Origin of the sequence: Neorhizobium sp. AL 9.2.2 (assembly GCF_013317225.1) — a bacterium.
In the GTDB taxonomy this organism is placed as follows: domain Bacteria; phylum Pseudomonadota; class Alphaproteobacteria; order Rhizobiales; family Rhizobiaceae; genus Neorhizobium; species Neorhizobium soli.
Window position 1 is genome coordinate 1 of the sequence record NZ_JAALXU010000005.1, and the last position, 45,240, is coordinate 45,240.

45 protein-coding genes and 1 pseudogene are annotated in these 45,240 nt (G+C 61.3%); 12 read left to right on the forward strand and 34 right to left on the reverse strand.

What is annotated here, in order from left to right; all coding sequences use genetic code 11:
• The 5 genes from G6K99_RS13745 to G6K99_RS13765 form a co-directional block, all read right to left on the reverse strand.
• Nucleotides 1–567: sugar-binding transcriptional regulator (locus tag G6K99_RS13745; RefSeq protein ID WP_305798288.1), on the reverse strand; the 567-nt coding region annotated here is incomplete at its 3' end.
• A gap of 77 nt (nt 568–644) precedes the next feature.
• On the reverse strand, nt 645–1,220 hold the full coding sequence (locus G6K99_RS13750; RefSeq protein ID WP_174196855.1) for a Fic family protein: 576 nt from the start codon (nt 1,218–1,220) through the stop codon (nt 645–647).
• Nucleotides 1,221–1,232: 12 nt separating this feature from the next.
• Complete coding sequence (locus G6K99_RS13755; protein ID WP_174196856.1) at nt 1,233–1,451, reverse strand: hypothetical protein; 219 nt, start codon at nt 1,449–1,451, stop codon at nt 1,233–1,235.
• Nucleotides 1,452–1,550: 99 nt separating this feature from the next.
• On the reverse strand, nt 1,551–3,398 hold the full coding sequence (locus G6K99_RS13760; RefSeq protein WP_174196857.1) for an ABC transporter ATP-binding protein: 1,848 nt from the start codon (nt 3,396–3,398) through the stop codon (nt 1,551–1,553).
• A gap of 77 nt (nt 3,399–3,475) precedes the next feature.
• The gene (locus G6K99_RS13765) at nt 3,476–4,639 is read right to left on the reverse strand and encodes a M20 aminoacylase family protein (RefSeq protein ID WP_113111928.1); all 1,164 of its coding nucleotides are present in this window, start codon (nt 4,637–4,639) and stop codon (nt 3,476–3,478) included.
• A gap of 321 nt (nt 4,640–4,960) precedes the next feature.
• Here G6K99_RS13765 and G6K99_RS13770 point away from each other — a divergent pair, with 321 nt between their 5' ends.
• The 3 genes from G6K99_RS13770 to G6K99_RS13780 all read left to right on the forward strand — a co-directional run bounded on the left by G6K99_RS13770 (nt 4,961) and on the right by G6K99_RS13780 (nt 8,767).
• Entirely contained in the window at nt 4,961–6,670 is a 1,710-nt protein-coding gene (locus tag G6K99_RS13770) for a peptide ABC transporter substrate-binding protein (protein WP_062461938.1), read from the forward strand.
• Between the two features lie 167 nt (nt 6,671–6,837).
• Nucleotides 6,838–7,848, forward strand: a complete 1,011-nt coding sequence (locus G6K99_RS13775; protein ID WP_062461290.1) for an ABC transporter permease — start codon at nt 6,838–6,840, stop codon at nt 7,846–7,848.
• Entirely contained in the window at nt 7,841–8,767 is a 927-nt protein-coding gene (locus tag G6K99_RS13780) for an ABC transporter permease (RefSeq protein ID WP_092659653.1), read from the forward strand. The genes G6K99_RS13775 and G6K99_RS13780 overlap by 8 nt, the downstream gene beginning before the upstream one ends.
• A 414-nt stretch (nt 8,768–9,181) precedes the next feature.
• Here the strand turns inward: G6K99_RS13780 and G6K99_RS13785 are convergent, their stop codons facing one another.
• Both G6K99_RS13785 and G6K99_RS13790 read right to left on the reverse strand, forming a co-directional pair.
• The gene (locus G6K99_RS13785) at nt 9,182–10,123 is read right to left on the reverse strand and encodes a sensor histidine kinase (protein WP_244474087.1); all 942 of its coding nucleotides are present in this window, start codon (nt 10,121–10,123) and stop codon (nt 9,182–9,184) included.
• 381 nt (nt 10,124–10,504) lie between these two features.
• Entirely contained in the window at nt 10,505–11,299 is a 795-nt protein-coding gene (locus G6K99_RS13790; RefSeq protein WP_062461304.1) for a response regulator, read from the reverse strand.
• Between the two features lie 168 nt (nt 11,300–11,467).
• On the opposite strand from G6K99_RS13790, the gene G6K99_RS13795 reads away from it, so the two are divergent.
• Nucleotides 11,468–11,650 (forward strand): NepR family anti-sigma factor, encoded by a 183-nt coding sequence (locus tag G6K99_RS13795; protein WP_062461941.1) that lies wholly within the window; start codon nt 11,468–11,470, stop codon nt 11,648–11,650.
• Nucleotides 11,647–12,213 carry an RNA polymerase sigma factor gene (locus tag G6K99_RS13800; protein ID WP_174196858.1) on the forward strand — a complete coding sequence of 189 codons (567 nt, stop codon included), beginning with the start codon at nt 11,647–11,649 and terminating at the stop codon, nt 12,211–12,213. The genes G6K99_RS13795 and G6K99_RS13800 overlap by 4 nt, the downstream gene beginning before the upstream one ends.
• 237 nt (nt 12,214–12,450) lie before the next feature.
• Here the strand turns inward: G6K99_RS13800 and G6K99_RS13805 are convergent, their stop codons facing one another.
• The 21 genes from G6K99_RS13805 to G6K99_RS13905 form a co-directional block, all read right to left on the reverse strand.
• Nucleotides 12,451–12,900, reverse strand: coding sequence for a hypothetical protein (locus G6K99_RS13805; RefSeq protein WP_062461309.1), 450 nt, complete (start codon nt 12,898–12,900; stop codon nt 12,451–12,453).
• A 2-nt stretch (nt 12,901–12,902) separates the two neighbouring features.
• The gene (locus tag G6K99_RS13810; RefSeq protein ID WP_062461311.1) at nt 12,903–13,253 is read right to left on the reverse strand and encodes a YqjD family protein; all 351 of its coding nucleotides are present in this window, start codon (nt 13,251–13,253) and stop codon (nt 12,903–12,905) included.
• 256 nt (nt 13,254–13,509) lie between these two features.
• On the reverse strand, nt 13,510–14,907 hold the full coding sequence (locus G6K99_RS13815; RefSeq protein ID WP_174196859.1) for an amidase: 1,398 nt from the start codon (nt 14,905–14,907) through the stop codon (nt 13,510–13,512).
• A 33-nt stretch (nt 14,908–14,940) separates the two neighbouring features.
• Complete coding sequence (locus G6K99_RS13820; RefSeq protein WP_174196860.1) at nt 14,941–15,759, reverse strand: ABC transporter permease; 819 nt, start codon at nt 15,757–15,759, stop codon at nt 14,941–14,943.
• On the reverse strand, nt 15,756–16,706 hold the full coding sequence (locus tag G6K99_RS13825; RefSeq protein WP_174196861.1) for an ABC transporter permease: 951 nt from the start codon (nt 16,704–16,706) through the stop codon (nt 15,756–15,758). Before G6K99_RS13825 ends, G6K99_RS13820 begins: the two co-directional genes overlap by 4 nt.
• Nucleotides 16,707–16,988: 282 nt before the next feature.
• Nucleotides 16,989–18,515 (reverse strand): ABC transporter substrate-binding protein, encoded by a 1,527-nt coding sequence (locus tag G6K99_RS13830; RefSeq protein ID WP_174196862.1) that lies wholly within the window; start codon nt 18,513–18,515, stop codon nt 16,989–16,991.
• A gap of 90 nt (nt 18,516–18,605) precedes the next feature.
• Nucleotides 18,606–19,355 carry an ABC transporter ATP-binding protein gene (locus tag G6K99_RS13835; RefSeq protein ID WP_174196863.1) on the reverse strand — a complete coding sequence of 250 codons (750 nt, stop codon included), beginning with the start codon at nt 19,353–19,355 and terminating at the stop codon, nt 18,606–18,608.
• Nucleotides 19,352–20,221 carry an ABC transporter ATP-binding protein gene (locus tag G6K99_RS13840; RefSeq protein ID WP_371816192.1) on the reverse strand — a complete coding sequence of 290 codons (870 nt, stop codon included), beginning with the start codon at nt 20,219–20,221 and terminating at the stop codon, nt 19,352–19,354. Before G6K99_RS13840 ends, G6K99_RS13835 begins: the two co-directional genes overlap by 4 nt.
• Nucleotides 20,222–20,240: 19 nt before the next feature.
• Entirely contained in the window at nt 20,241–21,170 is a 930-nt protein-coding gene (locus G6K99_RS13845) for an ABC transporter permease (RefSeq protein ID WP_062582012.1), read from the reverse strand.
• Nucleotides 21,167–22,207, reverse strand: a complete 1,041-nt coding sequence (locus G6K99_RS13850; protein ID WP_371816193.1) for an ABC transporter permease — start codon at nt 22,205–22,207, stop codon at nt 21,167–21,169. Before G6K99_RS13850 ends, G6K99_RS13845 begins: the two co-directional genes overlap by 4 nt.
• Before the next feature lie 43 nt (nt 22,208–22,250).
• Nucleotides 22,251–23,909, reverse strand: coding sequence for an ABC transporter substrate-binding protein (locus G6K99_RS13855; RefSeq protein WP_174196865.1), 1,659 nt, complete (start codon nt 23,907–23,909; stop codon nt 22,251–22,253).
• 67 nt (nt 23,910–23,976) lie between these two features.
• Nucleotides 23,977–25,026, reverse strand: coding sequence for a dipeptidase (locus tag G6K99_RS13860; RefSeq protein WP_174196866.1), 1,050 nt, complete (start codon nt 25,024–25,026; stop codon nt 23,977–23,979).
• Nucleotides 25,027–25,273: 247 nt separating this feature from the next.
• Entirely contained in the window at nt 25,274–25,951 is a 678-nt protein-coding gene (locus G6K99_RS13865) for a phosphoribosyltransferase (protein WP_174196867.1), read from the reverse strand.
• A 9-nt stretch (nt 25,952–25,960) separates the two neighbouring features.
• Nucleotides 25,961–27,760: an adenine deaminase gene (locus tag G6K99_RS13870; RefSeq protein WP_174196868.1), complete on the reverse strand. Its 1,800-nt coding sequence runs from the start codon at nt 27,758–27,760 to the stop codon at nt 25,961–25,963.
• Nucleotides 27,760–28,689: a nucleoside hydrolase gene (locus G6K99_RS13875; protein ID WP_174196869.1), complete on the reverse strand. Its 930-nt coding sequence runs from the start codon at nt 28,687–28,689 to the stop codon at nt 27,760–27,762. Before G6K99_RS13875 ends, G6K99_RS13870 begins: the two co-directional genes overlap by 1 nt.
• A gap of 12 nt (nt 28,690–28,701) precedes the next feature.
• A complete protein-coding gene (locus tag G6K99_RS13880) occupies nt 28,702–29,739 on the reverse strand; it encodes an ABC transporter ATP-binding protein (RefSeq protein WP_174196870.1) in 1,038 nt (345 codons plus the stop codon).
• Nucleotides 29,732–30,514, reverse strand: a complete 783-nt coding sequence (locus tag G6K99_RS13885; RefSeq protein ID WP_092659627.1) for an ABC transporter permease — start codon at nt 30,512–30,514, stop codon at nt 29,732–29,734. The genes G6K99_RS13880 and G6K99_RS13885 overlap by 8 nt, the downstream gene beginning before the upstream one ends.
• On the reverse strand, nt 30,511–31,356 hold the full coding sequence (locus G6K99_RS13890) for an ABC transporter permease (protein WP_174196871.1): 846 nt from the start codon (nt 31,354–31,356) through the stop codon (nt 30,511–30,513). The genes G6K99_RS13885 and G6K99_RS13890 overlap by 4 nt, the downstream gene beginning before the upstream one ends.
• Nucleotides 31,357–31,487: 131 nt before the next feature.
• Nucleotides 31,488–32,510, reverse strand: coding sequence for an ABC transporter substrate-binding protein (locus G6K99_RS13895; protein WP_174196872.1), 1,023 nt, complete (start codon nt 32,508–32,510; stop codon nt 31,488–31,490).
• On the reverse strand, nt 32,507–33,586 hold the full coding sequence (locus G6K99_RS13900) for a LacI family DNA-binding transcriptional regulator (protein ID WP_174196873.1): 1,080 nt from the start codon (nt 33,584–33,586) through the stop codon (nt 32,507–32,509). Before G6K99_RS13900 ends, G6K99_RS13895 begins: the two co-directional genes overlap by 4 nt.
• A gap of 213 nt (nt 33,587–33,799) precedes the next feature.
• Entirely contained in the window at nt 33,800–34,249 is a 450-nt protein-coding gene (locus tag G6K99_RS13905) for an Rrf2 family transcriptional regulator (RefSeq protein ID WP_113167134.1), read from the reverse strand.
• A 129-nt stretch (nt 34,250–34,378) separates the two neighbouring features.
• On the opposite strand from G6K99_RS13905, the gene G6K99_RS13910 reads away from it, so the two are divergent.
• Nucleotides 34,379–35,302 carry an NAD(P)/FAD-dependent oxidoreductase gene (locus tag G6K99_RS13910; protein WP_174196874.1) on the forward strand — a complete coding sequence of 308 codons (924 nt, stop codon included), beginning with the start codon at nt 34,379–34,381 and terminating at the stop codon, nt 35,300–35,302.
• A 59-nt stretch (nt 35,303–35,361) separates the two neighbouring features.
• On the opposite strand, the gene G6K99_RS13915 is transcribed toward G6K99_RS13910, so the two are convergent.
• Nucleotides 35,362–36,279 carry a LysR family transcriptional regulator gene (locus G6K99_RS13915; protein WP_174196875.1) on the reverse strand — a complete coding sequence of 306 codons (918 nt, stop codon included), beginning with the start codon at nt 36,277–36,279 and terminating at the stop codon, nt 35,362–35,364.
• 110 nt (nt 36,280–36,389) lie between these two features.
• Here G6K99_RS13915 and G6K99_RS13920 point away from each other — a divergent pair, with 110 nt between their 5' ends.
• Nucleotides 36,390–37,565: an acyl-CoA dehydrogenase gene (locus G6K99_RS13920; protein ID WP_062461376.1), complete on the forward strand. Its 1,176-nt coding sequence runs from the start codon at nt 36,390–36,392 to the stop codon at nt 37,563–37,565.
• A gap of 258 nt (nt 37,566–37,823) precedes the next feature.
• On the opposite strand, the gene G6K99_RS13925 is transcribed toward G6K99_RS13920, so the two are convergent.
• Genes G6K99_RS13925 through G6K99_RS13935 form a run of 3 tightly spaced genes read right to left on the reverse strand, consistent with a single transcriptional unit; the run spans nt 37,824 to nt 39,652 of the window.
• Complete coding sequence (locus tag G6K99_RS13925; RefSeq protein WP_174196876.1) at nt 37,824–38,213, reverse strand: limonene-1,2-epoxide hydrolase family protein; 390 nt, start codon at nt 38,211–38,213, stop codon at nt 37,824–37,826.
• Between the two features lie 48 nt (nt 38,214–38,261).
• Entirely contained in the window at nt 38,262–38,864 is a 603-nt protein-coding gene (locus G6K99_RS13930) for an NADPH-dependent F420 reductase (protein ID WP_174196877.1), read from the reverse strand.
• Nucleotides 38,865–38,893: 29 nt separating this feature from the next.
• Nucleotides 38,894–39,652 (reverse strand): SDR family oxidoreductase, encoded by a 759-nt coding sequence (locus G6K99_RS13935; RefSeq protein ID WP_113112320.1) that lies wholly within the window; start codon nt 39,650–39,652, stop codon nt 38,894–38,896.
• A 109-nt stretch (nt 39,653–39,761) separates the two neighbouring features.
• On the opposite strand from G6K99_RS13935, the gene G6K99_RS13940 reads away from it, so the two are divergent.
• Nucleotides 39,762–40,688 carry a LysR family transcriptional regulator gene (locus G6K99_RS13940; RefSeq protein ID WP_174196878.1) on the forward strand — a complete coding sequence of 309 codons (927 nt, stop codon included), beginning with the start codon at nt 39,762–39,764 and terminating at the stop codon, nt 40,686–40,688.
• 223 nt (nt 40,689–40,911) lie between these two features.
• Nucleotides 40,912–41,232 (forward strand): hypothetical protein, encoded by a 321-nt coding sequence (locus tag G6K99_RS13945; protein ID WP_174196879.1) that lies wholly within the window; start codon nt 40,912–40,914, stop codon nt 41,230–41,232.
• On the opposite strand, the gene G6K99_RS13950 is transcribed toward G6K99_RS13945, so the two are convergent.
• The gene (locus G6K99_RS13950; RefSeq protein ID WP_174196880.1) at nt 41,175–41,912 is read right to left on the reverse strand and encodes an SDR family oxidoreductase; all 738 of its coding nucleotides are present in this window, start codon (nt 41,910–41,912) and stop codon (nt 41,175–41,177) included. The two genes, G6K99_RS13945 and G6K99_RS13950, sit on opposite strands and share 58 nt — an antisense overlap.
• 94 nt (nt 41,913–42,006) lie before the next feature.
• On the opposite strand from G6K99_RS13950, the gene G6K99_RS13955 reads away from it, so the two are divergent.
• From G6K99_RS13955 to G6K99_RS13965, 3 genes and pseudogenes are all read left to right on the forward strand, one after another.
• Nucleotides 42,007–42,912: an AraC family transcriptional regulator gene (locus G6K99_RS13955; protein ID WP_174196883.1), complete on the forward strand. Its 906-nt coding sequence runs from the start codon at nt 42,007–42,009 to the stop codon at nt 42,910–42,912.
• Nucleotides 42,913–43,142: 230 nt separating this feature from the next.
• Nucleotides 43,143–43,310, forward strand: a pseudogene (locus G6K99_RS13960) (acyl-CoA dehydrogenase); the annotation flags it as partial.
• A gap of 234 nt (nt 43,311–43,544) precedes the next feature.
• Nucleotides 43,545–43,970, forward strand: coding sequence for a helix-turn-helix domain-containing protein (locus G6K99_RS13965; RefSeq protein ID WP_062456648.1), 426 nt, complete (start codon nt 43,545–43,547; stop codon nt 43,968–43,970).
• Between the two features lie 149 nt (nt 43,971–44,119).
• Here the strand turns inward: G6K99_RS13965 and G6K99_RS13970 are convergent, their stop codons facing one another.
• Nucleotides 44,120–45,064 carry an aromatic alcohol reductase gene (locus G6K99_RS13970; protein ID WP_174196881.1) on the reverse strand — a complete coding sequence of 315 codons (945 nt, stop codon included), beginning with the start codon at nt 45,062–45,064 and terminating at the stop codon, nt 44,120–44,122.
• Nucleotides 45,065–45,240: the final 176 nt, after the last annotated feature.

The window sequence follows — 45,240 nt, forward strand, 5'->3', positions numbered from 1 at the left end:
GTCGCGCTCCTCGATGGAGGCACAAAGGACCGGCAGCGGCATGGGAAAATGCCGCGCCTTGATGGCATCGGCCATCGAGAAGATGACGTTGTAATAGGCGGCCGACCCGTCCGGCCCGATATTGCCGGTCAGCGACACGATACGGTGCTGCGGGCATTCCATCGGCGGCAGCTGATCGACAGCGGCTTTCAGCGTCCGACCTGTCCCGACGGCGATGATGATCGGATCCGGCCGTTTCAGCCAGCGCTCGATCTCGCCCGCCCCGGCTTCGGCAATGCCGACGGTGGACGAGCTGCCGCCCGGATCGCTTGGCACGATTTCCGCATGCTTGAGATCGTATTTCTTGCGCAGCCCTTCAGCGAGTTCGAGACAGGCGGAGATCGGATGGTCGAGCCGGACCTTGATCAACCGCTCGGCAACCGCAAGCGACACGAGCCGCTGGGCCGACTGGCGGGAAATGCCCATGGCATTGGCGATCTCGTCCTGGGTCCTCCCCGCGACGTAATAGAGCCAGCCCGCGCGCGCAGCATCGTCGAGCCGGCCTTGGGTGTCAGACCGTTTAGCCATGGCAGTAAATCTCCTCTTGTCGATTTGCTGACATGTTTTTCGAGGGGCTGTCAAATGGGGATGGCGCAACGACGCCCTCAAAGAGAGCTTTTGCCCAGTGCCTCGGAGATCACCGTCTCCATCATTTGATAATTGCTAATCTGCGCCTGTTTCGACGCCTCGATCCATCCCACGGGATCGATTTTCGTCAGATCCAGCCAATGACCGGCCTGTCCACAAAGCTGCTTCAGATAATGCGCCTGCGTGCGCCCATTGCCCTCGCGGAACGGATGGACATAGTTCACGTCGCCAATGATCGGCGCGACTTTTGCGGCAAATTCCGGTCTCTGAAGATCATGCAGATAATTGCCAGCCATGATGCGTCGATGCACATCGGCCATGCCGGTCTCGATATACTGCCGGAACTGGAACTGGCTCGCCCCTTTGGAAATCTCCACGGTCCGGACCTCACCAGCCCAGTCGTAGACGTCCTGGAAGAGATGACGGTGGATGGCCCGCAGATGCTTCAGGTCGAAATCACCCGTGGGGATTTTCTGGATGCTGCGGATGGTGGAATATCGACGTTCCGCAAGGTCCAGCCCGGCTGCATCGCGAATATCGAACTTGTTTCGTAACAGCGTGGTCCCCGGATAGACGTAAGGATCGTCACTCATCGGGGTTTTGAGTCATCGGCGGAACGCCGCTGGCGCCTGTTCTTTAGCGTCCAAGTCTGCTCGCCGCCTCAAGTCTCGGCGCACGTAATCGAGCTGCTGTTCGACCGAAAACCCCTCCCGATCGAACATCTCGAACATGGCTATATCGTCAGCGTCGAGAGGGTTGCCCTCGATCGTCTGCAGATGCGCTGCTTCCAGTGTCCGCTGGCGGATATCATCCCTGTCGCTCATGCGGCGATCATACTGCAGATCGCGAAATCCGACAAATGATAGATGCGAGGCGGCGCACCGGTTCGCGCCGCCTTCTCTGTTGTTCGTCGCTGTCCGCCGTCAGGCCACCTGCACGAGATGGCCAGCGCCGACTTCGCGATATTCCCGCACCGGCGGCACGAAATCGACCGCGCGGATCGGGCTCTTGATCTCTTCGGTGGAAAGGTTGCGCTTGATCCGGCGCCGTGACGGATCCGGCACCGGCACCGCCGACATCAGTTTCTTCGTGTAGGGATGCTGCGGGTTTTCAAACACCGCCGCACGCGGGCCGATCTCGACGATTTCGCCCAGATACATCACCGCCACCCGGTGGCTGACGCGCTCCACCACGGCCATGTCGTGGGAGATAAACAGGAAGGCGAGGTTGAGAGACTGCTGCAGGTCGAGCAGCAGGTTGCAGACCTGCGCCTTGATCGACACGTCGAGCGCCGACACCGCTTCGTCGGCAACGATCACCTTCGGATCGAGCATCAAAGCCCTGGCGATCGCGATGCGCTGCCGCTGGCCGCCGGAAAACTCGTGCGGGAAGCGCCGCATCATGTCGGCCGAAAGTCCGACCTTTTCGAGAAGGTTCGCCGCCTTTTCACGCGCCTGCGCCTTGGTGCCGAGCTTGTGCTCGATAAACGGTTCGGCGACAGCCGACCCCACGCTCATGCGCGGGTTGAGCGAGGCGAACGGATCCTGGAACACCATCTGGATCGACCGGCGCATGGTTCGAAGTGCATGCTGATCGAGGCTCATCACGTCATAGCCGTCCACCTGCACGGTACCGCTGGTCGGGGTGATCAGCCGCGTCACGGACCGTCCGGTGGTCGACTTGCCGCAACCGGATTCACCCACCAGCGCAAGCGTTTCGCCGGCATAGAGATCGAACGAGACCTTTTCCACCGCATGCACTGCCCCGGACTTGCGTCCGAGAAGGCCGGAATGGATGTCGAACCGCGTCGTCAGGTCCTTCACGTCGAGGATCGGCGTCTTGCCCTTGGCAACCGTGTCGAACACTTCGCCCAGAACCTGCTGTTCGCCTGTGTTGACATCGATCAGCGGAAACCGCATCGGCAGCTTGCTCTGCCCCATCGAGCCTAGCCGCGGCACAGCCGACAGAAGCGCCCGCGTGTAGGCATGCTGGCCGCGATGGAAGATATCGCCAGTCTGGCCGGTTTCCACCGCATCGCCGCGGAACATCACGATCGTCCTGTCGGCCACTTCCGCCACCACGCCCATGTCGTGGGTGATGAACAGGACCGACATGCCCTCCTCTTCCTGCAGCATCTTGATGAGGTCAAGGATCTGCCCCTGGATCGTCACGTCGAGCGCCGTCGTCGGCTCGTCGGCGATCAGAAGCTTCGGCTTGGCCGCAAGTGCCATGGCGATCATCACGCGCTGGCGCATGCCGCCGGAAAATTGGTGCGGGTATTCGTCGAAACGGCTCTTGGCGTTGGGGATGCGAACCTTCTCGAGAAGCCGTATCACCTCCGCCTTTGCCTCGGCCTTGGAGATGTTGGTGTGAACCGTCAGCGCCTCGGCGATCTGCTTTCCGATCGGGAAGATCGGATTGAGCGAGGTCATCGGCTCCTGGAAGATCATCGAGATGTCGTTGCCGCGCACGCGCCGCATCTCTTCCTCCGGCAGGGCAAGAAGCTCCTTGCCCTGAAGAAAGACCTGCCCCTCGATGCGGCTCGAATTCTTCTGCAACAGCCGCATGATCGACAGCGACGTTACCGATTTGCCGGAGCCGCTTTCGCCCACGATCGCAACCGTCTCGCGCGGTGCCACATCGAACGAGATGTTGCGCACAACCGTCTTCCATTCGTCGTTCACCTTGAACGACGTCGTCAGGTTCTTCACAGACAGGACCGGAGTGACCGATCCGCCAGACTGTTCCATCGCAGGTCCGGAAAGCAGCATGCATGTTTCCTTGGTTTAGGCGGCCCCGTCGCGACTGAGTGGCGGCATCGCGAGGGGCCGGTCGGAAGAGGTGACGATCAGGCGGCGAGCGCCGTTTCGGCAAGCGAAACCCAGTAGCTCACGCCGTAGGGAATGGCCTCGTCGTTGAAGTCGTAGGCCGCATTGTGAAGATTGGCGGTATCGCCATTGCCAAGGAAGATGAAGGCACCCGGCCGCTGCTCCAGCATGTAGGAAAAGTCTTCAGCGCCCATATGCGGTGCCGCATTGGCGTCGACCTTGCCCTGACCTGCCACTTTCGAGGCGATCCCGACGGCAAAATCGGTCTCGTTGTCATGGTTGAAGGTGACCGGATAGCCGCGATTGTAGACGACCTTGGCCGTCGCACCATGCGCGATCGCCGTCGCTTCTGCCACTTCCTTGAGGCGCTTTTCGGCAAAGTCGCGCGTTTCCGGCAGCAGCGTGCGCACGGTGCCGGCCAGCGTCACGAAGGCCGGAATGACGTTGCTTGCCTGGCCGCCATGGATCGATGCGACCGTGACCACCAGCGATTTGAGAGGATCCGTCTCGCGCGACACGACCGATTGCAGCGCGATCACCACATGCGATGCGGTCAGCACCGGGTCGATCGAAAGATGCGGCTGGGCGGCATGGCTGCCACGGCCGGAAATGGTGATCTCGAAAGTATCGGCCGCCGCCATGATGCCGCCCTTGCGGATCGAGAAACTGCCGACCGGGAGCGCCGGTGCATTGTGCATGCCGTAGACTTCCTTGATGGAAAACTTGTCCATCATGCCGTCCTCGATCATGGCAAGCGCGCCCGCGCCGCCTTCTTCGGCGGGCTGGAAGATGACAGCAACCGACCCTTTGAAATTGCGGGTTTCGGAAAGATACTGCGCAGCACCCAGAAGCATTGCGGTATGTCCGTCATGGCCGCAGGAATGCGCCTTGCCCGGCGTTTTCGAAGCCCACGGCACGCCCGATGTCTCAAGGATCGGCAGCGCATCCATGTCGGCGCGGAAGCCGATAACCGGGCCATCGCCCTGGCTGCCCTTGATGATGCCGACGACGCCCGTCTTGCCGATGCCGCTCTCAACCACGTCGCAACCAAAGGCTTTCAGCTTCTCGGCAACGAAGGCGGATGTGTAGTGAACGTCGTAGAGAAGCTCCGGATTCTCGTGCAGATGGCGTCTCCATTCTGCAACCTGATCCTGCATTTCGGCGACGCGATTGATGACAGGCATTTGGGCAATCCTCTAGATTTATTGGTATTTCCAGTCTCGAAGGCTGCGATATTGCGACGGCTTCGTTGGAATTTGCAAGCGTCAATTTTCGCCCTTGAACACAAAATAGGCCTATGCTTAGATGGCTCAAATTTTGATCACCTCAGCATATTGCGGGTATCAAATGTAATATACGACCTACTTTTCAGGAGGATGCGGGAATTCTAATCTGCGACGCGCCAGGGAAGACAGGGCGCCATGCAGCTCGACGGCATCGACACCGGCAAACGGGCGATCCGGGCACTAAAATCGAGACAAATCAACATCAAGGGGAATAGCAGCATGAAGAAGTTGAAGCACCTATTGGTCGGCACGGTGGCCGTGCTCGCCCTGGGTGGCACCGCAGCCCACGCCGAGCGCGGCACTGACGGAGACCTGAAGGCCCTGTTCTGGCAGGCCGTTTCCACGTTGAACCCGTATCTTTCGGGCGGCACGAAGGAAGTCTTTGCATCCTCGATCGTGATTGAGCCCCTCGCCCGCTACGACGAAAAGGGCGAACTGGTTCCGTGGCTCGTCACCGAGATCCCGACGGTCGAAAACGGCGGCGTTGCAAAAGACCTTCTCAGCATGACCTGGAAGATCAAGCCGGGCGTCAAATGGTCCGACGGCACGGCGTTTACCGCTGAAGACGTGATCTTCACCTGGAAATACTGCACGGCGCCGGATGGCGGCTGCGCCCAGGCGGCCCAGTACGAAGGTGTCAAGAATGTCGAGGCGATCGACCCGAACACCGTCAAGATCACCTTCACCGAACCCAAGCCATACCCCTACTCGGCCTTTGTCGGCGCCCAGTCGCCGGTCATCCAGGCCAAGCAGTTCAAGGATTGCGTCGGCGCCAAGGCTCCCGGCTGCACGGCCGCCAACTTCGGACCGATCGGCACCGGCGCCTTCATGGTCGCCGATTTCAAGCCGAACGACGTCATCACCTTCAAGGCCAACCCGAACTACCGCGATCCGGCAAAGCCCGCCTTCGCGTCGATCACCCTGAAGGGTGGCGGCGATGCGGCATCGGCTGCCCGCGCCGTGCTTGAAACCGGCGAATACGATTACGCCTGGAATGCCCAGGTCGAGCCTGAAGTGCTGCAGACCATGCTCGCTGCCGGCAAGGGCCGTCTTGAAATCTCGTTCGGCACCCAGGTCGAGCGTATCAACCTCAACCACTTCAACGCCGATCCGTCGCTGGGCGCCAAACGCTCCACCAAGGAAGCAGGCCCGCATCCGTCCCTGAGCGATCCGGCCGTGCGCCGTGCACTGTCGCTTGCCATCGACCGCGACATCATCGTCGAGGCCGGCTACGGCCAGTCCGGCAGGGCAACCTGCAACATCGTGCCCGCACCGGAAGTCGTCGCCTCCACCAAGAACGACAGCTGGTGCCTGAAGCAGGATATCGAAGGCGCCAACAAGCTGCTCGAAGATGCCGGCTGGAAGAAGGGTTCCGACGGCATTCGCGCCAAGGATGGCGTACGCCTTTCCTACCTCTACTCCACCTCGACCAACTCGGTTCGCCAGGCGACCCAGGAACTGGTCAAGGCGATGTGGGCGGAAATCGGCGTTGATGCGGAACTCCGCAACGCGTCTGCCTCCGTCTTCTTCGGTGGCGACCCGGCAAGCCCGGACACGTTCCAGAAGTTCTATGCCGACGTCGAAATGTACACCAACAACTTCGATGGCACGGATCCTGAAAAGTATCTGGCGGAATGGCTGTGCGACAAAATCCCTGGCCCGGCAAACGGCTGGCAGGGACAGAACATCCCGCGCTACTGCAACCCTGACTACGACAAGCTGGTCGGCGAACTCTCCAGAACCGCCGATCTCGACAAGCGCGCAGCGCTCGCCAAGCAGCTCAACGACATGCTGACCGAGGAAGGCGCGCATATCACGCTCGTCCACCGCGGTGACCAGTCGTCCTTCGCAGCCACCCTCGAAGGCATCAAGATGAACTCGTGGGACAGCCAGGTGTGGAACATCGCTGACTGGTCGCGCAAGAAGTAAAGCAAAGCAGCCGGCAGCACACAAAGCTGCCGGCGTCCTTCCCGCTTGAGACTGGCATGATCTTTCCGAACTTCGGGCTCGGGAAGATCCGATGCGGCACATCAGGACTTCGCGCCCTATCACCGCACTATGCGGCATGATCCGGCGTCGTCTGGAGTAATTCGTACATGTTCACATACACGTTGCGACGATTGTTCTTCGCAATACCGACCCTGCTGGTCATCAGCTTCGTCATTTTCGCGTTGCTCGATCTGGCACCAAACGATCCGACCGGCGACCTGCCTCTGACGATCCCGCCGGAAGTCCGCGAACAGATCCGCGCCTCGCTCGGCATGGATCAGCCGTTTTTCATGCGCTATCTCTACTGGCTGCAACAGTTCTTCATCAACGAGCCGCTTAATATTCTCGAACGCCTCACAGGCTGGCAGTTCGGCGATGGTCAGCGCATGCGTGTCCTCTCCTGGGCTACCCGCAGCCCTGTCGTTGATCTCATCGTCCAGCGCCTGCCGCAGACGCTGTGGGTCGTCGGCCTCGCCTACCTGTTCGGCATTCTGATCGCCGTTCCGATCGGCGTCATCTCCGCCTACAAGCAGTATTCGATCTTCGACCAGGTCGGCACCTTCGTCTCGATGGTCGGCTATTCGGTGCCGACCTTCTTCACCGGCGTGCTTCTGATCGTCATCTTTTCGTCCTACCTCCAGTGGTTCCCGTCGGTCTACGACACCAATCTGCAGGTCACGAACTTTGCGACCTTCGTTGCGCAGGCAAAGCAGATGGCCATGCCGGTCGCGGTTCTGGCGCTCTACAATGCGTCCCAGATCACCCGCTTCGTGCGCGCCTCCATGCTCGACAACCTGCATCAGGACTATGTCCGCACCGCCCGGGCCAAGGGCGTCAAGGAAAACGTCGTGCTGCTCGTCCACGTGCTGCGCAACAGCCTGATCCCGGTCGTGACGGTGATTGCGCTCGGCGTACCCACCATCTTCTCCGGCGCCATCATCACCGAACAGATCTTCCGCGTGAACGGGCTGGGGCAGTTGCTGATCGTCGCCGTCCAGGGCGCCGATATTCCTCTCGTTCAGACACTGACCTTCATCTTCGCGGTGCTGATCGTACTCTTCAACCTGATCGCCGACGTTCTCTACGGCATTCTTGACCCGAGGATCCGGTATGACTGACGCGACAATCGCAAACCCCGCACCCGCCAGGGCGTCATCCCCAACACGCTCCGCGATGGCCGACATGTGGCGGCAGTTCCGAGCGCATAAGGGCGGCGTCGCCGGCCTCATCGTCTTCACCTTCATCGTTCTGGCTGTCTATGTCGGCCCCTATATCCACAGGGTCGCGCCCAACCAGCTGAACATCCGCGAGAAGAACCAGTGGCCGTCGCTGGCGCATCCGTTCGGAACCGATAACCTCGGCAAGGACATGCTTGCCCAGGTTCTGGCCGGCGGCCGCATCTCGCTTGCGGTCGGCATCACCGCCATGCTTCTCGCGCTCTTCCTCGGCACGCTGGTGGGGGTCCTCTCGGGCTACTTCCGCAGGCTCGATGGGCCGTTGATGCGGTTGACGGACCTGTTCCTGGCCCTGCCGCTTCTGCCGCTCCTGCTCGTGATCCTGCTTCTGTTCCGCGATACGCTGCGCGCAGCCTTCGGACCGGAGACCGGCATCTTCATCCTGATCGTGGTCGTCATCGGCGTCACGAGCTGGATGCACACGGCACGTATCGTGCGTGGCGATGTGCTTGCGGTCAAAAGCCAGGAATTCATCCTGGCGGCGAAATCGAGCGGCATGCGGGAATACCGGATCGTGCTGCGGCATATCCTGCCCAACGTCCTGTCCTCGATCATGGTGTCTGCGACGCTCGGGATCGCCTCGGCCATCATCACGGAATCGTCGCTGTCCTTCCTCGGCTTGGGCTTCCCGTCGGATTTTCCGACATGGGGACGATTGCTGTTTGACGGCGCCAACTTCCTGCAGCTGACGCCATCACGCGTGCTGTGGCCAGGCCTTGCGATTTCTGCAACGGTTCTGAGCGTCAACTACATGGGCGATGCAATCCGCGATGCGCTCGATCCGAGAACCCTGAAGCGCTGATTTCAGCGCTCCAGATACGACCCGGAACGGCGGCGAAAGCCGCCGTTTTCCGTTGCGTCGTCCGCTCTCATTTTTTCTTCGATTTTTTGAAAATATGCCGGAACCTAATTCCCGGACGCCCGTTCTACTGATGTCTGAAGGCGACCCCCCGTCCCCCGCCCTACAAAGAGCCTTCGGACATACTCTTCAATCCCCCTCGAAGAGAAGAACTGGCTCGGCTCCCTAGTGGAACCGAGCCAGCTCCGTTTTGGGCAGCCGCTATCGCCGGCACGACTTGTTCCCTTGTGACGTGAAAACATGGCGCCAAGCAACGAGCCTCGCATGGGGCTATCCCCGTGGCTCGACATTCGCGAACAGCCCGATGCTTCGATCATCGGGCCTTCGCATCATGTGGGGAATTGGTTGGCCCGACCTTCAGTCGCTGGCGCCTTCGAGCGGAAAGCTCAGGCGGTACTGAATGCGATCGTTGGAGATCACATATCGTGCCTTCCCGTTGACGGACGCAGGTACCACCCGTTCGAGAACGGTGCTGCCGAAATGCGATCGCATCCCGTCCTCGCTGACGTCGACGCTGTCGTTTTCAATCAACGCCTCGTCCCAGACGATCTCAAGAACGTCATGCCCATCCACGTGCACCCGGTTGGCCGCCACTTCGATCGGCAGGCGGCTGCGCATGACGGAGCCGTGACTGACGGCGTTGACCACCAGTTCGTGCAGTGCCAGCCCCACATGCAGCGATGCATTGGGCGTCAGCAGCACGTTGTCACCGCCCATGCGGACGAGATGCTTGTTATCAGGAAGATACTTTTCGGTCTGTTGCTGAACCAGATCGAAAAGATAGGCGCCGCGCCAACTCGAATCGGTGATAAGGTCCTGACTCTGCGACAGCGAATAGAGCCGCCCACGGAACTTGTGCAGGAAAAGATCGAGCGACCCTGAATAGCGCGCCGTCTGCAGCGCGATGCTCTGGATGATCGCAAGCAGGTTCTTGGAGCGGTGACTGACTTCGCGCAGCAAGGCCCGGAGCAACCGCTCACGATGCCGCTCTTCCGACCGGTCATTGATCGTGGTGACCAGATGCAGGTTCCCGCCTTCGACGCCGACGGCCTGGACGCGGAATTCGAAGACCTGGTCCGAACCCGCCGTGACCTCGATATGGCCTTTGCGGCCAAGCTCGGTCATTTCCGATTTCAGCGTGTGGAGTTTCGCGGCCACGTCGTCGCCGAACAGGCTCGCATCGCTTGGCGCATCCACGCCTTGAAGCGACCAGACCTGAGGCAGGTTGGCAACGAGAAGGTAATTCTGCTGGGTGTCCTGGATAATGATGCATGCGCCGAGATCAATCAGCGCTGGCATGAAAAACTCACGCAACTTGTCATCACTCTGACCAGCTTGCTGCCATGTCAGCGGATGCGTCACTTGGTAAACTCCGTTGCGACTTCCAGGCGAACGGAAGTCTGAATATAGACTTCCGCAACTCATTCAAGTTCAAAATCTTATAAAGTGTCGGTCTTGTCGAAACAACCCAACCCTTTGGTAATCCTTAGCTCTAACGAGACGTACCAACCAGGCCAAATCTCTTTTTCAATATCCGCAGGTAAGTATCCCACGGACGCTTTAAATCAAGGGAAGACATCGCTCGGCATCATAGCGGGAAAGCAAGCGGGGCGTTCCGATATCCCAGAACGCCTCTCTTTGGGGTTTGTTCCTGCCTAAAATCGATCGATGGCAGATAGATCAGGCAGCAGCCTTAACCGCGTCATTGAAGAACAAGGCCTGGCTGATCAGAGCCTTCACCATATCCGGATTGAAAGGCTTGGTGACGAGGAAAGCAGGCTCAGGCCGCTCGCCGGTCAGCAGACGCTCCGGGAATGCCGTGATGAAGATCACAGGGACATTGGAGGACTTCAGGATCTCGTTGACCGCGTCGATGCCGGAGCTTCCGTCCGCCAGCTGGATATCGGCGAGAACCATCTTCGGCTGCGATGTCTGGAACAGCGATACCGCTTCCTTGTGGGTACGGGCGATACCCGTGACGCGGTGACCAAGGTCCTGTACCATCTGCTCGATGTCGAGCGCGATCAGCGGCTCGTCTTCGATGATCATGATATCGGTCGCGACCTGGCGGGAGATTTCGCGCGAGGCTTCGTCGAGAAGCTTGTTCACTTCACCAACGCTGATATCGAGAACTTCAGCCGCTTCCTCAATCGTGAAGCCTTCGACCGAAATCAGAAGGAAGGCATGACGGGACTGCGACGGAAGGTTCGAAAGGTTAGCCGCTGCGCGCTGTTCCCAAGCAAACGGCGAGTCGATCGGCCGGATCTCGATTGAAGTGGAACCAAAAATTGCGACAAACAGTTTGTAAAGCGATACACGATCCTTAGACGACTCCGGAAAGATGGAGACGTCCGCGATCAGGGCCTCGAGGACCGCCGCGACATAGGCGTCTCCCGATGTCTGCGATCCGGTAACGGCCCGCGCATAGCGGCGCAGATATGGAAGATGAGACGCAACGCGTGAGGTCAGTGACATAAAAAAATACTCCCCGGGACCCAATGAGGGCAATTGACGGACTAATAACGTGGGTACTTAAAAAAAGTTCCGCAAGGGTGGAACTTTTTTTCGATCCGCGAATTGTGAGGTGACGATATCGAACAGGCCATTTGAGTGATGAGTGACGACAACACAAAAAAAGATGACATGACAACAAGCCAATCTCAAGAAGCAAGGCCTGGGTCAGTGTCTCCCAACGCCTCGATCTCTCGCAAACTGCGTGAATTTTATGACGCAGTCCAGGAGGAGGGTATCCCCGATCGCTTCCTCGATCTGCTCGAACGGCTCGACCATGCCGAGCGCAACGCCAAGTCGGTGGATGCGAAATGAGCCAGGAAGAAGACAACGACGATCGCATTTTCAAGCGCGACCTTTTGGCATCGCTGCCGAACCTGCGCGCTTTTGCCGTCTCGCTGACCGGTCGTCACGACAAGGCCGATGACCTTGTCCAGGACACGATCATGAAGGCTTGGGCGAACCAGAAGAGCTTTACGGCCGGCACCAACATGCGGGCCTGGCTGTTCACGATCCTGCGCAACGAATTCTACAGCCAGATGCGCAAGCGTGGCCGCGAAGTGCAAGACAGCGACGGCCTGTTTTCCGAACGCTTTTCCGTGCACCCCGAACAGTATGGTCGCCTCGACCTGCAGGATTTTCGTGCAGCGCTCGACAAGCTTCCGGACGATCAGCGCGAAGCGATTGTTCTCGTCGGCGCCGCAGGCTTTGCCTATGAGGAAGCTGCAGAGATCTGCGGTTGCGCTGTCGGCACGATCAAGAGCCGCGTCTCGCGCGCCCGTACACGCCTACAGGAACTGCTTGGCGTATCCGGCGAGGTCGATTACGGCCCGGATGCCGGTGACGCAGCCATCACGTCCCGCGCCTTCGGCGGCTGAGGGTTTGGCGAACTGCATGTAAACTCATAGACGCCGCCTTCACGGGCGGCGTTTTTGTGTGTTTCGCGTAGCGCCAGACAACTGCCCGCCTCCGTGTTTGCAGAATTCTGAATAGCACGCATCCCTTCGCTCCGCGCGAGCGTCGACCAGAGCCTCATGACAATCCGACAAGACACAAAAAAAGCTGCCGGAATTTGTCCGGCAGCTCGATGATCGAAAGACGAGTAACGGCTGGTGTTACTCTCCAGGATTTGTAAAGCGACGACGCGTCCTGCCACCGCTCAGGGCGAGGAAGCCGAGGCCCCCCGCGATCGATGCAAACATCAGGGGCTTCGACTTCAGAAGAAGCGGAACCGCTGTGAGTGCTGCCGTCAAAGCCAGCGTCTTGCCGCTATTGGCGGCCACTGCCTGCTTCTTGCGCTTGACTTCCGCTCTCGCGGTGAGCGTCACCGAAAGGTAGAAAATCACGGCCAGCAGCAATGCGCCGCCTGCAACCACCAGAAGCGCTATGGGAAGGCCCCAGAACTGCGACAGATGAACGGCAAGTGCCGCAACGCCCAGCACATAGGCCGTCAGCACGAAAAGTGCAGCGAGCCCATACAGCATGATGTTTCGCTTCAGCCGCTCCGTAAATGCCGCGATATCCATCGCGGCAAACGAAGCGATAAGGGGACCAAGGCCCATCATCTTTAGCGACGCGACAGAAGAGCGAAGACGAAGCCAACGCCGGCTGCGATCGCGATCGACTGGATCGGTGCCTTGCGGATCTTCGCTTCCAGGTCGCGCTCGAACGAGATCGCCTGCTCGCGGGCAGCTTCAACCATCTGCATGGACGCATCGGTCGCATCGGATGCGGCGCGACGGGCCTTGCCCTTCACTTCACTCGCCGTGCTGCTGCCGACGGCGCCGACGGTCTTGGCAAGCGACGAGATATCTTCGCGGAGCTGCTGCAGCTGCGCTTCGATGTCAGACGTCGTAGCAGCACCGGCGGCGGTGCGAGCGCGGGCAATTTCGGCATTCGTGGAAGTAGCTGCGGCCATGGAGATCTCCTGTTTCTACGGATCTTGGCGCCGCGCGGAAGGCGCGGGCTTTGCGGAAAGGTTCAAACGACATGCAAACTGTGAGGCTTGGCGAAGATCGGGATATCAGGCCCGGTCATGTTCGAAAGGTTGCCTCCCGCACATCATACTCCACCAGACGCAAAGTGCACGCATTCGTCTGCCAAAATGAAACGCGGCGAAACCGTGAAGGTTCCATCGCCGATTTTTGCGCTCGGACCGTCACTCGATGCGCAGATCAGGGCCTAAGTCTCGGGTCTGGCCAGTTGGTCACGCCGCCGGTCCACTGCTCAAACGCATGCGACAGCTTCAGAACGAGCAAGTCTGCGAACCGGGGCCCGACGATCTGCAGCCCGATTGGCATTCCGCTGCGGGAGAAACCGCAGTTGATCGAGGCGGCCGGCTGCTCCGACATGTTCCACGGCACCGTGTAGCCGATATGCTCGAACGGTTTCAAGGGATCGTTGGTCGGCGATGCCCAGTCGGCCGGATAGGAGACGATTGGGTTGGTCGGCGACAAAACCGCATCGACGCCGGAGAAGAGTCTCGCACAGGCCTTGCGCATCTCGATCGTCTGGTTGAAACCGCGCACCGCCTCGACGCCGGAAACCGAAGCCCCGCCCTTTGCCCATTCGAAGATGTAGGGCAGGATCTGCGCCTTGCGCTCGTCCGGCATCGCCTCGATATCGCCCCAGAACCGCGCCCGCCAGAAACTGTCGAGCCCGTCCAGCATCGTCCGCGTCATGACGGGCGCAACCTCCACGATCTCGGCCCCCGCCGCCTCGAACCGCTTTGCCGCAGCCGTCACCGCCGCGCGGACCTCGTCGTCGAGAGAGATCCCGATGCCCGCATCCAGCATAAGCCCGATCTTCATCCCCTTGACGTCGATGTCGAGATCCACCCAGTCGAAGGCGTTGGGCGGCAGCGATGTCGCGTCGCGCCAGTCGGGGCGCGACAGGGTCGCCATGGCGATCGCACTGTCTTCCACCGTCCGCGTCATCGGCCCGGCACAGCGCCCGACAAAGAACGGATCGACCGGAATGCGGCCCTGGCTGGGCTTGAAGCCGAAAAGCCCCGTCCAGCCGGCCGGCAGCCGGATCGAACCGCCGATATCGGTGCCGATATGCAGGGGTCCGAAGCTCGAAGCCGCAGCAGACGCGGCGCCGGCGCTGGATCCGCCGGGGTTCTGCGTCAGGTCCCAGGGATTGCGGCTCAAAGGGTGAAAGCTGGAAAGACCTGACGACAGCATGCCGTAATCGGGACATGTGGTCTTTGCGAAGATCACCGCGCCGTCCTCGCGCAGCCGTGCAGCGGCGGGCGCATCGCTGGCCGCCGCCGTCAGCTCCGTCGCGGCGGTCCCGAGCGGCACCGGATGCCCTTTCGTGGCGATCAGTTCCTTGATCGTCACCGGAATGCCGTCGAGCATCCCCAGCGTCTCGCCCTTCGCCCAGCGCTCGGTGGAGGCTTTCGCCTGTTGCCGTGCGCTTTCCGGATCGTAGAGGTAGAGCGCCTGAACTTGGTGTTCGAACGCCGCAACCCGTGCCTCGACCACCTCCCAGTATTCGAGCGGCGAAAGCTTCTTCTGCGCATAAAGAGAAAGAATGTCCCGGATCGTCAGTTTCAAAAGGGCGTTCATGAAAAGTCTTTCACTCAGGTCGTCGTTTAAAAATCAGGGTGTCGAGCGCGGATCGAGAAGGTCGCGCAGACCATCACCGAGCATGTTGAGGCCCAGCACCGCGATCGCGATCGCCAGACCCGGCATCAAGGCGAGCCAAGGCGCCTGTCCAAGGAACGTCTGCGAATCCGCAAGCATCCGCCCCCAGGTCGGGTTCGGCGGCGGCATGCCGAGCCCGAGATAGGAAAGCCCCGCCTCGGTCAGGATCGCGAGACCGAGCTGGATCGTCACCTGCACGATGATCTGGTTCGAAATATTGGGCAGGATGTGGACGAAGGTGATTGTCAGCTTCGAACGCCCCATGCCGATAGCCGCCGCTACATAGTCGCGCGTCCAGATCTGGCGCGCCGCGGCAAGCGTCAGCCGCGCAAACACCGGCACCATGAACGTGGCAATGGCAATGACCGCCGTGAACCGGCCTGATCCGATAAAGGCGCCGAGCATCATTGCCGACAGGATTGGCGGAACCGCGAAGATGATATCGCAGCCGCGCATCACGATCTGCTCCACCCAGCCGCGCCGCATCGCCACCACCGTGCCGACAGCCGTGCCGATCGTGGCACCGATCGCCACCGCAAGCAGCGCCGTCGACAGCGAATTCCAGGCGCCGACCATCAGCGCGGAAGCCACATCGCGTCCGAACTGGTCGGTCCCGAGCAGGCCGAATTCGAACGGCGGTTTCAGCTTGTGGATGATGTTCATCTTCGACGGCGGATAGGGCGTCCAGACCAGCGATAGCAGCGCCACCAGAAACAGGAACAGCGTCACGACAAGTCCGGCAAGAAGAACGGGACGGCGCAGCAGATGCCTCATTTCACCCCCACCCTCAGCCGAGGATCGATCACCAGGTAAAGGAGGTCGACGAGGAAGTTGACGACGATGACAAGGGCCGAGAAAAACAGGACGACGTCCTGCATCACAACGATATCGCGCTGCGCCAGCGACTGGTAGGCGAGCCGACCGAGACCCGGCAGGTTGAAGACATTCTCGACCAGAACTGCACCGGCGATCAGAAAGGTGAACTGCATGCCGATCATCGTCACCACGGGCACAAGCGCATTCGGCACCGCATGGCGCCAGAGGGCTGCCCCCTCGCCCAGTCCCTTGGCGCGGGCGGTGCGCACGTAATCCTCGTTCATCACGTCCAGCACCGCGGCCCGCGCAACGCGTGTCAACACGCCCGCCTGCGGCAGTGCCAGCGCGATCGCCGGCAGCAGCAGCGCCTGCAGCCCGGCCAGCAGTCCCGCGTCCCAGCCCGGAAATCCACCCGCCGGCATCCAGCCGAGCAGCGTCGAAAACAGGATGATCGACAGCAACCCCACCCAGAAGGCCGGCACGGCGATACTGACGTAAGAGACTGCGCCGACAACGGCGTCGAACATGCCGTTATGCTTTTTCGCGGCCTGCACGCCGAGTGGCACGGCAATTCCGACCGACATCAGAACCGCCATCAGCGCCAACGGCAGCGTCACCGTCAGCCGCTCCGCGATCAGCCCCGCGACCGGCACGCCATAGGTATAGGACTGCCCGAGATCGCCCTGAAAAACACCCCATAACCAGGCGAGATAACGCACCGGCAGGGGCTGATCGAGCCCCATCTGGGTTCTGAGCGCCGCCAGCGTTTCCGGGCTTGCTGACGTCCCCAGCACAATCGCCGCGGGATCACCCGGCAAGAGATCCATGACGACGAAGATCAGCAGCGACACGACGAGAAGCGTGACGATGAGCGACAGGATGCGGCGGATAAGGATGGAGATCATGGGCCGCACCCTCCAACATCCACCATGCCTACGCCAGTCGCCCCTCCCCACCCTCCCCACAAGGGGGAGGGCTTAACCCAGCCGAACCGCCGGGCCACGATCGAGGCAATCGGGTGCCGCATACCTTCTCCCCCCTTGTGGGGGAGATGGCCGGCAGGCCAGAGGGGGATTTCAGTCATCCGCGATTAAGCCCCATCTTTCCCAAGGCCACCTCATCGCAAAGCTTAACGCCTCTCGCGTTGTCGGAAACGTCACCGGCGCAGATCACGGCGAGACGCATCGTCATTCTTCCCAGAACACCTCGGTCAGCACGTTCGATGGGATCGGCTCGTTCTCCCACAGCCCCTTCAGCTTCGCGTCCCATATGCCGAGCTTCGGCATCACGAACAGGAACAAGGCCGGGACGTCCTCTGCCAGGATCGTCTGCGCCTCGCCGTAGAGCTTGTCCTGTTCCGCAGGATCGGCGGTCGCCTCGACCTTGGCGAGGATCTCGTTGAAGGCGGGGTTCTTGTAGTGGAAGTAATAGGGGTCGCGGGCGTAGATATCGATGTCCATCGGCTCCGCATGGGCAACGATGGTCATGTCGTAGTCGCCGGCTTTCAGCACGTCCGATACCCATTTTGCGGGAAACTCGGTCGTCTCGATGTTCATCGTGACGCCGATTTCGGCAAACATCGCCTGCAGGATCTGCGACGAGCGCTGCGCATAAGCCATCTGCGGCGCCTTCATGGTGAAGGAGAAGCCGTTCGGATATCCGGCCTCGCTCAAAAGCGCCTTCGCCTTTTCGGCGTCGTAGGGGTAGACGCCGGTCAAGTCCTTGAAGCCGCGGTCGTTGGGCGTGTAGTGGCTGCCGATCGGCGTGCCGTAACCCGACCATGCACCTTCGACAACGGTCGCACGATCCACCGCCATCATCAGCGCTTGGCGAACCTTCTTGTCGTCGAATGGCTTGCGCGAATTGTTCATGCCAGCCACGACCTTGAGCTCGGTATTGCCGATCACGGTCGCAAGCTTCGTGTCGCCCTCGAAGGAGGAGACCAGTTCCGGCGCGCCGAATTCCGGAAACGCATCGACATCGCCGGCCTTCAGGGCCGCTGCCTGCGCCTGCGGATCGGCGATGAACCGGAAAACCGCTGTCTCGAGCTTCACCGAAACGGACTTGTTCCAGTAGTCAGTGTTCTTCGCCAGATCGACCTTCGAGCCCTTCTGCCAGGACACGAACTTGAACGGACCGGTGCCGACCGGCGTGGTCTTGTTGTCGGCAGCGGATTTCGGCTCGACCATGACAGATGCCGGCCAGCCGAGCCAGTAGAGCAGGCTGCCCGCCGGCTGCTTCAGCTTCAGCACCAGCGTTGCGGCATCGGGCGTCTCCACTGTCTCGATCGAGGCGAAATAGCGCTTCTGCGGATTGACGCTGTCGGCGCCGCGAGCCCGGTCGATCGCAAATTTCGCAACGGACGAGTCGAAGGCGACGCCGTTGTGGAAGGTCACGCCCTGGCGCAGCTTGAACGTATAGGTCTTCCCATCCGAGGAAATCTCCCAGCTTTCCGCAAGCTGCGGCTGCACCTTGCCGGCGCTGTCGACCGTCGTCAGGCCCTCAAAGATATTCTGCCAGCTCACCTGCCCGATCGCGACAGGGGCGGCAATCGTCGGATCGAGACCAATGGGTTCGATCGTCATGCCGATCGTGACCGACGTCTTTGCCGCGGCAAACGCCCCGCTTCCCATCGAGGCGGCAAGGCCAAGCGCAACAGACGCCGCAATCACGCTCCGGCGCGAAAACACACCCCAACCAGCAACCGTCTTCATGGCATTGTTCCCCTGCTTATTGATCTCTTAACCGCGATCTTACGGGCATTTCGCAGGTGCACAATAGCATTCTGCCGCCCGCCACAAGGATTAGCCGCGGCTGAAGCCTTCGCTCGCCACCAGCAGCTGTCGGGTGTAATCCGCCGAGAACTCGCGGTTTTCAAGCGCCTGCGCCGGCACGGTTTCCACCACCTTGCCGCTCTTCATCACCGCAAGACGGCCGCACATATGGCTGATCACACCGAGATCATGGCTGACCATCACAAAGGTCAATCCGCGGTCGCGCTTTGCCTGCTCCAGCAAATTGAGGATTTCCGCCTGGATCGACGCATCGAGCGCCGAAGTCGGCTCGTCCAGCAGCAGGATCTTCGGTTCGAGGATGAGTGCCCGGGCAATCGCGATGCGCTGCCGCTGGCCGCCGGAAAGCTGGTGCGAATACCTGAAGCGGAAACCCGCTCCCAGCCCGACCTCATCCAGCGCGCGGGCAATCCGCACATCGACGTCGCTAAAACCGTGGATCGCCAGCGGCTCCAGCAGCAGCCGGTCCACCGTCTGGCGCGGATGCAGCGATCCGTAGGGATCCTGGAACACCATCTGGACAGTGCGGTAGAATTCCTTGGTCCTCGCCTGCCCCGAATAGGTCTTTCCCGCGACCGTCAGCGAGCCACTGTCGAACCCTGCCAGCCCGGAAACGGCGCGCAACAGCGTCGATTTCCCCGAGCCCGATTCACCGACGATCCCGAAACTTTCGCCCTCTTCCACATCCATGCTGACATGATCGAGTGCGGCAAAGTCGTCATAGGTGACGAGCATGTCTCGGATGGAGATGATGGCACTCATAGCGACCACTCCGGCTTGCGGTCGAGCACCGGCAGCGGATGCCGGTTTGAGCCTATCGTCGGCAGGCAATTGAGAAGCCCCAGCGTATAGGGATGGCTCGCCTTGGAAAGATCGGCAGACGCCAGTTCCTCCACCACCCGTCCGGCATACATCACCAGCACCCGGTCGCAGAAGGAGGAGACCAGACGCAGATCGTGAGACACGAAGATCAGCCCCATGCCGCGCTCGGACACCAGCTTGTCGAGAATGTCGAGAACGTCGAGCTGCACGGTCACGTCGAGCGCGGACGTCGGTTCGTCAGCGATCAGAAGCTCCGGCCCGCAGATCAGCATCATCGCGATCATCACCCGCTGCCCCATGCCGCCGGAAACCTCGTGCGGATAGAGATTGTAGACGCGGCCCGGATCGCGGATCTGCACCGATTCCAGCATCGCAATCACGCGGTCCTTGGCCTGCGATCCCGAGACCTTTTCATGGGTCTTCAGCGTTTCAACGATCTGCCGACCGATGGTCATGACCGGATTAAGCGAATATTTCGGGTCCTGCAGGATCATCGCGATCTGCTTGCCGCGAATATGCCGCCGCTCGGATTTCGGCATCGACAGAAGATCGCGACCTCGAAATTCCAGCTTGTTCGCGGTGATCTTCGCATGCCCCGCCGTCAGCCCCATGATGGCGCGCCCGGTCTGCGACTTGCCGGAACCGGATTCCCCGACGATGCCGAGACGTTCCTTGCCGAGCGTGAACGAGACGCCGCGCACAGCGGTTACCTCGCCGGTGCGGGTCGGAAACGTCACGCGCAGGTCGTCGACCGCAAGCAGCGGCGCTTCGGTGGTAGCAGTCATGTTGACGGAAGGATTGCCCATCATCATTGGCCTTTCTCCGTCATTGTCCGGCCTCCTTCGGATCCAGCGCATCGCGCAATCCGTCGCCGAGAAGGTTGAAGCCGAGGCTGACGATCAGGATGGCGATACCGGGCATGGCGGCTACCCACCACTGGTCGAGAATGAAACGGCGACCGGATGCGATCATCGCGCCCCATTCCGGCAGCGGCGGCTGTGCACCGAGACCCAGAAAGCCGAGGCCGGCGGCGGTCAGGATGATGCCCGCCATATCGAGCGTGACACGCACGATCAGCGACGACATGCAGAGCGGCATGACGTGGCGCAGCACAATGCGAAACGGCGAGGCACCCATCAGCTTCACCGCCGAAATGAATTCCGAGTTGCGGAACGTCATCGTTTCGGCGCGGGCGATACGCGCATAGGGCGGCCAGGACGTAACCGCGATGGCAAGCACCGCGTTCTCGATGCCGGGTCCCAATGCCGCGACCAGCGCCAGCGCCAGAACGAGCTTCGGAAAGGCGAGAAAGATGTCGGTGATCCGCATCAGGACCGCATCCACCCAGCCACCGGCGTAACCGGAGACAGTGCCGACGATCAGCCCGACCGGCGCGGCGATGACCGCGACCAGCACCACCACGAACAGCGTCAGCCGCGATCCGTAGAGCAGCCGCGAAAGGATATCGCGGCCCTGGTCGTCGGTGCCGAGCAGGAAGCCGGCCGAACCCGGCGGCAGCAGCCGCGAATTGCGCAGGTCGCCCTGCACCGGGTTATGCGGCGCAAGAACGTTGGCGAAGATGGCGATGAAAATCAGGCCCAGAATGATGAACAGGCCAAGCAGTGCCAGCCGGTTTTCGGAAAACTGGCGCCAGACCACATAGGCACGGCCGACACGGGCCTGATGCCGGGAGGTCGGCCGGTCGGACAAAAGCCACGCCCGGCTATAGGGTTTCAACGGTTCAACGACACTCATCGGCGCGTCCTCGGGTCGAGCGTCCGATAGAGAAGATCGGAAAACAGGTTGATGGCGACGAACACCATGCCGATCACAAGTGTGCCGCCCAGCACCGCATTCATGTCGGCATTTTGCAGCGAGTTGGTGATGTAGAGGCCAAGCCCCGGCCAGGAGAAGATCGTTTCGGTCAAAACCGAGCCTTCCAGCAGGCCCGCATAGGAAAGCGCGATGACGGTGATCAACGGCACGGCCGCATTACGCAGCGCGTGGAACCAGATGATCCGCGTTTCCGAAAGGCCCTTGGCCCGCGCCGCGACCACATATTCCTGCGAAAGTTCGGTCAGCATGAACGAGCGCGTCATGCGGCTGATATAGGCGAGCGAGAAATAGCCGAGCAGGCATCCGGGCAGGATGATGTGACGGAACAGGTCCCAGACCACCTCCCACTCCCGCTGCCAGATGGCATCGACCAGAAAGAAGCCGGTCACGGACGTGAACGTGTATTCGTAGGCGATGTCGATGCGGCCGGGATAGGCGACCCAGCGGAGCTTCGCATAGAACACCACGAGCGACAGCAGTCCCAGCCAGAAGATCGGCACCGAATATCCGATCAGGCCGATGATGCGCACGATCTGGTCGGCGATCGAGCCGCGCTTGACGGCCGCCAGCACGCCGAGCGGCACGCCGATGACGGAACCGATCAGCGTGCCGATCGTGGCAAGCTCGATCGTTGCCGGAAACACCCGGGCAATATCGGTCATCACAGGGTTCGTCGTCAGCACCGAGGTGCCGAAATCGCCGGTCAGCGCCTGCTTTATGTAGATCCAGAACTGATGATAGAGCGGCAGGTTGAGGCCCAGTTGCTCGCGCACCCGCTCCACCACATGCGCCGGCGCACGGTCACCGACGATCGCCAGCGCCGGATCGATCGGCACCACGCGGCCGATGAAAAAAGTAACGGCCAACAGGCCAAGGAAAGTGGTCGCCGCGGTGATCAGAAACCGCAGCGTACCTTTGACAATGGAGGGAGCACGGCGCCTGTTGCGCCGTGTCACAGTCGTTACATCGGGAAGCGTCAAGGAAATCGTCCCCTATCGGCTATTCCTTCGAGACCGGAGCAACGAAGTTGGTGTCGAAGCTCGGGCCGAGCTTGTAATTCTTCACCTTGGATGAATAGCCGGCCACTTCCGTCTGCTGGAAGACGATCACGAACGGGCTGGTGGCCAGAACCTTTCTCTGCAGGTCCTCGTAGGTGGCCGCGCGCTTGGCGGCATCCTTTTCGAGAAGCGCGCCCTTGCTGGCGTCAGACAGTTCCTTCGGCACGTCCCAGGCATTGCGCCAGGCGAGCGTCTTCGTCGTGCCCGTATCGGCATTGTCAGGATTGACGGTAAAGGTCTCGGCATTCGAGTTCGGGTCGAAATAGTCCGAACCCCACTGGCCGATATAGATGTCATGGGTACGGGCGCGGAACTTGGTCAGGGTCTGCTTGCCATCGCCCGGAATGATTTCCAGCTTGATATTGGCCTGCGCCAGCGTCTGCTGCACGCTTTCGGCAATGCCGGTCACCGGCTGCGTGTTGCGCACGTCCATGGTCACGGTAAAGCCGTCGGCAAGACCCGCCTTAGCGAGCAGTTCCTTCGCCTTCGCCACGTCCAGCTTGTAGGGGTTGTCGGAGAGAGCGCCGAGCTGGCCCTTCGGCAGGAAGGTCTGGTGGATTTCGCCGATACCCTTGATCAGCGTCGCGCCGATCGCATCATAGTCGACGAGATACTTCATCGCCTCGACCACTTCCGGCTTGGCGAGGTTCTTGTTCTTCTGGTTGAGGCTGAAATAGTAGACGGTGCCCTTCGGCGCTGAGGTGAGCGAGATGCCCTCCTTCTTCGACACGGAGTCCATGTCGTTCGGCTCGAGATTGCGGGCCACATCAATATCGCCATTCTCAAGCGCAAGGCGCTGGCCGGAGCTTTCCTTCATGTGGCGGTAGATCACCCGCTTCAGCTTCGGCTTCTCGCCGTAATAATTGGGGTTGGCTTCCATCACGACGGCTTCGTTGGCGCGCCATGCGACCACCTTGAACGGGCCGGACCCCGCATAGCCGGTCTTCATCCACTCATTGCCAAAATCGGTGTCGAATTTGTATTCGGCCGTCGGGGTGACGGATTTCGCATGCTCCATCACCACCTTCTTGTCGACCACCGCGGTCACTGTTGCGGTCAGCACGTTGAGCACGAAGCTCGGCGCATAGGCCTTGTCGACGACAAAGGTAAACGTGTCGGCGCCGGATGCCTTCGCCTTTTCGGTGACGTTGTCAGCCTTCAGGCCGAACTGGGTCAGAAGGAACGCCGGCGACTTGTCGAGCTTGACGGCGCGCTCGAACGAGAAGGCGACGTCTTCTGCGGTGATCGGGTTGCCGGAGGCGAATTTGAGGTTGGGCTTCAGCTTGAACGTATAGGTCATGCCATCGTCGGAAACGGTCCAGCTGTCGGCGAGATCGCCGATCACCTTCGACGTGTCGGACGGATCGAGCGTCACCAGCTTGCTGTAGCTGTTGGCGGTCACTTCAGCCGCCGAAAGCTCGAAGGCTTCGCCCGGATCGATGCTGATAATGTCGTCGATCGCAAAGCCTTCGACCAGCGTATCGGCCGGCGTTGCGGCCATCGCCTCTCCGGAAAGACCATAGGGTGCGGCAAACGAAAGCAGCGACAGCGCTGCGGTCGCCGACAGCATTCGAAGAGTGTGGGAGCGAAGATGAAGCATGTGATTTCCCCTGTTCCGTACGTTGCGGAAGCCTGTTTCTAACCCGTTCGAAGCCCGTCTTCCGAGCCTATTCCTGCCAAGCCTTGCCCAGAACCCTCAACCAGTTTTCACGGCAAAGCTTTGCGAGATCCTCGTCAGCGTATCCCTCAGTTTTGAGGGCCGCAACCAGATTTTGATTGCCTGCAGCATCGCTGATCTGCTGCGGTATCGTGGCGCCGTCGAAGTCCGATCCGAGCGCCACGCAGTCGATCCCCATCCGCTCGACCATGTAGTTGATGTGGCGCACCATGTCGGAAAGCGGGGTCGCCGCATCGTCGCGCCCGTCGGGCCGCAGCATGGTTACCGCATAGTTCAGCCCGGCCAGACCTCCGCTTTCCTTGATCGCGTCCATCTGCCTGTCCGTCAGGTTGCGGGCAACCGGCGTCAGCGCATGCGCGTTGGAATGGCTGGCGATCAGCGGCTGGTCGGTGGTCTTCGCCACATCCCAGAACCCCTTCTCGGTGATATGCGAAAGGTCGATCGCGATCCCGAGCCGGTTGCATTCCTTCACCAGCCGGAAGCCCGCATCGGTCAGCCCCGGCCCCGTATCGGTCGTCATCGGAAACGCGAAGGGCACGCCATGGCCAAAGATGTTGTGGCGGCTCCAGACGGGACCGAGCGACCGCAGGCCCGCCGCATGGAACACGTCAAGATTGACAAGATCCGCATCGATCGCCTCACAGCCCTCCATATGCATCACGGCGGCAAAGACACCGTCCTCGACCGCCTTGCGGATTTCGCTGACGGACCGGCACAACCGCCAAGCCCCGGCCCGGTCGAGCCGCAGTGCGATGGACGCCATTTCCAGTGCGATATCGAGCGACGGCGCATAGTCGAGCGGCGCTGCCAGCGGCGTCGCATAATGTCCGTCCGCATCCGGATCCGACAGAACCAGATCGCCCGAGGGAATGTAGATGGCGCAGAGCCCACCTGCGAGACCGCCCTTTTTCGCGCGCGGCGCATCAATATGCCCCCCCGCCGTCCCCCCGGCAAACTCCGCCGCCGGATCCCCACCAGCCTTCATGTTCCGCCAGAGCCGCAAAAGCACATCGTTATGGCCGTCGAACACCAATTGCATGATTTCATTCCCGATATCGTGATTGTCAGAAGCGGTGGGTGATCGCGATCCTATCCCGCCGGCCGTGTTTCGCAAGGTGGAAATGCGCTCTAATGCACCTGTCGAAATAACAGCCCGATCAAGAGCTCCCCGCATTGCGGACGCGATGGCACTGGATTCCTGTGACAAGCTCCCTCATCACTTTGCTCGTCACAGGAACCCAGCCGCGCGAAGTCCTTCGCGTGAGAGAACGCTTTTTGGACTGACGTCACACCCCCCACGACCCCTCGCCCGCCCTTACCAGCATCGGCGTCCCAAACACCCCTACAACCCTCTCCCGCCACTCGGCCCCGAACCCGTCGAGCCTGTCATGCCAGCGCAGCGATTGCAGCATTGCCGCCCCGATCGCGACCGGCTCGATGCCCTGCGACGCCAGCAGCGTCAGACCGGCGACGATCGAGGTACCGGAGGAAATGACGTCGTCCACCAGCACCACGCGCTTGCCCGTGATGAGAGGCAGCATGCGCGGATCGACATAGAGGCGCTTCACCTGGTCGGGTGTGGTGATCGACGACAGCGGCACAGACATCGTCTCGTCGTACCAAAATTTCCTGGAGGTCCCCAGCGGAACGTAGCGCGGCAATCCCAGCGCGCGGGCGACGGCTGAGGCGAGCGTCAGGCCAAGCGTCGGCAGGCCGACGATCACCTCGGGGCGGTAGGGTTCGAGTTTCTTTGCGAGATCCGCCGCCAGCGCATCCTGCACTTTAAAACTCGCCTGGTTGATGATCAGCGAGGCGAGTGCGTGTTTGCCGTCGGCGAGCGGGCGGATCGGCAGGCGCAGCTGCCGCCCGTCATCGAGGCTGACGGGAAAGAACCCAGAAAACGGCGCTTCGCATGAAAACGTGCCCGCCGGATGCATCTCCTGCCAGAAGTCGTGCGGCTGCATGAACGCCCCTTATCCGAGAATTTCGAGAACGGGGCTTTCCAGCACCTTGCCTGTTGCGACATCGGCGATGCCCCTGTCGGTCTGGTGCGGACCGGGATTGCAGGCAAGCGTTGCGCCAAAGCAGGCCTTGAACACGAGATAGGGCGGCGTCCAGTCGACGATGCCATCCATCGCGGCGCGGATGGCCCGAAAGCCGTTGGCCACCTCTTCCATCGGCGCTTCCGAGACAAGGCCGGAAAGCGGCAACGGCAGCAGTACTTCCACCTTGCCTTTGATCGCCACCGCCATGCCGCCGCCGGCAGAAATCACCGCATTGGCGGCAACGGCCATATCGACTGGATCGGCGCCGAACACGGTCAGGTTATGGCTGTCATGCGCAAGCGTGGTGGCAAAAGCGCCGCGCCATGTGCCCCAGCCGGTGAGGAAACCGACCCGGGTGCGGCAGTCCGCCCGGCCGTGGCGGTGGGTCACGGCAATCAGCGTCGCACCCTCAGGCGGCACCACGAAACCATCGACGACATCGGCATCCGCTGTCCCCCAACGGGTGAACCGTGGCCGGTCGATCGTGGCAAGGCGCACCTTCGTGCCCTCCGACCGAACCCGGAAATCGTCTGCCTGCAAAGGCTTGAGCTTGACCGAAGCCGTCAGCGGGGCCGGATCGGTCGGTTTGATCTCGACCGAAATCGCTCCGCGGCAGCCAACTTCCGTACCGCTGGCCAGCACATGCCGGGGGCGAAATTCCGTGAGATCCTCGAAGATGGCGATATCGGCACGACGCCCGGCGGCAATCAGGCCGAGATCGGCGCGTCCGATGCGCTGGGCCGCGTTCAGCGTTGCGGCCTGAAGCGCCCATTCCGGCTTCATGCCGTAGCGCACCAGCCTGCGCACCACATCGTCCAGCCCGCCGCCATCGACGAGATCGTCAGGAAACACATCGTCGGTGCAGAGCGTCAGCGTCTGCGGCAGACGGCCGAGTTCGCCAAGCGCTGCGACGAACTCCGGCAGAAGATGGTCATGGCTGCCGCGCAGCTCCACCGTCAGTCCGGCGCGCAGCTTGGCGATCAGGTCGGCGCCGGAAACAAGCTCGTGGTCGGAGGTGATGCCGGATGCCATGAAGGCATTGAGATCCGCATCGGCAAGCCCGCGGGCATGGCCGCAGACCAGCTTTTCCGCAGCCAGCGCCACTTGGACGATCTCGCTCATGCGCGGGTCGCGATCAATCACGCCGCGCATGTTCATCACTTCGGCCAGACCGGCGATCTTCGGCCAGTAAAGCATTTCCTCGATCGCATCAGCGTCGAAACTGGCGCCCGCCATTTCGAGCCCCGGCGCCGATGGCACGCAGGACGGCGCAAGAACCAGGCACCGCAGCGGCAGCGATTTGACCGCCTCGACCGCCCAGCACACGCCCTCGATACCGTTGACGTTGCCGAATTCGTGCGGATCCCACACGACGGTCGTCACCCCGCGCGGCAGCACGGTTTGTGCGTAGGTGGCGGGCGTTACCATCGAGCTTTCGATATGCATATGCGTATCGATCAGCCCCGGCGACACAAAGGCACCGCCGGCATCGATCACCCGGTCGGCATCGCTGCGGCTAGCAGGCGCGTGGACGCTGGCGATCAGCGGCCCGACAATGCCGATATCGGCCGCGCGGAGTTCGCCCGTCACCATGTCGACGAGGGTGCCGCCGGTGATCAGGATGTCGAAAGGCGCATCGCCGCGGGCAGCGATCACGGCCCGGTCGCGCAAGCCCGCATCGGTAAACCCGTAGATGTCAGTCACGATGGTCTTCATCTCGCCGCTCATCACCACGTTGCCTCCGCCTTGAGGGTTTCAAGGATCGTATCGCGCGCCTTTTCGACGTCTATCTCGGCCGCATAGGATCCGTTGAAACCGCTAACCTTGGCCGCCCGGGTCTCCACCACGGTCCGCCCACGCGTCACGGTACCGGCGGTTTCCATGTCGATGCGCGCCTCGCGCCAGGTGACGTGATCCGGATAGGCGAAGGCGAAAGCGGCAACCGCATCGTAAAGCGCCATCGCCGGCCGGCCGCGGCTGGTGGCGATCTCGACGAAGCCGGCCAGGAGATCGGCCACCAGCGTCGCATTGCGTCCGCCGGCAGCCCGGATCGGCGCCACATCGTCTGGAAAGCACAAAACCTTGCGGCAGATATCGAGATCGACCATCCTGAGCGGGATCTGATGCGCAAGCACGATGGCCACAGCTTCCGGATCCGCCCAGGCGTTGAATTCGGCAGATGCTGTCTGATTTCCGGCGGTCAGGCTGCCGCCCATCCAGGTGAGATCGGTGATCTTGGCGGCAAGATCCGGCCGTGCCAGTGCAACGGCTGCGATATTGGTGAGCGGGCCCATCGCCAGGATCCGGCGTGCGTCGCCGTCGCTCTTCTCCAGCCACCGGCACAGCGCCTCGAATGCATCGTCGTGAAATGTGTCGGGCATGTCCGGCAGGTACAGACCGGCGCTTGGCATGCCCTCATTGCCCAGCACGTCCTGCGCCGTCTCAAGCCTGCCCATCACCGGAAAGGCGCGGCCCGCATGAACCGGGAACGGCCACACGAAAGCAGCACATGCGCCAGCCGCATTGCCGCGCACCCGCTCGATCGGTGCATTGCCGAACACAAGCGAAACCCCGTCCACGCCGAGGCCCGCATGCGCCGCGACCATGATCGCCGCGATGTCGTCGAACCCCATATCGGTATCGATCCAGATGCCCATGGCTATATCTCCTCAGGCAATGCGCGAAAGGTGCGCGGCCTTGTGTACCGGCAAGTCGAAGGACAGGTCCGAGCCGGACACATGCACCGGTTCGGAGGCATCCACCTCAGCCTTGATCGGACCGAGCGCGCTGTCCAGCAAATATTCGCGGGAATGGCCGGCAAACGATGTGCCGCGCACGGTTCCGCGAAACGGGCCGGTTCCAAGCGTCACCATGCGCGGACGCCAGGCGAGACCCGCAGCCGAAGGTGCCTCGGTTCCGGGTGCGGTCGAAAGCGGCACGCTGCCATTGGCGGTCTTCAGCGCGCCGCCTTCCAGCGCAAGGATGTTCTCGAACCCGACGAAATCCGCCACGAAGGAGGACGTCGGCCGGTTGTAGATATCTTCAGGCGTGCCGATCTGCTCGATCGCGCCGTTCTTCATGACGACGATCCGGTCGGCAAGCGACAGGGCTTCCGCCTGGTCGTGGGTGACGAAGATCATCGTCACGCCGGTCTCGCGCTGGACGCGCTGCAGTTCGGTGCGCATTTCCAGCCGCAGCCGGGCATCGAGGTTGGACAGCGGCTCGTCGAGCAGCAGAACCTTCGGCTCCATCACCATCGAGCGGGCAAGGGCCACGCGCTGCTGCTGGCCGCCCGAAAGCTCGGCCGGCTTGCGGTCGGCAAATTTGGCAAGCCCGACGGAGGCGATGCCGGACTGCACCTTGGAATCCAGTTCCGCGCCCTTCATGCCCTTCAGCCGCAACCCGAAGGCAACGTTTTCGTAGACGGAGAGATGCGGGAACAGCGCGTAGGACTGGAACACCAGCCCCACGGCACGCTTGTTCGGCGCCGTGCGCGTCATGTCCTCGCCGTCGAGGATGACCTTGCCGGATTTCACAGGCAACAGCCCGGCGATTGCCCGCATGGTCGTCGTCTTGCCGCAGCCCGAGGGGCCAAGCAGCGCGATGAGTTCGCCGCGCCGGACCGACAGGTCGAGATCGGCAACGGCCACGCTGTCGCCATAGGCAAGCGTCAGCTTTTCAAGCGAGAGATAGGATTGATCAGACATAGCGGGAAAATCCGAGAAAGCGTTCAGCAGCAAAAACGATGCCGATGGACAGGAAGGCGAGCAGCGACGAGAGCGCCGCAACCGACGGATCGAAGACGATTTCCATATAGGCCATCATGTCGATCGGCAGCGTGCGCACACCGGGACCGGACAGGAACAGCGATACGGGCACCTGGTTGAACGAGGTGACGAAGCCGAGGATGAAGGCCGAAAGAATGCCGCCCTTGATGTTGGGCATGACCACCCGGAAAAAGGCACCGAGCCGGGACGAGCCCAAAAGCACCGCCGCCTCCTCGATATCCGAGCGCAGGTTGTCGAGGCTCGCCGAAACGACGCGCACTGCATAGGGCAGGATCAGCGCGGTATGGGCGAGAAACAGCGCAAGCGTAATGCCGACGCCGAACGGCACGACCACGTAGCGCAGCAGCGAAAGGCCGACGATGATGCCGGGCACGATGATCGGCGCGGAAACGATGGTGCGGATGATTTCCGCCCCCGGCAGCCGGTAGCGCGACAGCGCGTAGGATGCGGGAATGCCGAGCACCAGCGCTGCCGCCGTGCCGCCGATGGCCAGAAACATCGACATCGCGAACGAGGCTCGAAAGCTTTCGACCGTGAAGACCTTGAGGATCCACTGCAGCGAAAAGCCTTGCGGCGGAAACGCCAATGTCTCGCCAGCCGAAAACGACGCCGCGACGATGATCAGAAACGGCCCGATCAGGAAGGTCGCCAGCAGAAACAGCGTGGCGGGGACAAACAGGCTGCGAGCGGTCATCGGGCGGCCTTTCTCTGCGTGTTGCGCGCCGTTGCCACCCGCTTCAGGAGAAGGTTGGCGGCAAAGCTCATGACGATCAGGATGCAGGCAATGACGCTTGCGGCGACGAAATTGTTGCTGACGGCAACCTGCTGGTACATCAGCGTTTCCAGCATCAGCACCTTGGAGCCGCCAAGGATGGCCGGCGTGATATAGGCGGTGAGGCAACCGGTGAAGACCAGCGTACCGCCGATGACCAACCCCTCCTTGGTGAGCGGCAGGATGACCTTCCAGAACACCTGGAACCAGTTGGCGCCGAGCACTCTTGCTGCCGGAACCGCATCCTTGGGCATATTCTCGAGCGCCGAGATCAGCGAGATGATCATCAGCGGCAGAAACAGCTGCAGCAGGCCGATAAAGATTGCCGTTTCGGAAAACAGGATGCGCAGCGGCGCCTCGCTCAGCCCCAGCGCCTGGAAAGCCTGGTTGACGATGCCGGTCCGGCCGAGAATGACGATCCACGCATAGGTGCGCGCCACCGGCGAAATCATCAGCGGCAGCACGACCAGCCCGGTCATCCGGCCCTTTGCAGCGGGCGACAGGCTGACGATGGAAAACGCCGCCGCATAGCCGATCACCGCCGAAACCACCGTCACCAGCGCGCCTAGCTTCAGCGTGCGCAGGAACACCGCCTGATTGAGCGGCGAGGAGAAGAACTCGCCGTAAGCCGCAAACGTCCAGCCGCCATCAAGGCTCCTGAACCCATCGGACAGAAGGATCAGCACGGGCACAATAAACACCGCCGCCGCAAAAATTGCGGCAGGCAGCGCAAGTGCAAACGCCTCGGCCCGGTTTTGAAACATGCGTGGTCTCCGGTAGTATCGTCGAACTGTGTCACGTCATCATTCCCGCGCGCTTCGCAGGCCGCGCCCTTTCAGCCCGGAACCCGGGCCGAAAGGTTTGCGGCGCCGCAAGGCGCGCGGTTTGCTGAAGCTTACTGCCCGACCTTGTCGTTCCAGGTCTTGATCCAGCCGGCGCGGTTATCGAGAGCGATGGCCGAGGGGATGAACTTGAGGCTTTCGGCGGTTGCCTTGCCGAAGGTAAGGTTGCCAGCGATCTCGTCGGATACCTTCACCTCGCTATTGGCAGGGCTGTCCACCAGCTTTTCCGCAAGCTTGGTCTGGATCTCGGTCGACAGCCAGAAATCCATGAACTGCAGCGCCAGGTCGCGGTTCTTGGAACCCTTGGTGACGACCATGACATTCATGCCGCCGGCCTGGCCTTCCTTAGGCGTCGCCCATGCCATCGGCAGGCCGAGCTTGGTAAACGGCGACCAGGCGAAACGACCGGCGGGTGCCGCCCAGATCTCTTCCTGCTTCATCAGCTGCACCAGCTGCGAGGACTTCTCGTAGAAGGTGACGATCTCGTCCTTGTTCTCGCCGATCGTCGCAATCGGGGCGGCAAGATCAGGCGTATCCTTGCCCAGCGCCTGGCCGAGCATATAGAGCGTCGGCGCGGCGCCATTGGTGGTGATGTTCGGAAACGCGATATGGCCGACATATTCCGGCTTGAACAGATCCGCCCAGCTTTCGATCTTCATCTTGTCCGACCGGTAGACGATCGAGTTGGCGTAGAACGTGTAGCCGACGCTCTTGCCGTCCTGGTTCGGGTCCTTGGCGATGTCATAAAGCGCGTTGAAGCTCTTGAGCTTGGCCGTGTCGATCGTGTCGGTCAGATCCTTGCGGGACGCAGACAGCGCATCGGCCATCGAGACGACGGCCATGTCGATGACCGGATTGGCCTTGTTGGCCTCCATCTTGGCAACCCGCTCGACGCTGTTGCCGGTCTCGACCACCAGCTTGCAGCCGCAGATCGCCTGGAAGGGATCATAGACGATCTGCTTGTATTCGTCCTGCGCCAGCGCATAGACGGAAATGGTGAGCGTCTTTTCCTGGGCCTGGGCAAGGCCTGTCGTGGCAAGCAAAACTGCGGCGGATGCGGTAATCAGGGTCTTCATGGGTCATTCCCTTCCAAGGCTGGGGATGCGGGTGAAAATTCGGGGCGGGAAACGGATGCGGTGGTCTGGCGGGCAACGAGTGTCATCGGCACGCGATCGGTCATTGCAACGGCTGTGACGCCGACCGTTATGGTCGCGGCATCAGGCTCGGCCGCATCATCGCCGATCACGCCGACCAGCGCGCCGACGGCAATCTCGGCAATCGCCGCCATATCCTGGCGCACGGTGGTAAGGCCCGGCGAAACCACCGACGACCAGACGAGATCGTCGAAGCCGGTGACGCTTGCCTGCTGCGGAATGCGGATGCCGGATTGCTGCAATTCGGTCAGCGCACGCAGCGCATGCAGATCGCTCGTGGCGGCAAAGGCGGTAAAGCCGAGCTCGACCTTCTGCTGCAAACCGAGCGAACAACCGGCTCCCGCCAGTGCCTCAAGCTTTTCGATCCAGATCGTCTCGAAGCGGGCACCCTTCGGCAGGCGCGATTTCATGCCGCCGATGCGGTCGTTCTGAACGTTCGAAAGTGGATTGGCGCCGATCAGCACGAAATTCCTGTGGCCGAGCCCGACCAGATGATCGGCGACCACCTGCCCACCCTGCCAGTGATCGGAAGAAACCGTGTTGCCTGGAGTCGACGGACTGTCGATGACGGCGACCGGGCAACCGAGGTCGGCAATGCGGGTACCGAGCCGCGGGACGATGACGATACCGTCCACCTGACGCTCGACCAGCCGCTGGATCGCCAGCGTCTGCATCGAACTGTCACCACGGCTGTCGGCGATCAAAACGCCGTACCCGGCATCGGCTGCAGCATTCTCGATCGCCTGTGCGATCTGCGGGAAAAGCGGATTGGCAATATCGGGAAGCACCAGCCCGATGACGCGGCTGCGCCCCGTGCGAAGCGCCCGCGCCGTCACGCTCGGCACATACCCAAGCTCCTCGGCCTTCGCCCGGATCCTCGCCCCAAGCTCCGGCGAAACCCGCCCCTTGCCCGACAACGCATTCGACACGGTCGCAGCCGACACGCCAAGGGCGCTCGCTATCGCACTCATGTTCGAACCGGGGCGGATGGGAGCCATCGAGGCGCTCTGATTAATCGTTTAATCAGAAAAGCAGAAAACGGATGAGGAGTCGAGTCCCGCCGGACGGTTGCAAACTCACGCCCTGGGCGGCCAGAGCGAAAATCCGGCACCACAGCATGCGCCTGGGGGCGCACCCAGCGTGAAGCGGAGGGCTTGGTCTACAGAGGGGTCAATCCGCGACCGAAGACATGGTTGGGGTATCGCCTGCGGTCATGGCGTGCATCGTTGACCGCCGTCCTGTTCGCTCGATCCTCGAAACCCGTTGGCGATATCTGCGAGCGTCACGCCGGCAAACCTCTTGCGCAGCAGGTCCTCTGCTTCGTTGAAGACGTCCGTCAAAGTCCCGTTGACCGCCTGTTCGATCGGACATCCCGGCATGTCGTAAGCGGGTCCAACCGCAAAGATGGACGGTTCTCCGACCGCCCGGTAGATATCGAGAAGCGTCAGTTCCTCGAGAGGACGGGCCAGGGTCCAGCCGCCACCATGCCCTTTTACGGAGCTGACATACCCTTCGTCGCGCAATCCCGCCATGGTGCGCCGGATGACGACAGGGTTGGCGTCGAGCATCTGTGCGATCATCTCGGATGTCATCGCCCCGTCATGTCGTCCCATATGGATCAACACATGCAGCATGCGCGATAGCCGACTGTCCTGCCTCATCCTCTGCTCCCTCTCGTGCTTTCCCCACCGACACTAGCATGATCGTCATTCACGATACAATCGAAGTGCCATGAGGCTTGACCCATCTTTTCACGACACTTATGTTGTTGCGAGACAGAGGAGAAAATCATGAGCGACACGATCTACGACGTCATCATCATCGGGGGCAGCTACGCCGGCCTGTCGGCAGCGCTTCAACTCGGCCGCGCGCGTCGAAAGGTTCTGATGATCGACGAAGGCCTCAGGCGCAATCGGTTCGCATCCCACTCGCATGGCTTCCTCACCCAGGACCATGTCGATCCCGCTGAAATTGCAGCCGAGGCCCGGTCACAGGTCATGGAGTACCCAACGGTGGATTGGGTCTCGGGTCGTGCAGAGACCGTTCAGCGCAACGGTGAGAAAGGCTCCGGAGCGGCTCATGTCACCGTTTTGGTGAGGGACACCTCTTACCGTTCGCGCCGGCTGATCCTGGCGCTGGGCGTACGCGACATTCTTCCCGACATCGCGGGGTTGAAGGAGCGTTGGGGCAAGAGCGTGTTCCATTGCCCCTACTGCCACGGCTACGAACTCAACCAGGGCAAGATCGGCGTCATCGCCGGCTCGGCGCTCTCGATGCACCATGCGCTGATGCTTCCCGATTGGGGACCGACAACCCTGCTTCTCAACCAGGCATTCGAGCCGGATAGAGATCAGCTTCAATCCCTCGCAGCACGCGGCGTCGTCATCGAGCGCTCCCCCGTGAAGGCCCTCACCGATCACGCCGATGTGCAGCTTGCAGATGGAAGGACCCTGTCTTTCTCCGGCCTGTTCGCGCTTGCTCCCTTCGAGGTCTCCACCTCGATCGCGCAGCAGCTCGGCCTCGACATGGAACCAGGCCCCCTTGGCGCCACCATCAAGACTGATGCGATGAAGGAAACCAGCCTGCCCGGCATCTTCGCCTGCGGCGACGCCGCGCGGCCCATGGCCTCTGTTGCACTCGCGGTCGGCGATGGAAGCCTGGCGGGCGTGGCTGCTCACCGGTCGTTGCTGTTCGCGACCATCAACGATGAATAGGCTCAAGGAGCGATGGATGGATCATGGTGAAGGGGCGGGACGCACCGTTCCGTCACCCTTCACCACCCCACCACCTCCTGCCCATACCGCGCCACCTCCTCCAGCAGCCACTCCCGAAACGCCACCACCGGCCTAAAATCGCGTTTGCTGATGGGTGCGACCGCGTAATAGGCGCTGGGGCTCGTAACTTCATGCGGGAAGGCTTCGACGAGCTGGCCGCTTGCAAGTTCGCTATCAATCAGGAACAGCGGCATCAGCGCGACGCCCAGCCCCGCGATCGCTGCCTGCGCAACGCTTGAGAACTGTTCAAAGCGCATCGCCTGGGAGGGTGCCGTGTCGATGCCAAGGCTTGCGAACCAGTGGCTCCAGGCGCCGGGTCGCGAGGCCATGTGCAGAAGCGGCAGCCGCAGCAGGTCTTCGCCCGCGCGGATCGGATGGCTGGCCAGAAACTCCGGCGAGCAGACGGGCGCCACCATTTCGCTCATCAGATAGGTGCACTCGGCCCCCGGCCAGTCGGGCGTGCCCACATGGATCGCCATGTCGATGCCCTCGCGGTCGAAATCGAACACCCCGATGCGGGTCGCGAAATTCAGCGTCACCTGCGGATGCCGGGCCACGAATTGCGGAATGCGCGGCATCAGCCAGCGGGTGCCGAATGTCGGCAATATCGCAAGGTTCAGCTGGTCGCCATGCCGTTTGCTCATGGCGGCAAGCGAGGCCGAGCGGATCTGGGAGAGCGCAACGCTGATCGACTTGGCATAGTCCGCCCCGGTCTCGGTCAGCACCACGCCGCGGCTGGTACGCTCGAACAGCGGCATGCCCAGCTGCTCCTCAAGCCCAGAAACCTGCCGGCTGATAGCCCCTTGCGTCAAGGACAGTTCTTCGGCGGCCGCCGAAAAACTGCCGAGCCTGGCAACGGAATCGAAGGCGGCAAGCGCCGAGGTGGACGGCAGAAGCTTTCGCGACAGGGTGAGCATGCCCTATGACTATAGATCATGACGGGTTGAGTAAACGGGTCTTGCCCTTGCGCGCCCCACGGCGATAATCGCCATCAACAGAATTGCTGAAATCCGGAGGCCCGAGAAGCATGGCGTTTAACTGGAACGATCCCTTTCTCATCGAAGACCAACTGAGCGACGAAGAGCGGATGATCCGCGATGCGGCCGCAAGCTTTGCCAAGGCCGAACTCGCGCCCCGCATCAACGATGCCTATCTCGACGAGACCACCGACAAGGACCTGTTCAAGCTGATGGGCCAGACCGGCCTTCTCGGCGTGACGCTGCCCGAGGAATATGGCGCCGCCAACGCTTCTTATGTCGCCTACGGCCTCGTCGCCCGCGAGATCGAACGCATCGACAGTGGCTATCGCTCGATGATGAGCGTCCAGTCCTCGCTGGTGATCTATCCGATCTTCACCTACGGCTCCGACGAGCAGAAACAAAAGTACCTGCCCGGCCTCGTCTCCGGCGATCTGATCGGCTGTTTCGGCCTGACCGAACCGGACGCCGGCTCCGACCCCGGCGGCATGAAGACCCGCGCCGAAAAGATCGAAGGCGGTTATCGCCTGCGCGGCGCAAAAACCTGGATCTCCAACGCCCCGATCGCCGATGTCTTTGTCGTCTGGGCAAAATCGGAAGCCCATAACAACGAGATCCGCGGCTTTGTGCTCGAAAAGGGCATGAAGGGTCTCTCGGCCCCGAAGATCGGCGGCAAGCTTTCGCTGCGCGCCTCGATCACAGGCGAAATCGTCATGGACGGCGTCGAGGTGACCGAAGATGCCATCCTGCCCAACGTGTCGGGCCTGAAAGGTCCGTTCGGCTGCCTCAACCGCGCCCGCTACGGCATTTCCTGGGGCGTGATGGGCGCTGCCGAAGACTGCTGGTTCCGCGCCCGCCAGTATGGGCTGGATCGCAAGCAGTTCGGCAAGCCGCTCGCCGGCACCCAGCTCTACCAGAAGAAGCTCGCCGACATGCAGACCGAGATCACGCTCGGCCTGCAGGCATCGTTGCGCGTCGGCCAGCTGATGGACCAGCACAAGATGGCCCCGGAAATGATCTCCATCGTCAAGCGCAACAATTGCGGCAAGGCACTCGATATCGCCCGCCAAGCCCGCGACATGCACGGCGGCAACGGCATCCAGATCGAATACCACGTCATGCGCCACGCCCAGAACCTGGAAACGGTCAACACGTATGAAGGCACGCATGACGTTCATGCTCTGATCCTCGGCCGTGCGCAGACGGGGATACAGGCGTTTTTCTGAGGGGGATTTTGGTGAAACGCAGCATGCCCGGCCCGCTTTTGCGTGCCGGGCTTTCTTTTGCGCGAGATGCGGATGGGGGCGGCTGGTTCTCACAAGAGGCGGCCATGGCTGCGACCTAGAGAAAAGACCGAGTTGGCGTCGTAAGCGGACTGTCCGAAGGCTAGGTGCCGAAGGGCGATATCGGACTTCGAATCATGTGATGGTGCTTCGGTCCGAGTTTGACCCAAAGGCAACCTCTTGTCGGAGGTCGTGATCCGACTATTTGCCGATCTGGTTCAATTGCCGGTCGAAGTCCGCCGGATCGAAATAATCACGCCAGACGGTGATCATGCCGTTCTCCACGGTCACTGTCCCCATGACGGGCAGCGTGATCCGTCCGCCGTTTTCGTGAAGGAAGATGTCGATCCGCTCGTTCAGCACGACGTTTCCCGCCGCCGCGATGTGCACCACCTTCCAGTCGACAGTAAACTTGTTGCCGATGCCGAAATCGCGGTGAAATTTTCGAACGCTCTCGCGGCCGGTGATATCGGGAAAGGGCACGTTGTCGTAGAGGACGTCTTCGGCGAGCATGGCGATGGCCTCGTCGATCCGATTGGCACTCCAGTGGTCGAAAAACGTCTGTGCTATTTCGATGGCTGTGGTGGACATAGCGGGCTCCTGAATTGTTGAAGAGACGGCGCGGAAGATTGTTAAACCTTAGCCGAATTTGACGAGGTTGTGCGCCGGCAACGGGCCGCCCGGAAACTGGACGAGGCGGCTCCCGACGGCGAGGTCACCGAGATCGATGCCGAAGAAGTCAAGACGGTCGATCAGCGCGCCGATCTCCGCTTTGGCCGATGCATCATCGCCGGAATAAAACAGCACGCGTCTGCCTCCTTCGCTGGTCGGGTCACCGGCGAGCACAGCGGCTGACAGATGGTTGAACGCCTTTACGACCCGAGCACCAGGAACCATCTCGACGAACACATCCGACGACGTCCGGCCGCCGAGGTCTGCGGGCTGGAACAGCGGCGCTTCGATCGGGTTGTTGGTATCGACGACGATCCGACCGTTCCAATCGGGCAGATCGGCCATTGCCGCAGGAAGCTTCGACCAATTGACGGCGATGAAGACGATGTGTTTCGATGCGGCTTCCTCGCGCGAGCCGGCGGTAATCGACGGGCCGAGCGAGGCGACGAGTTCGGCAAGCGTTTCAGGGCCGCGGCTGTTGGAAAGCGTGGCTGCGATGCCCTTCCTCGCGAGAGTTATCGCGATGGCGCGACCAATGTTTCCAGCGCCGATAATTCCGATGGATGTCATGAATTTGTCTCCTTGTTGAAAATGGTCGATCAGGCTGTCTGTCCGCCGTCGACGTTGAGTGTTGCTCCGGTAATGTAGCTGGCGTCCGGGCCGGCGAGGAAGGCGACCGCCGCGGCAATGTCTTCGGGCTTGCCGTAGCGCCCAAGCGCCGCAAGTCCCTTCAAAGTGTCCGCGAAGGGGCCGTTTGCCGGGTTCATGTCGGTGTCGATTGCACCGGGCTGAACCAGGTTGACGGTAATGTTGCGCGGGCCGAGATCACGGGACCAGCCGCGCGTATAGGCGCCCACTGCAGCCTTTGTTGCGATGTAGTCGGCTGCACCCGGAAAGGGAATGTGAACCGCGCCCGTTGTCCCGATCGAGACGATCCGTCCGCCGTCCTCCATGAGAGGAACTGCTGCGCGGACCGCGGCCGCGACACCCTTGACGTTGATGTCGATCTGTCGATCGAACGCCGCAATATCTGCATTCGGATCGCCGACACCGCCGGTGACGAAGACCCCGGCAGAATTGACCAAGATGTCCAACCGGCCGAACGCTTCATGCGCCTGTCGCACAAGGTCTGCGACCTCGGACGCATTGGCCTGATCCGCCTTGATTGCCACAGACCGACGCCCAAGGGCCTCGACCACGCGCACGAGCTCCTCTGCCTTGTCGCCAGAGGCTGAATAACTGAACACCACATCCGCCCCGTCATGGGCCAGGCGCTTGACGATGGCTGCGCCGATGCCCCGCGACCCGCCGGTCACGAGAGCAACCTTGCCGAGAAGAGGCTGAGAATTCCGTGTCATCTGCTCGCTCCTTGCGATGTTTGATGACCCAGATATGGACGATCCAATTCCCTTTGATTAGCTGGAATTGACTTGTTATATCTTCAACGATCACTTGAAGGGCGCGGCGATGGAGACACTGGCTAATCTTGAATCCTTCGTGCGGAGCGCCGAGCATGGCAGCTTCTCGGAAGCGGCCAGACGCATGTCGCTGACCCCGGCCGCCGTCAGCCGCAACGTCGCCATGCTGGAGCGCAACCTCGGTATCCGGCTGTTCCATCGCTCGACGCGCAAGCTGGTTCTCACCGAGGCGGGCGAAAGCTTCAGGCTGTCGGTCGCCGATAGCCTGGACACTATCCAGGCTGCGATCGGAGGTGCGGCTGTGCAGGGTGAGCCGAAGGGTGTGCTCAAGGTCAGCCTGCCGCCCACCCTCGGCGTGCTGCATATCCTTCCCCATCTGCCGGAGTTTCTGAAGCTCTATCCGGGTGTGAAGCCGGAATGTCATTTCGATGCCAGACCCGTCGACCTTGTAGCCGATGGCTATGATGCAGCGATCGGCGGAGGCTTCGATCTGAACCCGGGCATTGTCGCCCGAACGCTCGCTCCGGTGCACATCATTGCGGTGGCATCACCGGGCTATATGGCAGGTCGCGTGCCGCCGTTCGACCCGGCGGGGTTGAAGGCGCTAGATAGCATCGTGATGCGTTTGAGGCAGAGCGGACGCATCCGCCAATGGACGATGCGCGATGCGGCCGGCCGTCAGGCGGCTGCGGAGTTATCCGAAACTCTGGTCGTCAACGATCCCGCCGCCATGCTCAGCGCTACCGTTCTAGGGGTGGGCGTCGCGCTAGTTCCGAAAGCAGACGCCCAGCCTCATCTCGAGGCCGGGCGTCTGGTCCGGCTGTTGCCGCAGTGGTATTCCGACGCAGGCGCGATTTCGGTGTACTTTGCAAGCCGATCACAGCTCCCTGCAAAGACCCGTGTCTTCATCGATTTTGTGGCAGCTCTGGCAGAGCGCAATCGGTGGCCAGAGCAGTTTGCCGGCAGTCTCGGGTAACCGCATTTGGCGCACTGGGGACATGACGCCGCCGCCGAGACGATGTCTGCTTTTGTGCAGGTACGGCGACGACCTCTATGGCCGACAAAAGGGCGCATAGCGGCAACACAACAGCAACCATGCATGCCCACCCCCCTCACCACCCACGCCGCTTTTCGTCATTGGCCATCCCCCACCCTTCGGTGTATCACAAGTCCCTGCCGCCACTCGGGCGTGGCGATGCATGAACAATGCATGGAACGGAAAACCCGATTACCCGCACAGCGAACCCGAAACGGCGTTCGATGTCGGCGATCGGCTCCGGCTGGTGCGCCAGGCCCACGGGCTGTCGCAGCGGGCCTGCGGTGAAGGCCGGCGTCACCCCCTCGGTCACCTCGCTGAAGAAGATCCTGGAATCGTTCGGGTGTTTCACGAATTCTACGAGCCGAGCGGCCGGTTTGGGGTGGAAGCGCCATACGGTCCTCACCCGTACAGCGTTTCGGCCACCTATCCCTGTGCGGTCGGTCGCAGCACGATCTCTCCCACATCGACATTCGAGGGCTGAGCGATCGCAAACGCAATGGCATCAGCTATGGCGGATGCCGGGATCGCCGTGGCCTTCATGCTGGCTTCCCCTTGTGCCCGCATCGCGGGGTCGGTCATCGAGGATGGGAGCTCTGTGTCGACGTACCCAGGTGAAATGCCCGTCACGCGCAGCAATGGACCAGCCTCCTGACGAAGCGCTTCGGTGATTGTCCTCACGGCGTTCTTCGACCCAGCATAGACAGCCATCGTCGGTACGATCTTGATTCCCGCTGTTGACAGTGTGTTGATGAAGTGGCCGAAGCCCTGACGACGAAAGAGCGGCAAGGCGGCTGCGATCCCGTAAAGGACGCCCTTGACGTTGACGTCTATCATCGCCTCCCAGTCCTCGACCCTCAGGGCGTCCAGCGGCGAGATCGGCGCTATCCCGGCATTGCTCACGAGAACATCGAGTTTGCCAAATTTTTCGACCGCAAGGGCCACAAGCCCGTCGACGTCCTGACGACGCGTGACGTCGGTGACGATAAAGCATGCCGTCCCACCCCGTGACACGATAGAATTGCGCAGGGCTTCCAACCGGTCGGCACGCCGCGCACCAAGGACAAGGGTCGCTCCCCGTTCCGCCAGATGCAGGGCCGTGGCCTCGCCAATGCCGCTGCTTGCCCCGGTGATCGCGACGACTTTTCCCTCGATACCCATCATGCTCAATCATCCTTTTCTTGAAGGCTGATCTTTGCATGACAAATCGAGGCGATCTATGCTGCAACGACCCTAAAATCGTCGCGATCGGCTCAATCTGATGGACCCGCTGTCCGAAGTCTTTTCCCTCATCAACATACGAGGCGCACGCTGCACACGGTTCGAGGCAAGCGGACGATGGTCTTACCGCTTTCCTGCCAAGCCTGCAGTCAAGTTCGGCGCGGTCCTGGCCGGTGACTGCTGGATCGACTTCGGCGAAGGGCAACGTCACCAGCTTGCCGCAGGGGACTGCTTCCTGCTGGCCAACGCGCCAAGCTACTTCCTGGCGAACGATGATCACGTCCTTTCCGACGATGGAATGTCGGCATTCGATTGGGCGCAATCTGACGTCGCTCGCCACGAAGGCAATGACACCGTGTTGATCGCTGGCACCTTCAGTTTTGAAGAATCCGATGCTGACCTGCTGCTGGATTCGCTGCCAACCTTTCTGCTGATTCCGTCGCGCAATGCTTCGGCAACCGTCGTCCGCTCCACGCTCGCTATCCTCGATATCGAAATCAAGGGGACGCAGATCGGCGCCGCCGTCCTCACCGACAGGCTTGTCGATATTCTCCTCGTCCAGGTCTTGCGGGCGGCATTGATCCAGGACGATGGCGACAGTTTGGGCTGGATCAGCGCACTGGCCGATCCCCGGATCGGCAGGGCAATCGGGTTGATGCATCGAGATGCTGCCTATCCTTGGAGCCTGGAAACTTTGGCAGCATCGGTAGCGATGTCACGATCGGCCTTTTCCAAACGATTCAAATCTTTGGTGGGTCTCGCGCCGCTTGATTATCTTCTTCGCTGGCGGATGCGGCTGGCGCGAAATGCGTTGCGCCGCGGATCAACCGTCGCGACCGTTGCCTCAAAGGTCGGGTATTCTTCAGAAAGCGCTTTCGGGCACGCGTTCAAACGAATTTACGGAATAGCCCCCCGACGATACTGGCGAAGCGTCGAGCCTTAAGCGTCAAACCCTTCATTGCGACCCTTCATCCGCCCACGTCCCCTCACCCCCACGCCGCTTTTCGTCATTGGCCACGCCCCACCCTTCGGTGTATCACAAGTCCCTGCCTCCGCTCGGGGCGTGGCGATGCATGAAGGCGCGCACGAAGAATGCATGGAACGGAAAACCCGGAAACCGATCACCCGCACAGCGAACCCGAAGCGGCGTTCGATGTCGGCGATCGGCTCCGGCTGGTGCGCCAGGCCCGCGACATGCACGGCGGCAACGGCATCCAGATCGAATACCACGTCATGCACCACGCCCAGAACCTGGAAACGGTCAACACGCATGAAGGCACGCATGATGTGCATGCGCTGATCCTCGGCCGCGCCCAGACGGGAATTCAAGCGTTCTTCTGAGGCGGATTTTGTTGCGAACCATGCCCGGCCCGCCACTGCGTGCCGGGCTTTTTTCGCGATATGCGGATGGGGTGGCAGCTTTGCGCCAACAGTTGATGTCCTCGGCCATCGGTGAGACCAACGACGCGGATCTCCCTGCCGACTTTTATGAACGTTCCTACACGTCGGGGAGACAGGTGAAATGCCCTTGGAAGGCTGGTAATACGACAGGCAGCAATACCGGAGGCAAGAGCAATGACCAGAGAAGAAATTCTTAGCTATTCCCAAGCGGTTTGCGATGGTCTTCGTGAGGACGACGATGGGGTGAGACGCGAGGTTCTCACCCATGCGGGAAGCCGTTGGTCGCTCGGCGTCATACACACGCTCGGCGTCTATGGCAGGCTTCGCCACGCAGACATCGGAAAACGAATGCACGGCGTAACGCAGCGGATGCTCACGCGCACGCTACGCCAACTCGAAAGAGATGGTCTCGTCACGCGTCACGATCTCGTTGAGGTGCCGCCTCGGGTGGAATACGAACTGACCGAACTGGGAATGGGTCTTCTCATTCGCATGATCCCGCTGTGGACGTGGGTCGTGGAGAATTCCGAACAGTTTCGAACGTCACGCGAGGATTTTGATGCCCGTCCGCCAGAAAAGCCCTCCTGGCAGACGTTTTAGCAATCGAGACATGCGCCCGCTCCGCTGGTGTCGGCGGCACGGTGTTCGACCTCGTAATGATATTGTTGCGGATCAACTCTCATTGGGAGCGCGGCTATACCGCGCTCCCGGTCTGTTATCTTCCATCGATCTGCATCTCAGAGGCCATGTCACTTGCCGCTCAGGTTCGCGTTGATCCAATCGGACACATCCGTCACCTTGATGCCTTCGCTCGCGTTGAATGTGCCGGCCTTGTCCCATGCCATTCCTCGCCCGATACCAAAGGCTGCGCGGTACTTGCGCATCATGTTTTGGGGGTCATTTGCCAGTTCTTCCATCAGGACGGGAACAGTCCATACGGACCGGTTGAAGCGCCGGTTCAAACCCGCCTCCAGCTTGTCGGCAAGCTCGCCATAGGTGACGGTATCGCCCGCCAGGAAGACGATCTCGTTGCTGATGGTCGGCTCGTAGAAGACGATTTCAGCGGTGAGCACGCCGATGTCGTCGGGCGTCGTCAGCGTGACAGCGGTATCGGAGCTGCCAAGAGCGTTGACTGCGTTCTTTTCCAGATCAACGACGCCGAATTCTGGTTCGAAAAGATAACTCATGAACATGCCGGTGGAGATGATGACCCAGTCCGTCTTGCTCTGAGAGCGAAGGAGTTCACGCACATCGAGTTGAGCGTCGAAGATGTCCTGCGGACCGCCTCGACCAATCGCCTCGAAATCGACACCGAACTGCCAGGGGAAATAGCGCGGAATACCGGACTGCAACGCCGCCTTGGCCAGTTTCATCGGTGTATTAATCCCAGCCGCGTAGCCAGCGCAGCCAATCACGGTATCGTACTGTGCAAACAGAGATGCGAGTTCATCGATCGAGCTATTGACCAGATCACCTGTGACGATCTCGATATCCAAGTTGCGGATTTCGGTGACGTCGCGCTGTTTGGCTATCGAGTCTGATTTGATGGCACTGGCGCGAAGCAAAACACTTATCTTTGCGTCTTCAATGCCCTTGGCGCGACGGGCCAGATTGCGAAGGACGGGCATGCCGAGTTCCCCGGCCCCGAGCACGAGAATGTTTCGTGACTTCACATTGGAAACTGTCTGGTTCATCGATTTCAATCCTTCAAAACGCTACGTCACCGCTACTTGGCAAGGCGGAACGACGAAGAAAAGAAGGTACACGGATGATACTGCAGCGAAATAGAAGGACAACACTCCCGCTGCATTCCTCTTGCGCACATAATCGTCTACCCGCCCCCCTCTTCCCGAGCACTCACCCCACACCG

What these genes read in the sequence shown, in the direction of transcription:
- G6K99_RS13820 (WP_174196860.1), bottom strand. Translation starts at nt 15,759, where the DNA reads ATGAGGCATCTGCTGCGCCGTCCCGTTCTTCTTGCCGGACTTGTCGTG.
- G6K99_RS13770 (WP_062461938.1), top strand. Translation starts at nt 4,961, where the DNA reads ATGAAGAAGTTGAAGCACCTATTGGTCGGCACGGTGGCCGTGCTCGCC.
- G6K99_RS13760 (WP_174196857.1), bottom strand. Translation starts at nt 3,398, where the DNA reads ATGCTGCTTTCCGGACCTGCGATGGAACAGTCTGGCGGATCGGTCACT.
- G6K99_RS13900 (WP_174196873.1), bottom strand. Translation starts at nt 33,586, where the DNA reads ATGGCTCCCATCCGCCCCGGTTCGAACATGAGTGCGATAGCGAGCGCC.
- G6K99_RS13965 (WP_062456648.1), top strand. Translation starts at nt 43,545, where the DNA reads ATGACCAGAGAAGAAATTCTTAGCTATTCCCAAGCGGTTTGCGATGGT.
- G6K99_RS13935 (WP_113112320.1), bottom strand. Translation starts at nt 39,652, where the DNA reads ATGACACGGAATTCTCAGCCTCTTCTCGGCAAGGTTGCTCTCGTGACC.
- G6K99_RS13860 (WP_174196866.1), bottom strand. Translation starts at nt 25,026, where the DNA reads ATGCAATTGGTGTTCGACGGCCATAACGATGTGCTTTTGCGGCTCTGG.
- G6K99_RS13895 (WP_174196872.1), bottom strand. Translation starts at nt 32,510, where the DNA reads ATGAAGACCCTGATTACCGCATCCGCCGCAGTTTTGCTTGCCACGACA.
- G6K99_RS13875 (WP_174196869.1), bottom strand. Translation starts at nt 28,689, where the DNA reads ATGGGCATCTGGATCGATACCGATATGGGGTTCGACGACATCGCGGCG.
- G6K99_RS13780 (WP_092659653.1), top strand. Translation starts at nt 7,841, where the DNA reads ATGACTGACGCGACAATCGCAAACCCCGCACCCGCCAGGGCGTCATCC.
- G6K99_RS13930 (WP_174196877.1), bottom strand. Translation starts at nt 38,864, where the DNA reads ATGACATCCATCGGAATTATCGGCGCTGGAAACATTGGTCGCGCCATC.
- G6K99_RS13910 (WP_174196874.1), top strand. Translation starts at nt 34,379, where the DNA reads ATGAGCGACACGATCTACGACGTCATCATCATCGGGGGCAGCTACGCC.
- G6K99_RS13845 (WP_062582012.1), bottom strand. Translation starts at nt 21,170, where the DNA reads ATGAGTGTCGTTGAACCGTTGAAACCCTATAGCCGGGCGTGGCTTTTG.
- G6K99_RS13785 (WP_244474087.1), bottom strand. Translation starts at nt 10,123, where the DNA reads ATGCCAGCGCTGATTGATCTCGGCGCATGCATCATTATCCAGGACACC.
- G6K99_RS13750 (WP_174196855.1), bottom strand. Translation starts at nt 1,220, where the DNA reads ATGAGTGACGATCCTTACGTCTATCCGGGGACCACGCTGTTACGAAAC.
- G6K99_RS13825 (WP_174196861.1), bottom strand. Translation starts at nt 16,706, where the DNA reads ATGATCTCCATCCTTATCCGCCGCATCCTGTCGCTCATCGTCACGCTT.
- G6K99_RS13815 (WP_174196859.1), bottom strand. Translation starts at nt 14,907, where the DNA reads ATGAACGCCCTTTTGAAACTGACGATCCGGGACATTCTTTCTCTTTAT.
- G6K99_RS13945 (WP_174196879.1), top strand. Translation starts at nt 40,912, where the DNA reads ATGAACAATGCATGGAACGGAAAACCCGATTACCCGCACAGCGAACCC.
- G6K99_RS13950 (WP_174196880.1), bottom strand. Translation starts at nt 41,912, where the DNA reads ATGATGGGTATCGAGGGAAAAGTCGTCGCGATCACCGGGGCAAGCAGC.
- G6K99_RS13765 (WP_113111928.1), bottom strand. Translation starts at nt 4,639, where the DNA reads ATGCCTGTCATCAATCGCGTCGCCGAAATGCAGGATCAGGTTGCAGAA.
- G6K99_RS13865 (WP_174196867.1), bottom strand. Translation starts at nt 25,951, where the DNA reads ATGCAGCCGCACGACTTCTGGCAGGAGATGCATCCGGCGGGCACGTTT.
- G6K99_RS13755 (WP_174196856.1), bottom strand. Translation starts at nt 1,451, where the DNA reads ATGAGCGACAGGGATGATATCCGCCAGCGGACACTGGAAGCAGCGCAT.
- G6K99_RS13925 (WP_174196876.1), bottom strand. Translation starts at nt 38,213, where the DNA reads ATGTCCACCACAGCCATCGAAATAGCACAGACGTTTTTCGACCACTGG.
- G6K99_RS13840 (WP_371816192.1), bottom strand. Translation starts at nt 20,221, where the DNA reads ATGGGCAATCCTTCCGTCAACATGACTGCTACCACCGAAGCGCCGCTG.
- G6K99_RS13775 (WP_062461290.1), top strand. Translation starts at nt 6,838, where the DNA reads ATGTTCACATACACGTTGCGACGATTGTTCTTCGCAATACCGACCCTG.
- G6K99_RS13885 (WP_092659627.1), bottom strand. Translation starts at nt 30,514, where the DNA reads ATGACCGCTCGCAGCCTGTTTGTCCCCGCCACGCTGTTTCTGCTGGCG.
- G6K99_RS13835 (WP_174196863.1), bottom strand. Translation starts at nt 19,355, where the DNA reads ATGAGTGCCATCATCTCCATCCGAGACATGCTCGTCACCTATGACGAC.
- G6K99_RS13905 (WP_113167134.1), bottom strand. Translation starts at nt 34,249, where the DNA reads ATGAGGCAGGACAGTCGGCTATCGCGCATGCTGCATGTGTTGATCCAT.
- G6K99_RS13880 (WP_174196870.1), bottom strand. Translation starts at nt 29,739, where the DNA reads ATGTCTGATCAATCCTATCTCTCGCTTGAAAAGCTGACGCTTGCCTAT.
- G6K99_RS13800 (WP_174196858.1), top strand. Translation starts at nt 11,647, where the DNA reads ATGAGCCAGGAAGAAGACAACGACGATCGCATTTTCAAGCGCGACCTT.
- G6K99_RS13920 (WP_062461376.1), top strand. Translation starts at nt 36,390, where the DNA reads ATGGCGTTTAACTGGAACGATCCCTTTCTCATCGAAGACCAACTGAGC.
- G6K99_RS13830 (WP_174196862.1), bottom strand. Translation starts at nt 18,515, where the DNA reads ATGAAGACGGTTGCTGGTTGGGGTGTGTTTTCGCGCCGGAGCGTGATT.
- G6K99_RS13890 (WP_174196871.1), bottom strand. Translation starts at nt 31,356, where the DNA reads ATGTTTCAAAACCGGGCCGAGGCGTTTGCACTTGCGCTGCCTGCCGCA.
- G6K99_RS13790 (WP_062461304.1), bottom strand. Translation starts at nt 11,299, where the DNA reads ATGTCACTGACCTCACGCGTTGCGTCTCATCTTCCATATCTGCGCCGC.
- G6K99_RS13810 (WP_062461311.1), bottom strand. Translation starts at nt 13,253, where the DNA reads ATGGCCGCAGCTACTTCCACGAATGCCGAAATTGCCCGCGCTCGCACC.
- G6K99_RS13855 (WP_174196865.1), bottom strand. Translation starts at nt 23,909, where the DNA reads ATGCTTCATCTTCGCTCCCACACTCTTCGAATGCTGTCGGCGACCGCA.
- G6K99_RS13970 (WP_174196881.1), bottom strand. Translation starts at nt 45,064, where the DNA reads ATGAACCAGACAGTTTCCAATGTGAAGTCACGAAACATTCTCGTGCTC.
- G6K99_RS13915 (WP_174196875.1), bottom strand. Translation starts at nt 36,279, where the DNA reads ATGCTCACCCTGTCGCGAAAGCTTCTGCCGTCCACCTCGGCGCTTGCC.
- G6K99_RS13940 (WP_174196878.1), top strand. Translation starts at nt 39,762, where the DNA reads ATGGAGACACTGGCTAATCTTGAATCCTTCGTGCGGAGCGCCGAGCAT.
- G6K99_RS13870 (WP_174196868.1), bottom strand. Translation starts at nt 27,760, where the DNA reads ATGAGCGGCGAGATGAAGACCATCGTGACTGACATCTACGGGTTTACC.
- G6K99_RS13805 (WP_062461309.1), bottom strand. Translation starts at nt 12,900, where the DNA reads ATGATGGGCCTTGGTCCCCTTATCGCTTCGTTTGCCGCGATGGATATC.
- G6K99_RS13795 (WP_062461941.1), top strand. Translation starts at nt 11,468, where the DNA reads ATGACAACAAGCCAATCTCAAGAAGCAAGGCCTGGGTCAGTGTCTCCC.